Source organism: Coraliomargarita algicola, from assembly GCF_033878955.1.
Classification (GTDB): domain Bacteria; phylum Verrucomicrobiota; class Verrucomicrobiia; order Opitutales; family Coraliomargaritaceae; genus Thalassobacterium; species Thalassobacterium algicola.
Map to the genome: position 1 here is coordinate 4,426,476 of NZ_CP138858.1, position 57,671 is coordinate 4,484,146.

General features: G+C 50.1%; 45 protein-coding genes (1 of these 45 only partly in view). 19 read left to right on the top strand and 26 right to left on the bottom strand.

Annotated elements, in window-relative coordinates:
• The 9 genes from SH580_RS18235 to SH580_RS22245 all read left to right on the top strand — a co-directional run.
• Positions 1-189, top strand: the final stretch of a protein-coding gene (locus tag SH580_RS18235) for a heparinase II/III domain-containing protein (RefSeq protein WP_319832252.1). It extends 1,869 nt beyond the left edge of the window; the window shows 189 of its 2,058 coding nt (coding positions 1,870-2,058); its start codon lies off the left edge, out of view; the stop codon is at positions 187-189.
• A 65-nt stretch (positions 190-254) separates the two neighbouring features.
• Positions 255-3,551 (top strand): ABC transporter substrate-binding protein, encoded by a 3,297-nt coding sequence (locus SH580_RS18240; protein ID WP_319832253.1) that lies wholly within the window; start codon positions 255-257, stop codon positions 3,549-3,551.
• Between the two features lie 35 nt (positions 3,552-3,586).
• Positions 3,587-4,726, top strand: coding sequence for an ABC transporter permease (locus tag SH580_RS18245; protein ID WP_319832254.1), 1,140 nt, complete (start codon positions 3,587-3,589; stop codon positions 4,724-4,726).
• A gap of 21 nt (positions 4,727-4,747) precedes the next feature.
• Positions 4,748-5,818 carry an ABC transporter ATP-binding protein gene (locus tag SH580_RS18250; RefSeq protein WP_319832255.1) on the top strand — a complete coding sequence of 357 codons (1,071 nt, stop codon included), beginning with the start codon at positions 4,748-4,750 and terminating at the stop codon, positions 5,816-5,818.
• A complete protein-coding gene (locus tag SH580_RS18255) occupies positions 5,815-6,864 on the top strand; it encodes an ABC transporter ATP-binding protein (protein ID WP_319832256.1) in 1,050 nt (349 codons plus the stop codon). Before SH580_RS18250 ends, SH580_RS18255 begins: the two co-directional genes overlap by 4 nt.
• Before the next feature lie 33 nt (positions 6,865-6,897).
• On the top strand, positions 6,898-8,229 hold the full coding sequence (locus SH580_RS18260) for an alpha-L-fucosidase (RefSeq protein ID WP_319832257.1): 1,332 nt from the start codon (positions 6,898-6,900) through the stop codon (positions 8,227-8,229).
• A 416-nt stretch (positions 8,230-8,645) separates the two neighbouring features.
• Complete coding sequence (locus tag SH580_RS18265) at positions 8,646-10,391, top strand: alpha-L-fucosidase (protein ID WP_319832258.1); 1,746 nt, start codon at positions 8,646-8,648, stop codon at positions 10,389-10,391.
• Positions 10,392-10,624: 233 nt separating this feature from the next.
• A complete protein-coding gene (locus SH580_RS18270) occupies positions 10,625-11,095 on the top strand; it encodes a hypothetical protein (RefSeq protein WP_319832259.1) in 471 nt (156 codons plus the stop codon).
• 86 nt (positions 11,096-11,181) lie between these two features.
• The gene (locus tag SH580_RS22245) at positions 11,182-11,265 is read left to right on the top strand and encodes a PEP-CTERM sorting domain-containing protein (protein WP_425607164.1); all 84 of its coding nucleotides are present in this window, start codon (positions 11,182-11,184) and stop codon (positions 11,263-11,265) included.
• A gap of 41 nt (positions 11,266-11,306) precedes the next feature.
• On the opposite strand, the gene SH580_RS18275 is transcribed toward SH580_RS22245, so the two are convergent.
• Positions 11,307-13,541, bottom strand: coding sequence for a hypothetical protein (locus SH580_RS18275; RefSeq protein ID WP_319832260.1), 2,235 nt, complete (start codon positions 13,539-13,541; stop codon positions 11,307-11,309).
• Between the two features lie 433 nt (positions 13,542-13,974).
• On the opposite strand from SH580_RS18275, the gene SH580_RS18280 reads away from it, so the two are divergent.
• The 9 genes from SH580_RS18280 (at position 13,975) to SH580_RS18320 (ending at position 27,179) form a co-directional block, all read left to right on the top strand.
• Positions 13,975-14,715, top strand: coding sequence for a hypothetical protein (locus SH580_RS18280; protein WP_319832261.1), 741 nt, complete (start codon positions 13,975-13,977; stop codon positions 14,713-14,715).
• 120 nt (positions 14,716-14,835) lie between these two features.
• Positions 14,836-15,897: a LacI family DNA-binding transcriptional regulator gene (locus tag SH580_RS18285; protein ID WP_319832262.1), complete on the top strand. Its 1,062-nt coding sequence runs from the start codon at positions 14,836-14,838 to the stop codon at positions 15,895-15,897.
• A gap of 138 nt (positions 15,898-16,035) precedes the next feature.
• A complete protein-coding gene (locus SH580_RS18290) occupies positions 16,036-17,475 on the top strand; it encodes an MFS transporter (RefSeq protein WP_319832263.1) in 1,440 nt (479 codons plus the stop codon).
• Positions 17,472-19,112 carry an alpha-1,3-galactosidase-related protein gene (locus SH580_RS18295; protein WP_319832264.1) on the top strand — a complete coding sequence of 547 codons (1,641 nt, stop codon included), beginning with the start codon at positions 17,472-17,474 and terminating at the stop codon, positions 19,110-19,112. The genes SH580_RS18290 and SH580_RS18295 overlap by 4 nt, the downstream gene beginning before the upstream one ends.
• A gap of 31 nt (positions 19,113-19,143) precedes the next feature.
• Positions 19,144-20,529, top strand: a complete 1,386-nt coding sequence (locus SH580_RS18300; RefSeq protein ID WP_319832265.1) for a sulfatase family protein — start codon at positions 19,144-19,146, stop codon at positions 20,527-20,529.
• A 34-nt stretch (positions 20,530-20,563) separates the two neighbouring features.
• On the top strand, positions 20,564-21,979 hold the full coding sequence (locus SH580_RS18305) for a sulfatase family protein (RefSeq protein ID WP_319835021.1): 1,416 nt from the start codon (positions 20,564-20,566) through the stop codon (positions 21,977-21,979).
• Between the two features lie 61 nt (positions 21,980-22,040).
• Complete coding sequence (locus SH580_RS18310) at positions 22,041-23,642, top strand: right-handed parallel beta-helix repeat-containing protein (protein ID WP_319832266.1); 1,602 nt, start codon at positions 22,041-22,043, stop codon at positions 23,640-23,642.
• Positions 23,643-23,778: 136 nt separating this feature from the next.
• The gene (locus tag SH580_RS18315) at positions 23,779-25,785 is read left to right on the top strand and encodes a glycoside hydrolase family 36 protein (protein ID WP_319832267.1); all 2,007 of its coding nucleotides are present in this window, start codon (positions 23,779-23,781) and stop codon (positions 25,783-25,785) included.
• A 38-nt stretch (positions 25,786-25,823) separates the two neighbouring features.
• Complete coding sequence (locus tag SH580_RS18320) at positions 25,824-27,179, top strand: sulfatase family protein (protein WP_319832268.1); 1,356 nt, start codon at positions 25,824-25,826, stop codon at positions 27,177-27,179.
• A 269-nt stretch (positions 27,180-27,448) separates the two neighbouring features.
• Here SH580_RS18320 and SH580_RS18325 read toward each other — a convergent pair whose 3' ends face one another.
• From SH580_RS18325 to SH580_RS18360, 8 genes are all read right to left on the bottom strand, one after another.
• Positions 27,449-29,530, bottom strand: coding sequence for a sulfatase-like hydrolase/transferase (locus SH580_RS18325; RefSeq protein ID WP_319832269.1), 2,082 nt, complete (start codon positions 29,528-29,530; stop codon positions 27,449-27,451).
• Complete coding sequence (gene galB / locus SH580_RS18330; protein ID WP_319832270.1) at positions 29,527-31,935, bottom strand: beta-galactosidase GalB; 2,409 nt, start codon at positions 31,933-31,935, stop codon at positions 29,527-29,529. Before galB ends, SH580_RS18325 begins: the two co-directional genes overlap by 4 nt.
• A gap of 561 nt (positions 31,936-32,496) precedes the next feature.
• Entirely contained in the window at positions 32,497-32,907 is a 411-nt protein-coding gene (locus SH580_RS18335) for a sulfatase-like hydrolase/transferase (RefSeq protein WP_319832271.1), read from the bottom strand.
• 139 nt (positions 32,908-33,046) lie between these two features.
• Positions 33,047-34,516, bottom strand: a complete 1,470-nt coding sequence (locus tag SH580_RS18340) for a sulfatase (RefSeq protein ID WP_425607165.1) — start codon at positions 34,514-34,516, stop codon at positions 33,047-33,049.
• Between the two features lie 667 nt (positions 34,517-35,183).
• Positions 35,184-38,015 carry a DUF8487 domain-containing protein gene (locus SH580_RS18345; protein WP_319832273.1) on the bottom strand — a complete coding sequence of 944 codons (2,832 nt, stop codon included), beginning with the start codon at positions 38,013-38,015 and terminating at the stop codon, positions 35,184-35,186.
• 358 nt (positions 38,016-38,373) lie between these two features.
• Positions 38,374-39,105, bottom strand: coding sequence for a PEP-CTERM sorting domain-containing protein (locus tag SH580_RS18350; protein WP_319832274.1), 732 nt, complete (start codon positions 39,103-39,105; stop codon positions 38,374-38,376).
• Positions 39,106-39,295: 190 nt separating this feature from the next.
• Complete coding sequence (locus tag SH580_RS18355; RefSeq protein WP_319832275.1) at positions 39,296-40,756, bottom strand: sulfatase family protein; 1,461 nt, start codon at positions 40,754-40,756, stop codon at positions 39,296-39,298.
• 30 nt (positions 40,757-40,786) lie between these two features.
• Positions 40,787-43,408, bottom strand: coding sequence for an alpha-N-acetylglucosaminidase (locus tag SH580_RS18360; RefSeq protein WP_319832276.1), 2,622 nt, complete (start codon positions 43,406-43,408; stop codon positions 40,787-40,789).
• 146 nt (positions 43,409-43,554) lie between these two features.
• Between SH580_RS18360 and SH580_RS18365 the strand changes: the two genes are divergently transcribed.
• Positions 43,555-45,402 carry a sodium:solute symporter family protein gene (locus tag SH580_RS18365; RefSeq protein ID WP_319832277.1) on the top strand — a complete coding sequence of 616 codons (1,848 nt, stop codon included), beginning with the start codon at positions 43,555-43,557 and terminating at the stop codon, positions 45,400-45,402.
• Positions 45,403-45,480: 78 nt separating this feature from the next.
• On the opposite strand, the gene SH580_RS18370 is transcribed toward SH580_RS18365, so the two are convergent.
• The 17 genes from SH580_RS18370 to SH580_RS18450 form a co-directional block, all read right to left on the bottom strand.
• The gene (locus SH580_RS18370) at positions 45,481-46,245 is read right to left on the bottom strand and encodes an alpha/beta fold hydrolase (RefSeq protein WP_319832278.1); all 765 of its coding nucleotides are present in this window, start codon (positions 46,243-46,245) and stop codon (positions 45,481-45,483) included.
• Positions 46,246-46,374: 129 nt separating this feature from the next.
• Positions 46,375-46,842 (bottom strand): peptidylprolyl isomerase, encoded by a 468-nt coding sequence (locus tag SH580_RS18375; RefSeq protein WP_308984753.1) that lies wholly within the window; start codon positions 46,840-46,842, stop codon positions 46,375-46,377.
• A 62-nt stretch (positions 46,843-46,904) separates the two neighbouring features.
• The gene (gene cobA, locus SH580_RS18380; RefSeq protein WP_319832279.1) at positions 46,905-48,443 is read right to left on the bottom strand and encodes a uroporphyrinogen-III C-methyltransferase; all 1,539 of its coding nucleotides are present in this window, start codon (positions 48,441-48,443) and stop codon (positions 46,905-46,907) included.
• A gap of 16 nt (positions 48,444-48,459) precedes the next feature.
• The gene (gene hemC / locus SH580_RS18385) at positions 48,460-49,314 is read right to left on the bottom strand and encodes a hydroxymethylbilane synthase (RefSeq protein WP_319832280.1); all 855 of its coding nucleotides are present in this window, start codon (positions 49,312-49,314) and stop codon (positions 48,460-48,462) included.
• Positions 49,315-49,330: 16 nt separating this feature from the next.
• Positions 49,331-49,603 carry a hypothetical protein gene (locus SH580_RS18390; RefSeq protein ID WP_319832281.1) on the bottom strand — a complete coding sequence of 91 codons (273 nt, stop codon included), beginning with the start codon at positions 49,601-49,603 and terminating at the stop codon, positions 49,331-49,333.
• 40 nt (positions 49,604-49,643) lie between these two features.
• Positions 49,644-50,171, bottom strand: a complete 528-nt coding sequence (locus SH580_RS18395) for a hypothetical protein (RefSeq protein ID WP_319832282.1) — start codon at positions 50,169-50,171, stop codon at positions 49,644-49,646.
• Positions 50,172-50,180: 9 nt separating this feature from the next.
• Positions 50,181-50,792: a Shedu anti-phage system protein SduA domain-containing protein gene (locus SH580_RS18400; RefSeq protein ID WP_319832283.1), complete on the bottom strand. Its 612-nt coding sequence runs from the start codon at positions 50,790-50,792 to the stop codon at positions 50,181-50,183.
• Between the two features lie 80 nt (positions 50,793-50,872).
• The gene (locus SH580_RS18405; protein WP_319832284.1) at positions 50,873-51,697 is read right to left on the bottom strand and encodes a pPIWI-associating nuclease domain-containing protein; all 825 of its coding nucleotides are present in this window, start codon (positions 51,695-51,697) and stop codon (positions 50,873-50,875) included.
• Positions 51,698-51,771: 74 nt separating this feature from the next.
• Complete coding sequence (locus SH580_RS18410; RefSeq protein ID WP_319832285.1) at positions 51,772-52,359, bottom strand: hypothetical protein; 588 nt, start codon at positions 52,357-52,359, stop codon at positions 51,772-51,774.
• Positions 52,360-52,401: 42 nt separating this feature from the next.
• Complete coding sequence (locus SH580_RS18415) at positions 52,402-52,677, bottom strand: hypothetical protein (protein ID WP_319832286.1); 276 nt, start codon at positions 52,675-52,677, stop codon at positions 52,402-52,404.
• A gap of 74 nt (positions 52,678-52,751) precedes the next feature.
• Positions 52,752-53,132 (bottom strand): hypothetical protein, encoded by a 381-nt coding sequence (locus SH580_RS18420; RefSeq protein ID WP_319832287.1) that lies wholly within the window; start codon positions 53,130-53,132, stop codon positions 52,752-52,754.
• 47 nt (positions 53,133-53,179) lie between these two features.
• Positions 53,180-53,566, bottom strand: a complete 387-nt coding sequence (locus tag SH580_RS18425) for a hypothetical protein (protein WP_319832288.1) — start codon at positions 53,564-53,566, stop codon at positions 53,180-53,182.
• 70 nt (positions 53,567-53,636) lie between these two features.
• The gene (locus SH580_RS18430) at positions 53,637-54,029 is read right to left on the bottom strand and encodes a hypothetical protein (RefSeq protein ID WP_319832289.1); all 393 of its coding nucleotides are present in this window, start codon (positions 54,027-54,029) and stop codon (positions 53,637-53,639) included.
• A gap of 377 nt (positions 54,030-54,406) precedes the next feature.
• Complete coding sequence (locus SH580_RS18435) at positions 54,407-55,480, bottom strand: IS110 family RNA-guided transposase (protein WP_319831475.1); 1,074 nt, start codon at positions 55,478-55,480, stop codon at positions 54,407-54,409.
• A 72-nt stretch (positions 55,481-55,552) separates the two neighbouring features.
• Positions 55,553-55,792 carry a hypothetical protein gene (locus tag SH580_RS18440; RefSeq protein ID WP_319832290.1) on the bottom strand — a complete coding sequence of 80 codons (240 nt, stop codon included), beginning with the start codon at positions 55,790-55,792 and terminating at the stop codon, positions 55,553-55,555.
• A gap of 412 nt (positions 55,793-56,204) precedes the next feature.
• A complete protein-coding gene (locus SH580_RS18445) occupies positions 56,205-56,555 on the bottom strand; it encodes a hypothetical protein (protein WP_319832291.1) in 351 nt (116 codons plus the stop codon).
• 13 nt (positions 56,556-56,568) lie between these two features.
• Positions 56,569-56,904 carry a hypothetical protein gene (locus tag SH580_RS18450; protein WP_319832292.1) on the bottom strand — a complete coding sequence of 112 codons (336 nt, stop codon included), beginning with the start codon at positions 56,902-56,904 and terminating at the stop codon, positions 56,569-56,571.
• Positions 56,905-57,671 lie beyond the last annotated feature (767 nt).

The following is a 57,671-nucleotide window of genomic DNA, read 5'->3' on the forward strand; positions in this document are numbered from 1 at the left end:
TTGCAGGCGAATGGTTTTTCCATTGAGGCTGAAGCTGATTCTGCAATTACAGGACAGATTGAAATTATGCCGGATGCGACTTTAGATCTGGATGCAGAGGGGCCGACGAATCATCAGTGCCTTGTGGTGCAATCGGCAGAGCCTGTCAGTAGTTTCATACTCAATACAGTTATCAAAGTTACCGAATAAGCGGCTTCGAATCAAATACCTGCTTTACTACGGCTAGTCAGTCGATGCGTCGTTATACCCCTAGGATGTCTAAATTATCAAATAGTTACTTTAAGGCTATTGGCCTCTTTATTGCGGTCGCTAGTGCTTTAATGCTCTGCTCTTGGGGCATTTCCGTTTGGATGCGCCCGGTGATCGAAAGCACGCCCATCGTTTATGATGCCGCGGAACTTGAGGCGATTCATTTGGATCGCTCAGAGATGGGAAGTGCTACAGAGCCTCCGGTGGTGCAGGTTGATGTGGATTATACCATTGGGCACTCTGCAGCATGGTATCCTAAAGGTGAGTCGCCGATCTTAGCCGAACTGGTCGAGCGTGGCGATATACCCGCTGTTGAGGAGAGAGTTGGGGAGGAACCGGTTGTCTTGCAAGGACCCGATGGGGTGGGGAGGTTCGGAGGCACCTTATTTCGAGTGGCGAGTTCGTCCAGCGATGTGTCGCTGATCGGAGATCGTCTCGCGGCGTCGACGCTGGTGCGCTGGTCACCCATGGGCTATCCCGTCCGACCTCATATTGCGAAAAGTTGGGAGAGCTCAGAAGATCGACGTGAGTGGACTTTTCATTTGAGAAAAGGCATGAAGTGGTCCGATGGCTCGCCATTTACAAGCGACGATATTCACTATTGGTGGGCTGAAGAGCAATACTTCAATAGCAGAGCGCCTAGCTGGATGATTGTAGGTGGTGAAGCCGGCGATGTTGTTAAAGTCGATGCATACACCGTAAAATTCACTTTCCCTAAGCCTTATGGTAATTTTCTTGAGATGCTGGCCAACCCGGTTTTCCCGTATTCTCCAAAGCATTACCTGGAGCCCTACCACCCCGAATGGGGCGATTCCGAATTGATTGAAAAGGCCATGCAAGCCCGTGGCTTCTCCACTGCCCGGGCACTTTATTTTAAGCTGAAGAATTTTCGCAATCCAGAGCATCCACGCATCTGGCCATGGGTCTATCGCACCTACCAAAACAATCCACCCGAGAGTTTTGTTCGGAATCCCTATTACTGGGCTGTGGACGAGGCCGGTAATCAGTTGCCCTATTTAGATCGAATTTTATTCAGTGTAAAAGCTCCCAAGCTAATCCCAGTCGCTGCGGCTGCAGGCGAGATGAGCATGCAGGCACGGCATGTGCGCTTTTCAGATTATACGTTGTTGATGGAGAATCGAGAGCGTAACCATTTTCAAGTGTATCATTGGTTGTCGGCAGATCGTTCGGCGTGGGCTTTGTGGCCGAACCAGAATCGCTATGTGGACCCAGAAGACCCGAGCACTGCACTGAAGGCTGAATTGTTGAGAGACAAGCGTTTTCGTCAGGCCCTGTCATTGGCGATCGATCGGGAAAATATTATATCCGCCGTCTACAGTGGATTTGGTGAACCTGCTCAAATTGCCCCCGGTAAGGGATCTCCGTATTTTTCGGAAAAATTGCTACACAGCTTTACTGAGTTCGATCCAGAACGTGCGAATGCAATGTTGGATGCGCTTGGCTTAGTTCGAGATGAGTTTTCGGGGATGCGAACCTTTTCAGATGGTAGTCCCATGACATGGTACATTGATTACACTGATTATACCGGTGAGGGGCCGGTGCAGTTTGTGATCAACAATTGGGCTGAGGTTGGAATACGTGCGGTGCCTCGCGAACGTTCACGCCCGCTATTTTGGGCAGAAAAATCCAGCTTACAGCATGATTTTACGGTGTGGTCTGGGATGAGTGAATACAACCCGACTGTCGGATCTCGTAGTTTCGTCGCCGACAGTGCGCAATCGCATTTTGCGATGTCTAATGCCGCATGGTTTCTTCGCGGCGGTCTGTATGGCGACCCACGAGCGCAAGGAGGAGAGATGGTTGAACCTGTCGTCGGTAGCCCGATTCGTCGTGCGATGGAGCTGCGCGAAGAGGCGATACAGGCGACTACTGATGAAGCGCAAATGCGCTTGTATCAGGAAATTTTAGAAATCGCAGCCGAGAATCTGTGGTCGATCAGCATTGCGACACCACCGCCGCAACCAGTGCTGGTCAAAGATGGCCTGCGTAATGTCGCACCGAAGGCTTTGGTTGGTTATACTTATATGACGCCTGGTAATACTGGTGTGGAAACGTATTATTATGACGAGCCCACAGAATCGCCAGAAGCGCTGCTTGAGATTCAAGACCAAATGACGCGCATTGTTCCTGAGCCTCAAAGTGTATCAGGACAAGTTGCTGAATTGAAGCATGGCAAAGGGATCGCTTGGTGGTTCGGTCGCGGACTGATGCTTACCTTGCTTGCTGTCTTTGTTTTCTCCGCAGTGAAATTTCCTTATATCGGGAAGCGTTTTATAATTCTAATTCCGACGCTCTCAGTGGTTTCTTTGGTGATTTTTTATATTATTCAACTGCCACCGGGGGATTACGTGGAAACACGCATCTTACAGCTGCGTTTGACTGGTGATGAGGCGGCAATCGAGCAAGTCGAAGAATTGAGACAGAGCTTTCACTTGGATGAACCTTTTTTCCAGCAGTACAGCCGATGGATCGGTTTAACATGGTTTACCAGTTTTGATGAAGGTGATAAGGGGCTGTTACAAGGGTACATGGGGCGGTCTATGGAAACGGAGACGACTGTTAATTCACTGGTGGGAGATCGTCTTATTCTGACACTATTAGTCTCTTTCTTTACCGTTATGTTTACTTGGGCACTTGCTATCCCGATTGGGATCTATTCAGCCGTGCGTCAGTATTCGTTTGCGGATTATATTTTCACCACAGTTGGTTTTATCGGTATGTGTGTGCCAAACTTTCTGCTTGCGATCGTATTAATGTATTGGAGCACGAAGGACCTTGGCGTGAACGTTACGGGGCTCTTTTCTCCGGAATACGCAGCGATGCCAGGTTGGTCTTGGGGCAAGGTGCTTGACCTGATGACTCATATTTGGGTGCCGGTTATTGTGATCGGCACCGCAGGCACTGCGGGGATGATTCGAGTGATGCGTGGGAATTTACTGGATGAACTTCGTAAGCCTTATGTGACCACAGCGCTTGCCAAGGGTGTGCGTCCTTTCCGGCTATTGATGAAATATCCGGTTCGCTTGGCATTGAATCCATTTATCTCGGGGATTGGTAGTATCTTTCCTCAATTGATATCTGGTGGCGCGATCATTGCGATTGTATTGAGTCTGCCGATGTTGGGGCCGTTGTTGCTACAAGGACTGATGACCCAAGATGTTTATCTCGCGGGCTCGATGCTCATGGTGCTCAGTTTATTAGGTGTCTTTGGCACCTTGGTGAGTGATTTATTGCTATTATGGTTGGATCCTCGGATTCGTATGGAAGGAGGTGCCAAGTGAAGCCTGTGATCGATGAAAGCAATTCTATAGAGAACATGATGCCCACGGAGGAAAACCCCATTGTCGGGAATCTTGAAGACAGTAGTGAATCGAATTTGGCCACTTATTCTCAGTGGCAGTTGATTCGCCGGAACTTTGCGTATCATCGACTTGCTTTGATTTCTTTGTTTCTCTTGGGGATACTATATTGTATGGCAGGCCTTGCTGAATTCGTAGCGACGGGGGACCCCGGTAAGATCGAAGTTGATTATATTTATTGTCCACCTCAATCACCTCAGTGGAGCCTTTCAGAGGGCCTACATTATCAGGAACTGACTCGGCAGACCGATCCGATTTCTCTTAAACAATACTATACAGTAACGGGGAGCACGGTCCCTCTTGGTTTTTTCGTTAAAGGGGAGACGTATCACTTGTTTGGATTGATCCCATGGGATCGTCACTTGTTCGGACCTTCTGTTTTGGGAGCGGATGGTGAACCCATCCCATATTATTTCCTTGGTGGGGATGAATACGGGCGAGATGTTTTCAGCCGTTTGATTTATGGGTCGCGTATTAGTTTATCGATTGGTCTATTTTCGATCGTAGTCACCTTCCTGCTAGGAACAGTCATTGGCGGTATCTCAGGCTATGTAGGTGGGCGCGTTGATAACATGATTCAACGACTCATTGAGGTGATTAATTCATTTCCTCATTTGCCCCTATGGCTGGCGTTTGCTGCGGTTGTTCCAGGTGATTGGTCGCCATTGAAGACCTATTTCGCGATTACTATCTTATTGAGTTTATTGGCTTGGACAGGCCTAGCGCGTGTGGTTCGAGGTAAGATTCTCTCTCTTCGAGAAGAGGATTATGCAGTCGCCGCTCGACTATTAGGTGCGGGCGATGGGCGTGTTCTGTTTCGGCATTTATTGCCAGGTTTTACCAGTCACATCATTGTGAGTCTATCGTTGAGTGTGCCAGCGATGATTTTGGCAGAAACAACATTGAGCTTTCTAGGACTGGGTTTGCGGCCTCCGGTGGTTTGGGGAGTCATGCTCCAGGAAGCGATGAATATCGATGTCGTGGCCAATTACCCGTGGCTATTGCTTCCAGTCTTTATGATTATTATGACTGTGATGTGCTTTAACTTTGTCGGGGATGGCATGCGTGACGCAGCCGATCCTTATGCCTCCCGCTAGATTCACTTTTTCTACTTTTTTATGTCCTCTCATTCTGCAGCCATTGAAACCCCAGCGTCAGATACTATTCTCCGTATTCGTAATCTAAGGACATGCTTTCCGAGCGAGGAGGGCGAGGTGCCTGCGGTCAACGATGTGAGCCTTACATTAAAACGAGGCAAGGTTTTGGCGATTGTAGGAGAGTCTGGTTGTGGCAAGAGCGTGACATCCAATTCGATCCTGCGCCTGATTCGTCCACCAGGGCGAATTGCTGGAGGAGAAATTATGTATTACCCGAGTCATGGGGAGCCCTTTGATGTTTTAAAGCTCCCGGAAAAGTCTGATGAGCTCTATGATTTAAGAGGGGGTGCCATCAGCATGATCTTTCAGGAACCAATGACGGCCCTGAGTCCCGTGCATTCGGTCGGGAATCAAATCATTGAAGCGATTCGATTGCACCAGCAGGTGAGCAAGCGAGAAGCGCGTGAGATGACGATCGAAATGCTCCGAGAAGTGGGCATCCCGGGAGCGGAGCGACGTGTCGATCAATACCCGCACGAACTCAGTGGTGGTATGCGACAACGTGTGGTGATTGCGATGGCATTAGTGTGCCGTCCTGAAATTTTGATTGCTGATGAGCCGACGACTGCACTGGACGTTTCAATTCAAGCGCAGATTCTTAAGTTGATTAAGCAATTACAAGAGGCGCGCAATGCGTCGGTGATTTTTATTACGCATGACCTGGGAGTGGTGGCGCAAGTGGCCGACGAGGTTGCTGTCATGTACCCTGGGCGAGTGATTGAATCTGGCTCTGTGCGCGACGTATTAAAGCGTCCGAAGCATCCCTACACGCGCGGACTTTTGAATTCTTTGCCTGGCGTGAATCAGGCACCAGGCGAGCGCTTATCGGCGATTCGAGGCAGCGTTCCCGCATTGACGGCGATACCGAAAGGATGTCCATTCCATACACGTTGTGAGTTCGCCTTAGGTGGGCTCTGTGATGTGGGGGATGCCCCAGAGATGGTCTTGTCAGATACGGGAAGTGATGCGGCTTGTCTGCGACTTGATGCGATTCCTGCATTTGCTCAGCCAGTGAAGGAGAGGACCGTATGAATCATTCAATAAAAGCCGATCACTTAAATGCTACACCTGTCGAGGGCACACAACCATTGTTGCAGGTGCGCAATTTGTGCAAATATTTCCCAGTCTATAGCCAGGGCTTTGTTCGAAAAGAAATTTCGAAAATTAAAGCAGTCGATCAAGTCAGCTTCGATTTGATGCCTGGAGAAACTCTAGGGCTGGTCGGGGAAAGTGGTTCCGGTAAGACCACCTGTGCACGTTCAATTCTACGTGCACTCAGGCCGACATCAGGTGAAGTCATCATGAATCTACCTGATGGGCGCCGCCTTGATCTGGCTCAGCTTTCCAATAAAGCGCTGAAGCCGCTGCGTCAGCAGATGCAGATGATTTTTCAGGACCCCTATGCGTCGCTCAACCCTCGCATGACAGTGGGAGATATTGTAGCTGAGCCGATGAAGATTCATGGCTTAGCTAAAGGGAGTGAGCTGGATGATCGTGTGGAGCGCATCCTTGGTAAAGTAGGCTTGAAACCAGAGCATCGTCATCGTTATCCCCATGCATTCAGCGGGGGGCAACGCCAGCGAGTGGGAATTGCCCGTGCTCTAATCATGAATCCTTCACTAGTTGTGGCCGATGAGGCGGTGTCTGCACTCGATGTGTCCGTTCAGGCGCAGGTGATTAACTTGCTTGGAGATCTGCAGGAAGAGTTTGGACTGACTTATATCTTTGTAGCACATGATCTCAGTGTGGTTCGGCATCTCTGTGACAAGGTCGCGGTGATGTATGCAGGACGCATCGTGGAGATGGCTTCTTCCGCTGCACTCTTTGAGGATCCAAAGCATCCTTATACACGTTCGCTATTAAGTGCAGTGCCATATCCCGATCCGGATATTACAATGGAGTTTGAGTTGGGAGGCGAAGTCGCTGATGCGGGGAACCTGCCTTCCGGTTGTAGTTTCCATCCCCGGTGCAAGGACTGTTTTGAACCCTGTGATCAGAGAACGCCTCAGTTAGAGACGATGCCCGATGGTGCTCAAGTTGCCTGCCACTTATGCTCCCAAGCGAATGTATCGAAATAGAATGGTCGAATTCAAATCTGTTAATATTTTAGTATGAAGTTATCACACCCAGTTCCATCGACTGCGCAACTCGCATGGCAGCGCACCGAAACAAATGCGTTTTTTCATTTTAGCCCTAATACATTTACAGGACTGGAGTGGGGGGATGGTTCGGAGTCTCCGGCTATATTTAATCCAACACAATTGGACTGCCGACAGTGGGCGAGAGCCGCTAAGCAGGGCGGCTTGCGCATTGCGATTTTGACAGCAAAGCATCATGACGGGTTTTGTCTGTGGCCCACTAAAACGACCGAGCATTCTGTGAAATCATCGCCATGGAAGAATGGAAAAGGCGATGTTGTGCGTGAGTTTGTCGATGCGTGTCGCTGCGAAGGTCTGATGGTCGGGCTATATTTATCACCATGGGATCGGCATGAGCAGTGTTATGGCGATTCGCCTCGCTACAATGACTTTTACTGTGCGCAACTAGAGGAGCTCTTGACGAACTATGGTGAGTTACATGAGGTGTGGTTTGATGGTGCTTGCGTCAAGGGGCCCAATGGCGAGATGCAGGAATATGATTGGGAGCGTTATTTTGCTTTGGTGAAGCAGTTACAACCGAACGCCGTGACTTTTGGTGATGGTGGCACAGACGTTCGCTGGGTGGGGAATGAGCTAGGGATTGCGGGGGAAACGAGTTGGTCGACGATAGACCCTGATTTTATCAAGTATCCAGGAGACTCGGGTATTGCTCAAGCTGTTGGTGCGGTCGCAACCGTCGATAAGGAGCAACGTTTGAGAGAGGGCGATGCTCCCGATGCTTGTGCGTTAAGAGTTTGGCGTGCGGTTGAGTGCGATGTGTCGATTCGGCCAGGATGGTTTTATCATCCCGAAGAAGATGATCAGGTGAGAAGTCCGGAGGGGCTGATTCAATTGTATTTTGAGAGCGTCGGGAGAAATGGCGTCTTATTACTTAATTTGCCGATTACACCAGAAGGCTTGCTGCATGAGACGGACGCTAAAAATCTTGAAGCTTATAATATTGAGAAGAAACGGATATTTACTGATGACTTAGTTAAATCTGTCGTTGCATCGGAGACTACGGAAGAGCTGAGTCCTGAGGCCCCGTGGATCGTGAATGTTAGCCTGCTCGGTAAGCGCGCTGTGACGGTATTATGCCTTCAAGAGGCAGTTGAGCATGGTCAACGCATCGCAGAGCATCACGTAGAAGTGAATGAGGGGGGCGAGTGGCGCACGCTTGTGCGTGGGACCACTGTTGGTTATAAGAGATTATATCGTTTCGATCCCATCGAGTGCGCCGAGTTGAGAGTTGTTGTGACTCAATTATTTGGAGCACCGCAATTCTCGGATATAGGCGCCTTCTAATATACCCGCGAGCAGTTTGAGAATTGGGGATCCATCCCATTTGGTTAAAAAGATGGTTTAAGCTCGCAAGTGGCCATTGTGGGCACGGCTAAGCTTAAATGGTGTGGAGGAGGATCTTGCGCGGTGGGCGCTTTGATACAATTATGCTAGAAAGAGTCGTCAGCAGACAGAGATCAACACATCCTTTTTTTATACTTGTTGCCTAGAATGAAAGCCATGCCGGATGGAGCATGGACTGCTGCCCATATTTGCGGTTTAGCCGTTTTGTTAGTCCTGACGTCTGGCTTCTCGTTCGTTGTCGCTACTTCAGCTTCGAACTCATACTTTAACTTTTATACGTGATAGGCAGGAGGGGGCGCTTTTGTTACTCTATGTGTTTCTCATTGAAGGAAGCCCTTTGTTCAATTTATAATCCTATGAAGCCAATCATTCCATTCGTCCTATCGGGGCTGCTTGCGAGCCAAGCCTTGACCCACGCCAATGAAATCACACCGGAAACGGATGCTGCGTATCAGGAGCGCATGCAGTGGTTCACGGATGCCAAGTTCGGACTCTTTATCCACTATGGCGTCTATTCGATCCTCGGAGGGGAATGGCAGGGCGAAGAGATCCGCGGCTATGCGGAATGGATCCAGCGCTGGGGCAAAATTACGCCGGAAGCATACATTCCGCTGGCGGCCGATTTCAGTCCCGACGCGCTCGATGCGGACGCCTGGGTGAAGCGGGCCAAAGAGGCTGGCATGAAATACATGGTCATTACGACCAAGCACCACGAGGGCTTCTGCCTCTGGGATAGCGGCTACACGGAGTATGACCTCGGTGAGGCGACCGCGTTTAACCGTGACATTTTGGGCGAGTTGAAGGCCGCGTGTGAGAAATACGGGATCGCATTCGGCACTTACTATTCGATCATCGACTGGCACCATCCTTCGCAGATTGCCGAGCAGGCCACGAACAAGCCGCCGATGCGCGATAAGGAAGGCTACGTCACTTATATGAAGGCCCAGCTCAAGGAGCTGGTCGAGCGCTATGATCCCGCCATCATGTGGTTCGACGGCGACTGGACGCCTTGGTGGACGATGGATGACGGCGTCGATCTTTATAACTATCTTCGTGAGCTCAGCCCCGATATGATCATTAATAACCGCGTCTCCAAGCGGAAGCAGTTCAAGAAAGACTTTGGCACGCCCGAAAACTTTACCCCCGGTGCGGCGCTCGATCATGCCTGGGAGTCCTGCTGGACGGTGAATCACTCCTGGGGCTTTAAGAAGAGTGACACTAAATGGAAGAGCACCGAGGAGTTGATTCAGAAGTTGATCGATATCGTGGTCAAGGGGGGCAATTTATTGCTCAACGTCGGCCCGCAAGCCGATGGCTCCTGGCCGGAGATGTCGATCCAGCAGTTTGAAGAAATGGGGGAGTGGACCTCTGCGCACAGTGAAGCAGTCTACGAGGCTGAATTTGTGGCCGTTCCTGAACAAGTCTGGGGACGCGTGGCGCAGGCCCAAGGGGCAACTGCGGCGTCCGGCGAGCTCTTTCTCTATGTTTTCGATTGGCCCCAGTCCGGAAAACTGACGCTGAACGATGTTCAATTCGATGAGGCGCAGGCCTACACCTACGACCAGCAAGTGCTTCCGTTGATTCGCACGAAAAAGGGCCCGGTGATCGAACTGTCAACCCTCGAGCCGACGGAGTATGCGACCGTGCTGCGCCTCGAATATGAAGGCCTGCAGAGCGCGAAAGCATCCATCGATGGCTACAGCTTCTCGGGCGACGAGCTTGTGTTACAAGCTTCAGCGGCGAAGCTAAGCGGACCGGAAATCAAATTGGTGGATAACAGCTATATCGGTTTCTGGACCGATCCACAGGCCACCGCGACCTGGAAAATGAACGTGCCTGCTCCAGGCACCTTCCGCGTGAAGGCGCTCTATGCCTGTGCCGATAAATATGACGGCAGCGAGGTGCAGCTCACGCTCGACGGCACGACGCTAAGCGCGACCGTGCCTGCGACTAAAAATTGGAATCGCTACGAGCTCCTGAATCTGGGCGAGATCGAACTCAATCAGGTCGGTACTTTCGACTGTCAGGTCGGTTTCGGCAAGGCGCACAAGGTAGCACTGTTCAACCTGAAGACCCTCATCTTTGAGCCAGTTGGAGAGTAGGGGGGCTTTGCCTCGGGCTGGGAGAACGAGGTGCGGTAGCCTTTGTGCATCTTGAAGTTTATGTTCTACAGCTGTTTATGGAAGCGAGTTGTGTCCGTTTAGTCGACAAAATCAGGAGGAAGCAGTCAAATTTTCTTAGATTTTTTTGCGTGAATCGTTCGCATGGTCACAACTATGAATTATGATCGCTACCTGCTAACCACATACAGAACCAAAAACATAAAGTAAATCACATGAAAAAAACACTACCTAAGTCCCTTGCGATCCTGTTGCCCGCGCTTCCACTGCTTTCGCTGACAGTGAACGCACAAAGCGTCGTTTTTAACGGAAGTTTTGAATTTGCGAACGCAGCTCAAGCAGCGGGTACTGAAACACCAACTACGGGCGGAACCTTTGGTTGGACCGTCGATAACAGCACTGTGTTGCCTTCGGAGTCCGTTGGTGATGGTAATTTCTTCAATCAAGAGGCTAGCGATGGAAGCTATTTGTTGAACATGAATGTGAATGGTAGCTATGCAGAGCAAACTTTAACATTGGTGGAAGGGACCACATACAATGTCTCGTTCGATTGGAATCTTGGTGTGAACGGAGCTAATACCAGCTCGGCTACGATGTCGGTTTTATTGGGGGGGGGAATGTGTTCACCTCAGATTCAGTTGACGAAACTGCTGATAACCAATGGAACAGCGAATCCTTCACCCTGACTGGATTAGCATCTGGCAATACGATTCGTTTCGTTGCCAATATCACAAGTAATGTACAGACGGATGTTTATTTCGACAATGTTGTTGTGAGTGCTGTCCCTGAATCTTCTGCTTATGGATTATTGATGGGGCTGGCAGGCTTGGGCTTTATTTTGAAGCGTCGTCGCTAGTTGGATATTCTCTTTTCAAGATACAGCTTCGGAAGGCTCGGTCACCCGATTAGATTTCTAATTCTTATGCCGTCTGGCTCTGCGCAGGAGCCCGCGATTTGGATGCTTGGCTCCTGCGCATGGCTTGTCGGGGCTGATTCGAGTTTAGAGTGAATCGATTTTATTGAAATCGATGATTCTAATTTCTCCTGGCTGCAGGGTGATCGTGATCGTGTCTCCGAAGCTGTAGCTAGCATTGAGCCCATCGAGGCTTTGGGGCATCGGCGATGAGAGCGCAAAGCTTGTTCGCTCGGAATTAGACCGAATTTTCTGTCGAGTACGATGCTATATGCCTGTGCTTTGTCTGCAGGGTTGTGGATGGATATATAGCCCTGCTCTGAGTTCCATGCGGTGAATCCATAGACTTCATCTTTTTTCGGATCGCCGCCATGCATGCGTGAGCGAGTGAAAGTGGGGAATGCCTTTTCGGCCCATTTTAGGCCTTCAGCGAGCACATCCCAATCGCTCTCGCTCAGTTCTTGTGTCTTGAGATACAATTCAATGAATCCTGTGCCACGCGACATATTCATCAAGAGGTAGCTTTCGAATTCTTCTCTGCTCTCGCCGGTTTCTGTCTTTTTCGGCTCGTGATTGAAGAGTGCGTTCATTGGGTAGTGCGTATTTTCTTTGACCCAAATGTCATGGTAGACACCGTCGCGGTAGACGAGTTGCTCCGTGCGTCCACTGCCACCAGCCGCATCGCCGGCATTGATCATCCAAACCGCGTCCACATGCATCAGCCACCAAGGGCTGAGGTAAGCACCATTAGAAATAACGATATACACCTCTGGGTTGGCTTCGCTCATAGACTTGAAGGTCTTCATTAGGCGCTCGGTGCCGACAGTGAGGTAGTAGATTTTGAGCTCGTTATACTTGTTGTCATTCAAGCGCTCGTCGTCGGGACTCAAGCCCTCAGTGCCGAGTTGTGGCATAACGGGCACTCCGTGTTCGGCACCGTCGATGTCGAATTCACGTGTGCGAAGATTCCCGAAGGTGCCATCCAATTTGAAATACGAAAATCCCTGGTTTGTCAGTTCGACCAAGCGGTCTTCCAATTTGTCCATATACGGCGTATTGGCCAGTGACATCCAAGTCTTGAGAGCTCCCATCTTCGCTTTACGCATGGAAGGCACTGCGAAACGCGCACCAAAATTAGCTTGCGGGCTCAACCATATGCCGAGCTTAGACAGCACCTTTTCGGCCGCTGCGAAGCTGCTTTCAAAGGCAGGATCAAACTTCTTATTAACGGGCCAAACTTCTTGTGACCAGTCGGCACCTTTGGGTGAATCTTGCCAGCCATCGTCGATCACATACGCATCTAGTGGGGATACGCCGCGTTCCACGCAGAGCTCTTGATTCACCTTTTCTACGCTGGCGATGAAGTCGGGTCCGGTGACTGCCTTGTGGAAGTCAAACCAGCTGTTGTATTGAATCTGAAGACGGAGCGGACGAACGCGGATCGTTTCGATGTATTCGTAAAACGCGTCCGAATTGAAGGCGGGATCATCGCTAGCGCCCATCACGGCTTTGTAGCTGGTGTAGCTCTTGTTCGGCGTAAGCTCATGACCATATTGGTAACCGCAGATGAGTTCCTGATCGACCACCATATTGTCAGCGGCTGGGAATTCAATGCCCCAGAAGGTGCCGGATTCTGTTGTAAACAGCGGTTGTCCCAATCCTGGGCGCCATCCCCTCATTTTAAGTTCACGGCTTTTCGAGGTGGTGATCTCTCGCATCGTATAGGGTTGATACGCATCGCTGGTGCTGATCGCTTCGACGTCGATCCGTTCCAGCGTAATTGCACGCTCACTGATGATCTTGATCTGCTTTCGCATGAAGAAGTCATCCTGTGAAAGTTCATAGCGAACTTTAAGGTTCAGACCGTGGGCTTCGTTCTTCAGCAGGAACTCCAGGCTTTTTTGGCCCGCTTCGTCTTCTGATTGAACATCAAGGCAAATAAAATCACTGGTAGTCAGTATTTGATCAGTGCCTGTGGTATGAGTGCCTTCTGAGATGCGTAGTTGGAACTCGTCGCAACTAGTCGGCTGAATCACCTGTCCCGAGCGATGGTTTAAGATTTGAGAGGTTTTTAGATGATTATCGGCCAGTGAGAACTCTCGCCCGATGTACTCATTCGACAATAAATAGGGCTTTGCTTTCGGGGCTTCGGCCCAGGCACTATAGCTGATACTGAGGCTACTGAGAATGGCTGCAAGGTAACTGACTCGTTTTTTCATATTCTGTATTGGGTCAATAAATGTGGTTCGATGTTACGTTTCAATTGCTGGGGAGCTCCAAGGTTTTGAGCGCCGACTATGTTCAAGGATTCGGAGAATCTACTGCCGTAGTTGAATTTGTGATATAAGATGCAAAATATGATAAAAACGATGATATAACCTGGAGTGATTTGTTTACGTAACCTACTTGTGGAAGATTCGTTGTATTCTGTGGGGCGGGCTGTCCTTGTGTGTATACGTAGTGGATTGATCTGAAGATTACGTAACTACTTGTCGTTTCCAAATTGTTTTGACGGTAATGCCCGGCGGCATGTTTCTGGCTTCTTTGCATGTAGCAGGACATTCGTCTCGAACGGAAGTCTTGTGGTGTTGTGTGGCGCTCGGTGTCTGGGCGCAACGGCGCGCAATACGGAACTCTGAATCTGTTTACTTTATGAAATTAAGCATCCTTATATTTAGCATAGCGTTCCTTCCGTTTACGGTTTTGTTGGCGGATCGTGTGGTTGCTTCATGGGACTTTTCACAGGTAGAGACTCCATTGGAGGACCTGGCTGGTGCGTATGACTTGTCAAACATGGGAGGTGTCACGTTTGATCGCTCGCAGGGGGCTCTTTTTAATGGAGGGCCCGTCGATCATTTGAGGGTTGATTACAGTGAAGCTCTGGAGCCGTGGTCGGTGAGAGAAGGTGAAACATGGCAGCTTGTATTGACTGGGTTGAAGGTCAATTCGACCGGAGGGTATCGTGCTATCTATAGTAGCCGCGATGATGCCGGAGAGGGCGCGGTGCTCTACATTAATAAAGGAGTCTTGATGTTCTGGGTTGGAGATGGCCATGGAGACTGGAATCGTCTGGAAGGGGGGAGTGTTTATCGCGGGCATACTTATAATTTGATCGCTGGTTGGGATGGGCAAAGCATGTATTTGACGGTGGATGATGGTGCGACGAAACATACGACAAGTTTAGTTCCCGATGCGGTTGCCTTCAACTCTGGCCTCAAGGGGGTGAATTCTGCAATCTACTTCGGTGTGGGCGGGCATGGCGGAGGTGATAAATACCAATTTAGAGGGCATTTAAAGAGTGCGAAGATCGTCTACATCCCCGAGGCCTCGAATTTTGCTTTATTGTTGGGTCTTGCGAGTGTGGTCGTCGTTTTTGTTCGCCGACAAGCTTGATTTATGAGTCGGCCCGCTTAGTTGAGTTTTATGTGGGGACAGTATCCGTTTTGAGGTTGTGATTTTTGCATTTCTACATCCCTATGATTGCTAAGAATGAAAAAAGCGGGTAAAGTTTCTATGCGTGAAATAGCCGAGCGTATCGGCGTGTCCCGCATGACGGTTTCAAAGGCACTGCGTGGCTCTGCGGGTGTCTCGGAAAAGACCCGGCATCGCATCGAAGAGTTGGCTCAGGAGATGGGCTATGTGCCGGATCCGAATGTATCGATTGCGATGGCAGCTGTGGCGAAGACCAAGTTCACTACGGGGGAGCGACTTGCCTTTTTGACGACGCATGAGACTGAGCATGGATGGAAGCGTTTTTCACATATTCAGAGCTGTTTTGAGGGGGCGCAGCAGCGTGCCGCGAAATTTGGTTTTGAGTTAGAGCCTTTTTGGGCACTGCAGCCTAGAGTGGATTTGGCGAAGATGCTGTATGCGCGTGGGATAAATGGTATTCTGATTGCGCCTACGGGGGCGAATTTGCTCTCAAATGGTCGGCGATCGATCGATATGGATTGGAGTCAATTCAGTGTGGTTGCCTTGGATGAGCTCTTGGACGATCCGAAGGTGACTTTGGTGCGGCATAGCCATTTGGCAGCGATGTTTGAGTTGCTTTATCATTTAGAGCAACTTGGTTATGAGCGGATTGGTCTGTCCTTGAGTCGAATTACGGAAACCAGGAACCGTCATCGATGGACTTCAGCTTATGTCTTGTGGTCCAAGTTTCGTAGTGGAGCTGGAGAGATTCCCATCTTCATGCATGATCAATCGGATCCGGAAGCATTTGAACAGTGGGTTCAGCAGCATGAGGTTGATGTGGTGATTGGTCTGCCTACTGATTTTTCGATGCTGCAGCAGGCAGGTTTTCAATGCCCGGAGGAGATTGGTTTTGCGTTGCTGGATTGTCAGCAAGTGGCGGGTGTGGATATGGAATTGTCTGGGATTGATCAGAAAGCTGAATTTCTAGGAGTGACCGCGGTGGATACCTTGATCGGGGTGATGCATACCAGAACTACAGGTGTTCCGGAAAGTCCGGGACATTTGGTCTGTCAGGGCCATTGGGTGGAAGGACAGAGCACACGTAAAGTTGGAGCTCCACGGGGAGATCGAAGTCTTTACGAAATGCCATTGAAGTTGTGATTGTCTAAGGATGTGAACGTTTAGGTTGCGTAAACATTCTTCGCAATCTTATGCGTTTGCCTGACTCGGCGCATAGGAGGATTGTCTTGGTAAACAAGAAATTCGTCCCTTTATCCTGGGGCGCCCGCTCAATCCTGCATGGACAATTCCCCAGACAAACACGCAACTCCCAGCTCTGACAAAGTGCCCTTTTGGCGTAAAATGGCCTATGGGAGCGGTATGATGTCTTATGTCGTTATGGCACGCAGTTGTAATCAGTTTGCGAGTCCGATTTTTAACGATTGCATGGGGGTGGACCCACGTTTGTTGAGTTGGGTGTTAGGGGGTTCTCGTATTTGGGATGCGCTGACAGATCCATTCATGGGCAGTGTGACAGATAATACCCGCTCCAAGTGGGGCAGGCGTCGTCCATGGATTGCGTTAGGAGCTATGTTGAGTGGCATTACCTTTTCGGCGATTTGGCTTTTTCCTGCCGGGCTTTCGGAGATGGGGTATTTCTTTTGGTTTCTAATCACTTCATTGATCTTCTTTTTGGCTTTCACGGTCTTTTCGGTGCCATACATGGCGCTGGGGATGGAGATGAGCTCTGATTACAACGAGCGCACTTCGGTTATGGCCTACCGTACCGTGCTTAGTCAGGTTGGGGCTTTTGCCGTTTCGGGGATTTATTGGCTGATTACCTTGGATCGCTTTGAGAGTATGGCGGAGGGGATGCGTTATGCGGGCATGATGGTCGGTGCTCTGATTATTGCCATGGGATTGATCCCAGCATTTTTTGCCCGTGAGCATGATTCGATCATTGAGCAGCAGCGGGGTAAAGTGGTCGCAAAAATTTCTTTGGCCAAGAGTTTTAAGGAGACCATACGAGAGGTGCCATTTTTGATCATTTGTGCCATTACCGTACTGATGTTGACTGGTTTAATGATGGTCGTGCAGCTGGGGTATTATGTAACGGTTTACCATATCTTTGGTGGGGAGAAGACGCCTTTTCTAGGGACGCTGATGGCGGTCGGAGGGATTAGTTCGCAAGTTTGCACCATGCTGGCAGTGCCGGTTCTCACCAAGATCTCACGTAATATTGGTAAGACTGGAACATTGTTGATAGCGATGGGCTTGTCGGTGATCGGTTCGGCTCTTAAGTGGGTATGTTTTACACCTGAGAACCCATGGTTGAGTGTGATTCCTGGCATCGTTATGTCCGGTGGCTTAGCGGCTACCTGGACTCTGATAAATGCAATGATCCCCGATGTCGTCGATTTGGATGAATTAAAAACCGGTGAACGTCGTGAGGGTATGTATAGCGCAGTCAATAGCTGGGTGTTTAAGATGGGGATGTCCGGAGCCTTAATTATTTCCGGTTATGTTCTGACCTGGTCTGGTTTTGATGTGGCACTCGGCTCAGAGCAGACGGCAGACGCCATTTTCTATATGCGACTTTTCTTCACTACGATACCTGTGGTGACGATCTCATTAGCGATGCTCTTGTTATTATTATATCCCTTAAAGGAGGGTCGTGTACGTGAAATTCAGGCGCAGTTAAAGGCGCGTCGCGAAAAAGAAGGGACTGTTGAAGCATGATACAACCACTGAAAAAACAAGAGGCTCTGAGTTTTCTTGAGCAAATGACCGCAGCGGTGGCGGCTTGTCGCGAAGGCCGCGCTCGTAAGATTGTGATACCCGCTGGCGTGCATCACATTCGTCCGGATTATTTGCCGGAACAATACTGCTATATTTCGAATCACGATTCGGGTATGAAACGCATCTTTCTTAATCTAGAAGGTTTGGAGGGGATTGTTGTCGAAGGTAATGGTGCGGAGCTAATTTTTCATGGTCGGGTGATTCCATTTTATTTAAAGAATGCCAAGAATATCGTCCTACGTGATTTGGCAATCGATTGGGATCGTCCTTACTTGAGCCAAGCTAAAATCACTGGGGTTGGGCAAGGATCATTGGATCTACAATTTGATGCGAACTATCCCGTGGAGGTTAGTAATGAGCGCTTGGTGTTTACCGGGGATCGCTTTTTCTCTACAAAGATTGATAACCTTTTGGAGTTTGACGCGCAGACACGCGCACCCGCGGCGGGCGCACGCGATAATTTCGGTTTTCGGGATTGGAGTCGAGCGGAAGCTTTGGGCGTGGGGCATGTCCGGCTGTTTTCAAATTATCATCCGGAGAATGAGTTTCAGGTCGGCAATTGGGTCGTTATTAAGCACGAGCAGCGTTGGGCCCCAAGTGTCGTGCTAGTTGATTCTGAATCCATTACCCTGAATGCGGTCGATATCTATCATTCCGGTGGGATGGGGGTGATTGCGCAGACTTGTCGTGATATTGATTTGCAGCAGGTGCGCGTGATGTGCCGGCCAAACTCAGACAGAGTATTTTCTGTTTTTGTCGATGCATTTCACTTTGTGGATTGTTCGGGCAAGGTGACGATTGAGGACTGCCTGATGGAAGGGCAGATGGATGATGCGGTCAATATACACGGAGCTTTCTTGCGCCCGGAACGGGTGAAGTCGGGCCATACACTTCAACTGCGAATTATGCATTTTCAACAGTTCGGAGTGCAGAATTTAAAGGCCGGAGACGTCGCAGGATTCTTCGATGAACGTTCGCTTAGTTCGTTATTTGAAGCTAAGGTTCTGAAGGCAGAGATGCTCAATCGTGAGTTTATCGAAGCCACTTTTAGTCGGTTACCAGAGGGTCTAAAATTGGAACATATGCTTGTGATGCGGGCAGAGCGGGATTTTGAGGTGTTGATTCAAAACTGTACCATGCGCGATAACCGATCACGCGGTGTGTTGTTTAATGCATATGGAGCTTGTCGAATTTTGAATTGTTACTTCCGCACGCCTTGGCAGGCGGTCAGAGTGAGTGGAGCGGTCGATGGAAAATGGCATGAATCCGGTCCATCGGAGTTTGTCGAAGTCTCAGGTTGCACCTTTGAGCGCTGCGGTTATGCCACGGGGCGCCCAGTGATTGAAGTGACAGCTCATCGTCGTCCAAGAGAGGGGTCCCCCGCATATCACGACAAGATCCGGGTGATTAATAATCGCTTTAACCTGGCACATTCTGATCTACTACAACTCGATAATGTGGGTTACTTTGAGTTTTATGATAATCAGTTGGAAGGGGCCACTCCGGCGCTTTTTCGAAAGGGGCCGAACGTGGAGTCTGGGCGCGTTGAATCGATACAGGAGTTAAGCCATGGATAGTAGGGGAATTAGAAGGCTATTGGGTCTATTCTTGCTGACAGTCGGACTGGAAGCGGGAGAGCCTATGCAGGCTCGTTACAATGTGGTGATCATGATGTCCGATGACCATGGACGCGAGGCATTGGGCTGCTATGGAAACCCAGTGGTCCAAACTCCGAATCTGGACCGTCTGGCTGATGCAGGCATTCGTTTTGACAATGCTTTTTGCACCTCCGCTTCATGTGCGGCCAGTCGTTCGGCGGTATTGACTGGTTTACACAATCATGCAAATGGCACTTTTGGTCATACACACTCCTATCACCATTTCTCCAGCTATGAATCTGTTCAGAGTCTGCCAGCGATGCTAAGTGAGGCCGGGTATCGGACGGGACGTGTCGGTAAAAGGCACTATGCCCCCGAGTCCGTCTATCCGTTTGATTATGGTATGGAGGAACGAGAGTTTGACCGTGATGATGTCGCTGCTTCTGAATCGTGTCGGGAATTTATCGCTGAGGAGGGGCCATTCTTTTTATACTGGTGCTCGTTTAATCCGCATCGCGATGGACGTATTGTGGCATCGAACCCGCATCAGCCGAACAGTTTCGGCAACCCCGAGAGCTCGTTTGCGGGCGACCAAGAGTATGTATTCTCCGAGGAGGAAGTCATCGTTCCTAGCTTTTTGAGTGATACGCCGGAGGTGCGTGCGGAACTGGCCCAGTATTATCAGTCCATTGCACGTCTGGACCGCGGCATTGGCCGTTTGATTCAAATTCTCAAAGAAGAAGGTAAATACGACAATACCCTGATTATATACATGGCAGATAATGGGGCGGCATTTCCCGGATCAAAGACGACTCTCTATGATGCGGGGATGCAACTAGCTTTGATCGTCAAGGCGCCCCTATCAAAGCGCCAGGGGGAGGTTTCAGAGGAGTTAATTAGCTGGGTTGATATCACACCGACGATCCTTGATTTGACCAATGCCACACCGCGTGATGTGAGCTTTCATGGGCAGTCTTTTTTGCCCTTATTGCAGGAGGCACCTGAGTCGCTGGGGCGCGATATGATTTATGCGTCGCACACTTTTCATGAGATTACAAATTATTACCCGATGCGGGTACTGCGCTCTCATCAGTATAAATTTATATGGAATGTGGCCTATCAATTGCCCTATCCCTTTGCTTCGGATCTGTGGGATTCGGCCTCATGGAAAGCTGTGCGTCGTGATCAGTCGGAGTATTTTGGTGCGCGGAAAGTGGCTGACTACAAACAGCGTGCACAGTTTGAACTCTATGACTTAGAGAACGACCCTGATGAGGTCGTGAATTTGGCATCGCATCCCGAGTATGCCGAAATGGTCGAGTTCTATTCAAAGAAACTTAAAGAATTTCAAACGGAAACAATGGACCCCTGGGTGCATAAATGGGAGTATGAGTAAGATAGGTATGAGTCAGAAATTTATTTGCTATGTAATGGTTGCGGCTTGGGCATGTGCATGTTCGTTTGTGTCTGCCTCTGAGGTAGAGCGTCCTAATATCCTAGTTATCATGACAGATGATTTGCGGATCGGTATGCTTGGTGCCGAGGGGCACCCCTATCTGAAAACGCCCAATTTGGATCGTTTTGTCAGTGAAGGCGTCACTTTTAATAATTGCTATGCACTCAGTCCGGTGTGTGGTCCTTCGCGCGCTTCCATTTTTACCGGGCAGTATTCGACACAACATATGCGCCGTGATAATTTTTATTATCCCGATGATTTTGAGTATTATTTGCCTCAGTATTTTCGAGATTCCGGCTATGTGACTGCGCTGATTGGGAAGTACTATGAAGGTGATGCTTTCAGAAAAAAGGCGCGTAAGGCCTGGAGCCATTGGTTCGTCAATGCCGGGCCTGATACCGAGAAGAGGACACCCGGAATGAGTCACATTGATTGGTGGAATGCGTACCTCTATCAGGATCAGATGTATGCCGTCGGCAAGGACCGTAAGGTTGTGATCGAAGGGCATCAGACTGACATTTTGTTTGATGAGGCTGCCCGCTTTGCCGTGGATACAAAAGAGCAACCATTTTGTATTTTCCTGAGTCCCTTTTCGCCGCATACGCCCCTGATTCCGACAAAGCGCAACGCTGGAAAGTATAAAGGAATGGGGATACCCGAGCGCCCAGATTTAGAGTTGGATCTGGGGTACTTTAGAAAAGAAGGCCGGCTGGAAGAAGTGATTAATATGTATGAGGAATATTGTGCAATGATCACGGATATTGACGAAGGTATGGGTCGACTTTTCCAGAGTTTAGAGCAAAGCGGTCAGTTGGATAATACGCTGATCATCTTTACCAGTGATAATGGTTTGTTGTATGGAGAACATGGTTTTGCCTGGAAGCGTCATCCGTGGGAAAGCTCCGCTAAAGTTCCTTTTTTTGTTCGTTATCCAAAGCTGGCGAAAGGCGGCTCTGAGAGTGATGCCTTGGTGAATCTGGCCGACATCTTTTTTACCTGTGCTGATCTGGGACGGGTGAAACTGCCTGAGATTCCCGGTCAACAGGGGGAATCGATCCTACCGTTATTGAGTGGGGAAGTGGATCAAGTTCGTGATGAGATGATGTTTATCCAATACGAAAAACCCGATCGTGAAAATCCGGGAGTGCCTGAGGTCATGCTTTGGGCCTCTGTTGTGCGTGCGAATGGTTGGAAGTTGACCGAGTATAACATTCCGCCTGAGCAAAGACCTGATGTTCCGCTGACTCAGATGTACCATCTAGCCACCGACGCCTACGAAATGGAGAATCTTGCTGGAAACCCGGAGTATGCGCCTGCACTTAAATCCTTGAAAACTCAGTTGAAACAGAAGCTGGAAGCCATTGAGGCGGACAGCACATGGATGCGTTAATCGAATACGGCAGAACCTCACTATGAGAATACAACACCTTATCTCCTTTTTTAGTATCGCTATGTGCTGCCTTAGCACGGCGAACATGTCGTCTGCGGCAGTGGCAGAGATCGATGATTTACAATCATGGATCATGTCTCAAGTGCAGGACGGGCAGACGAAGATTAAAGTTCCTCAGGCGACGTATCGCTTGGCTCCGGTCCATTCAGCGCACTTAGAGCTGATTGAATTGAAAGGCATAGAGATTGACTTTCAGGGCTCTGAAATCGTCTGCACGGATCGCACTCGCGCGATTCATTTGGAAAAATGTGAGAATGTTGTGATCAAGAACCTGAGTATTGATTACGACCCCATGCTCTATACCCAGGGGCTTATTACAGAGTTCACACCGGAGTATTTTCAAATCGAAGTCTTTGAAGGTTATCCGATGGAAGGCTTATCCGCGAAGGGGGCCGAAGTCTATAGCGCGGAGACGCATGAACTGAAGCCGGGGTTCAGAACTTTTCACGACATCAAAAGCATAACGAAAATGGAGGGCCGCAGCTTGCGTGTCTATCGTAAGAAGCACCTTCGGATTGATTCTGAGTTTGTGGAGGTCGGCGATGTGCTCCTGTTAAAAACGGAACGTAAGCGAATCGATGGCGGGAGCTTTGCGCCGCATTGTGTGTATTCGACTCAGTGCCGGGATCTGCTTTTTGAGAATGTAACCGTCTATGCTTCCAACTGTTTTAGTTTCCTTGGAGAGGAGTCTAGCAATATTCATTATTATCGCTGCCGTGTGGATCGTAAGAAAAACGATCCGAAGGTCAGTTATCCGCGTATGCGTTCCAGTAATTGGGATGCCTTTCATAGCATTAATGCGGAAGTCGGACCCACCATTGAGGAATGCTATGCAGGCTATATGGGGGATGACGGGGTGAATATCCGTGGAGATTACCATGTGGTGGCCGAAGGCGAGGGCGCGGTGCTCACTGTGATCAGTAAGCGTGCTTTGAACATTCAGCTGGGCGATCCGGTAGAGGTTGTCTCTCGAAATGGTAAATTGCTTGGAGAAGCCGTGGCCACGCATATCGCACGCGCGCGGGACTATCCGAAAGAGAAAATTGAATCGGCCAAAGATCAGTTCACTCTGATATTACCGGGGAATTTACGCGATGCGTGGTATGTTACTTTGGATCGGGTGATTCCAATCGATGATGTTTCCGTAATTTGTGCGGTCAATCGAGTTGGACGGGGATTTAAGGTGATTAATAATGTAATCGGGCACAATCGCTCACGTGGTATTTTAACTAAAGCCAGCGACGGCGTCATCTCGGGGAATCTGGTAGAAGATACCGGGCTCGAGTCGCTTAAGTTGTCTCCCAATATCAGCAATTGGCTCGAAGCTGCTTACTACAGCAATTTAGTCGTTAAGGATAATGTGATTCGTAATGGTAAATTCGCAACGCACTTTGGCTCTCATCAGCGTGCGCAGATCTTGATCGGTGGTTGTCGCAGTGGTCTGGAGTTTACCGGGAACACGATCGAGTATACCGGAGAGCGTGCGATGGTTCTTAGCGATTTGGAGGGCGGTGTGATGCGTGGCAATACCTTCACGCGTCTTGATGGTGGGGAGGCTGCGGACCCGGTTCTTTTTGAAAATGTGACTGGACTCGGACGCTAAGCAGCCTGGGCGCAACTCTGTACTAAATGAAAACAAATTCTAATATTATCCTTAATTTTGAAGAGAACGGGCTGCATGTCGTGATTGAACAAGGGGCCGATGGTGCGGCTCGCTTGTTGCATTTTTCGAGTCAAGCATGGCAGACACATTCAGTCACGGCCGAAGAGCGTTTGCGACGTCGTTACACTTTAGTCGAAGTACATTGCTGGGGGAGAATCAGCATGACCATCATGGTGGCAAGCATACGGGCTCCAATTGCGGTGGAAACATCCCACGCTATCGATCACATCGCGATGGGCGTAATGGTTTTGGCCGAAAATTAGAGATTGAGCAGCTGTCGGATCGCTTACGTATCGTCAGCCATATCCAGTTTTATGATGACATTCCAGTGGCTCGTTGCTGGACCGAGTTGACAAACATTTCAGAGTCGGAAGTCGGCATTGAGTACGTCAGTTCGTTTGCCCTCGCTGGGATTACGAAAGAGCAGGGGGCCGAGGTGATGGAAGACGCGTATTTGCATGTGCCCCATAACTCGTGGAAGTCTGAGTTTCAGTGGCGCCGTCATTCGTTGGCTGAGCTCGGTCTGACTCCGATGAGTGAACAGGGCTTTTCGATGAAGAGTCTATCTTATAGCAATACCGGCACCTGGGCGGCGAAAGAGTTCCTGCCGATGGGGATGTTTGAGACTGCACGTCATGCTCACTTTTTGTTTTGGCAAATTGAGAGTCATGCGTCCTGGCACTGGGAGGTCGGTGATATCGCGAGTCAGCTCTACTTGCATTTGAGCGGTCCGACCGAACGCGAGAACCAATGGTGGAAGTCGCTCAAGCCCGGTGAATCTTTCGAATCGATCGCTGCTGTGGTGGGGGCTTGTTCCGAGGGAGCGCAGGGTGCATTCGGGCATTTGAATGCCTACCGACGGACGATTCGGCGTGAGCATTTTGATAACCGTCGACTGCCGGTGATCTTTAATGACTATATGAATTGCCTGATGGGTGATCCGACTACGGCGAAGTTGTTGCCTTTGATTGATAAGGCGGCCGCTGCGGGGGCTGATTATTTCGTCATTGATGCTGGCTGGTATGATAACGGTCCATGGTGGGCGGGCGTCGGCGAATGGTTGCCCGCGAAGGGGCGTTTCCCAGGCGGGATCGAGGAGCCTTTGAATTATATTCGCGAGAAGGGAATGGAGCCTGGGCTGTGGCTGGAGATCGAACGAATGGGGATTAACTGCCGTTTGGCAGCAGAGTGGCCGGACGAGTGTTTCTTTCTGCGTCATGGCAAGCGTGTGGTGGATCACGATTCGCTGCAATTGGACTTTAGGCATCCCAAAGTGATTCAGCATGCGAACCAGGTGGTGGAGCGGGTCGTCGAACAATATGGCTGTAGCTTTATCAAGATGGATTATAACATCGAGATCGGCCCAGGGACGGAAGTTGAGGCGGATAGTTTTGGAGATGGCCTGCTGGGGCATCAGCGAGCTTATAAGGCGTGGCTGGCAGCGATCTTTCAAAAGTATCCCGATCTGGTGATCGAGAATTGTAGCTCGGGAGGTATGCGTATGACCTACGGCTTGATGGATCTGCACACAACCTCGTCCACTACAGACAATCAAAACTACCTGATGAATGCCCGTATCTCGATCAACAGCGGGAGTGTGGTTTGTCCTGAGCAAGCCGGAGTGTGGGCCTATCCCTTGATGGATGCGACAGAAGAATCTGTCATCATGAATATGGTCAGTGCCATGAGTTGGCGAATTTATCTGAGCGGACAAATGCAAACTATGGACGGTGTGCGTCTAGAGCTCATTCGGGAAGCTGTTGAAGTCTACAAGAGCTACCGCGAGCGCATTCCGGAGGCAGAGTTGTTATGGCCTTTGGGGCTTTGTCGTCATGACAGCGCGTGGGGGGCCTTTGCCTTGAAGTGGGGCGATGAAATCCTGCTCTCGGTTTGGCGCTTTGAGAGCGAGGAAGACAGTATTCGCATTCCTTTGGATTGCGATCTAGGTAGGGTCTCTCCTATGGATGCTCAGTGCCTTTACCCGAAAGAACGTCCTGTCGATGTCACGTGGCATAACGATTGTGGTGAGCTGTCGATCACGCTGCCACAGCAGAAGATGGCACGCATCTTCCGTCTTCGCTAGTTGCGCGAAGCCTTCAATTTTTAACAGAAAGCATGTCTATGCAAAATAAACGACCTAACATAATACTGATGGTATCTGATGACCATGGCCGCGAGGCTTTGGGCTGCTATGGAAATCCGATCGTACGAACGCCTCATCTGGATCGTCTGGCTGCGGATGGGATGCTCTTTCGGCAGGCCTTTTGCACGACTCCTTCCTGTGCGGCCAGCCGTTCTGTTATGTTGACGGGCCATCATAATCATACCAACGGAACGTACGGACATACGCATGGGCAACATCACTTCGCATGTTTTGAAGATGTCCTGACGCTTCCAAAGTTGTTGAACGACTCGGGGTATCGGACGGCTTGTGTGGGTAAAAAGCATTATGCGCCTGAGTCGGTTTATCCCTTTCAAGAGCAGCTCGGCGAGCATGACTATGGTCGCGATGATCTTCGTATGGCAGATGCATGTGCGGACTTTATTAGTGAAGCGTCTCCGTTCTTTTTGTATTGGTGCAGTTATAATCCACACCGGACGCCTAATACTGTAAAGAACCATCCCTTGCAGCCAAATGACTTTGGCAACCCGGAGCAGCCCTTTGCTGGAGATGAAGAAGCCGTCTACAGTGAGGAGTCGGTAGTCGTTCCACCGTGGCTGCCGGATAATGCACACACGCGTGCGGAACTTGCACAGGACTATCAAAGTATCAGTCGCCTGGATCGTGGTGTCGGACGTTTGATCGAGTTGCTCAAAGAGAAAGGGGTGTATGAGAATACCTACATCATGTATATTTCCGATAATGGGGCCGCATTCCCTGGAAGTAAAACCACACTCTACGATCCGGGCATGCGACTACCTTGTATTGTCAAAGCTCCCACTTCGAGTCCACAGCAGGGCGAGAGTGGCGAACTCATCGCATGGTATGATATTGCCCCCACTATTCTGGATTATGCGGGAGTACCGCAGCTGTCGGATCATATGTTTGGAGAGTCATTCCGTCCATTACTTGAGGGCAATACTTCGGATTGGATGCGCGAGGAAGTCTATGCCTCGCATACTTTCCACGAGATCACCAACTATTATCCGATGCGGGTGATCCGCTCGAAAAAGTATAAATTTATATGGAATGTGGCGCATCCGCTTACTTTTTCTTTTGCCAGCGACTTGTGGGAATCAGCAACCTGGGCGCCGTATCGCGAGGATGGAGAGTCACATTTCGGTCAACGTCAAGTCGTCGATTATTTGCATCGCCCCTGCTTTGAGCTGTATGATTTAGAGCAGGACGCGGATGAGGTTCACAACTTGGCGGGGCTTCCTGAGTATCAGGATCAGGTGCAGCAGTTTAGTGATAAAATTAAGCAGTTTCAACAGGCGACAATGGACCCATGGCTGCATAAGTGGGAATACGAATAGCAGCTGTATCTAATTTCGTCGCGGCCCTTTAAAGGAAAGTCGGGAGGAGCCGCAAGAAGTGGATGGTGGATCGGGCCGACCGGATGAGAGGGCAGGCATTTGTTCCATCTGATAGCGCTTCACTCCGGTCGTCAAATTTCTCTGCAAGTTCCTGAAATCGAGAGTGGCAGATGATTTATTGCATCTGTATTCTTCATTCCAAATCGACGCTAACTTCAGTCATGACTCTGGGGTGTGTAATTGAATTTCAGACTCAGCAGGACAATCGTTTAATGTTCGCGGAAGTAGGCTCCCTTGGGAATCGTCTCACGTGACCGCTGTGGGCCTTCCCACTCCAAGGACAATTTGTTGGGGCCCGTGCCGTGACGGTAAGCAATGGAGATTGGGTGCAGTCCTGCCTGTAAGGGGATTTTCTGGGATGAAACTGTGCGCACCGCCGGTGGGCGCTGGTAGTCGTCGTCGATCACGAGACGATCATGAATGTGCATGACGACGCCCGAGTCGGCGCTGAGATGAAACTGCCAGGCACCCGCCGTCGGCACGTGAATGTAGCCTTGGTAGTGTAAGCCGATACCGTCGTCACGGCTGCGAAATGATACGTCTAAACCGTTTGCGCTGCCACTGGCAACCGGTGTCATACTTGAAAAATCTGGAGTCCATTGCCAGTCGCCTTCAAAGGCCTGGTAGGCCAAGCCGGACGCACGGTCAGCCACTTGCACGGACGGTAATGGAGTCTGGCTATAAGGTCGCTCTGCTCCGCTGAGCGGGTGATGTGCCGCGAGGGCGTAATACTTCATTTGCGCTTGCATCTCTGGCATCGAATTTGCGAGGTCCGTGGCTTGGGCGGGGTCATTAACCACGTCGTAAATTCTAAACGGGTTCTCGGCATTAGTTATTCCGGTGCGCACTCCCATAAAGTTGCCAATGCGAATGGCCTGCATTTGACCGCGCGGGTCGCCGCCGTGATTCGGGAATTCTCGATAATCTGGAGTTGTTGCTCTATAAGTGTATTCGAAATATAAATACGAATGATTTTGTTGGTTTTCAGCGCCTGTCAAGAGGGGCGCTAGGGAGACTCCGTCTGTATTGGCGGGCGCAGGCACGCCGGCCAGTTCGGCGAAGGTTGGCAACCAGTCCCAATTCCCGCTCGGAGTGTCGATCTCGGCAATCGCTTGTTCGTCATTAGTCGCGGCAGCAATATGCCCCGGCCAGCGCACGATCGTAGGCACGCGTAGACCGCCTTCCCATAAGTCACGCTTCAGGCCTTCCATATTGGCGAAGGACTCAAAACTACGCGGGTTCTGTCCGCCTTCCTTGTGAGGGCCGTTGTCTGAGCTGAAGATGCAGATGGTGTTCTCATCGATCTTCAAATCCGCCAGCAGTTGCAGAATGTCGGCGACGGAGTTATCCATGCGTCGAATCATGCCCACGTGGCGCTGCTCTCGTGGGTTCCATTTTGGATTAAGCTCGGGGTGGACATAGTTATCGATCTCTTCGCTATCTCCGGCCGTATTGGCATAGCGGACACGTCCCGTGGCATCTTTTTCGGTCGTCCATTGCACGCCGCCGTTCAAACCGTAGTGGTTCTTTGCGTTGCCTTGGCCTTCGCCGGGATAGGCTTTAGCAGGAAACTGTAATACTGAATGCGGGGTGTCGTATGCCAGATAAAGGAAGAACGGTTGGTCATCGCCGTCGTTGACTTCATCGATAATCGCCTGCTTCGCCGCGGCGGTCCAGGCGTCCGTTGTGTAGAGATTCGTGGCGGCATCAGTCACTTGGCGGAAACCATCATAGATGAATGCTTTTTGTTTGCTGGTTCCGTTGCGTGGATAGTGCTGGTGCCCGTCGATATGGAATAAATAGCCGAAAAACTGATCCCAGCCCCGATGCAGTGGGTGTGCGGGTAGATTCGCTGAGCCTTCGCCAGTCAAATCAGCATCTGTCTTGGAACCTGCGAGTCCGAATTTTCCAATATGAATGGTGCGATAGCCCGCAGCTTTCAGCATGCTAGCGATATTGATATTATCTGGTAAGGGATAATCAAACTGGTTGTTACGCACGTCGGCGTTGCCCTGGTGGCGTCCTTGAAAAAAGGACGCGCGTGAAGGCGCACAAACCGGCGCAGCGATGTAGTGGTGCGTGAGCTTCGCGCCCTCGGCTGCCATACGATCGAGCCCCGGAGTGTCGAATTTCTTAATACCGCTCCGCTGATCCTGCCAGAATGCGCCTAAGTCGCCATAGCCTAAATCGTCGGCTAGAAAGAAGATGATATTGGGTCTTTCTGAAGCTTGTGCGAGCAGAGAACTCAGCGCACTGATCACAGCAAGGGCAATAATGTAGTAAGTCTTCATTGACTGTTGAGCGAGAGGGTGGATTCACCCAGCCCTTTGGCTTTTGCTTTGATGGTGATCTGACCAGCTTGGCCGTCTAGGCTGCGAACTATGGCGAGGCATAGCCCGTTAAACGCGGAGTGCTGATCGCCTTGAAAGGACTCATGGTTGGTCGAATCACCGTTGCCGACGCCAATGATTTCGCCGGGACCTGTGATCTCAAACTGAATCAGATCGCCGGCCTGTGGAATCATTGTGCCTTCACTGTCTTCAATGCGGACGGTGATAAAGGAGAGGTCGTCGCCATCGGCTTTGATGGTGGTGCGGTCTGCGGAGAGGCTCAGCTGACTTGGCGCGCCAGCGGTTTTCATTGTTTGTTCCGCCCATGGCTTGCCGTCTTTGTAGGCCACGACTTTGAGTTCGCCCGGCTGGTATTCCACGTCGTTCCATTTGAGACGATACTCATACTGTTTCTTGCTGCGGCGTCCTAAGGACTCGCCGTTCAGAAAGAGCTCTGCTTCGTCGCCCGAGGTGTAAACATACACGGGAGTGACTTCACCGATACGATCCGGCCAGGTCCAGTGGGGGAGGATGTGCGCCATCGGATACTCCGGACGCCAATGCGCTTGATAGAGATAGTAGCGATCCTTCGGGAAACCGCATAGATCGACGATGCCAAAGTAGGAACTGCGCGAACTCGCTTTACCGTTATTCAGACGTTTGTTGGCTTCTTGGGCACGCTTGGCCTCGGCTTCGTTTTTGAAGTTTAAATCCAGTGTCTGATCCCATGCGAGGAAGGGCGTCGGCTCGCCAATGTAATCAAAACCAGTCCATACAAACTCACCGGCGAAATTTGGATTTTTCTCTAACAGCTCAAACTGCTTGTCAGGAGTGATCGACCAACCCGGGCCCCAGTAATCGTAGGAGCTGATTTGGTTATTTCTAGCGCCGCCTCTGAGCTTTTGAGCGCGGTTCCTTGGCTCTTTGACCGGAAAGTAGTATTCACCGCGCGAGCTGGTGGTGGACGAGGTCTCGGAGCCGTAGATGGCGTAGCCCGGATTCTTTTCGAGGAAGATTGGGTAAACGCTTTGGTTGTAGTTGGCGCCGATGATATCCACCGAATCTTTCCAGTTGCCCATGATCGGCTTGGACTTGTTTGAACCTACGGTGACTGGACGCGTCGGATCTTCGCGGTGGAAAATATCGGTGAGCATTTGCGAGACTGCCTTACCTGCATCCGAGTGTAGTTCAAATACCTCGTTGCCCGAACTCCACATGATGATGCTCGGGTGGTTGCGGTCGCGGCGAACGAGCGCTACGATATCTTTCTCATGCCACTCTTCGAATAGTGTGTGGTAGCTGTTGTCGGTCTTGCCTTTTTTCCAACTGTCGAAGGCCTCATCGATCACGAGGATGCCCATGCGGTCACACAGTTCCAGCAGTTCGGGTGCCGGCGGGTTGTGGCTGGTGCGGATCGCATTCGCGCCCATTTCCTGCATGATCTCCAATTGACGCTCCATGGCGCGGGTGTTGAACGCGGCGCCTAAAGGACCGAGGTCGTGGTGGAGGCAGACGCCATTCAGTTGCACGCGGCGACCATTGAGGTGGAAGCCGTCTTCGGCTGTAAATTTAATCGTGCGCACACCGAAAGTCGTTTCGTAGCTGTCCACCAGCTTCCCGTCCTGCAGCACACTGGTGACGACGACATATAAGTTGGGGGATTCCACATCCCAGCGTTTCGGCTTGCTAAGCTCTAAAGTGACGGTGGCGACTTCGGTCGAGGCGGGCGCGATGGAGCCTTTGCCAGTCGTTGTTTCCGCGACTTTGACTCGCTTCGAGCCAGCTTCATACACCTCATGGCGAAGCTCGACAGGAGCCGCGCTTTTTTCGCTGTTGCGAACAGTCGTTTCGATGCGAACGGTGGCTGATTTGTCAGAAACCTCTGGAGTCGTCACGTAAGTGCCCCAGTGAGCAATGTGAACGGGAGCTGTCTTGACTAGTGAAACTTTACGATAGATGCCTGCGCCCGGATACCAGCGTGACATGCGGATTTTGTTTTCCAAGCGAACGGCTAAAACGTTTTCTTCGCCCACTTTCAGGTAGGGAGTCAGGTCGAAACGGAAAGAGCTGTAACCGTAAGGCCATTCACCCACGTATTGACCATTCAAATACACTTTTGAGTGCGACATTGCTCCGTCGAAATCGATGTAGAACCGTTGACCTGCATCTGCTTTAGAAATTGTGAAATCTTTGCGATACCAGCCCACGCCGATGTAAGGGAGCTTGCCTTCTGCATTCGGCAGATCGTCGCGAAAGGGGCCCTCGATCGCCCAGTCATGGGGCAAGTCGAGTTGTCGCCATTGCGAATCGTCCAGCGAGACTTTCTCCAGTCCGGTGGGTTCCTCCAAGTAGGAGCCGTAGTTCATTTCCCCATAGCGGGCGAAGCGCCAATCGTCTTTGAAGGAGACGACGCTACGTGTTGTCTGCTCGGCTGCCTGTAATGACGTAAATGTTGCAGCTAGAGCGAGTAAGCAGTGGAGTAAACGAGTCGGTTTCTGCGCAAAGTGAGTATCTTGGATCGCATAATGTTTATTTGGAGTGGAATTACTTGATGGCAGCTGCTCGACTGTGCTATTTCAGGGAAAGCAACAGATGGCTTCGTTGATATATCATTAACGAATCTGGGTATCGTGAACGCATCGTTTATTGGAAACCACTGTTGATTGAGTGTTGTTAAGTTACGTAACTTACTTGAAGCCTGATCATTGTGGCTTAATTTTGGCGGGAGCGCGGTCGAAATGAGTTCCTCATTCCGCTACGTTTTCTTGGTGTAGCGGAAGTGGGAACCACTTTCGATCTGTGCTGGTCTATTTGCTCTCGTATTCGGGGTTAGGCTCGGTCGGAGTCTGTGCGCCGACTTCTTTCTGCCAGACCTTAAGTTTCTTGAGCAGCGTATTGGCTTTCTCCGGATCGAGTTATGGGAACTTCTACTGATACTTTTGGGTGAGGTCTTCGTGGGCTTGGATCGGGGTGTGAACAGAATAGAAGGGGAAGTAAACGAAGAAGGGCTTGTCCTTGTTCTCGACGATCCAGTTGGAAACTTCCTTTCCGAGACGATCTGTCAAATGCTCGACTTTGTGGCCGTCGCTTAGTTGTGGGTTTCTGTAAGGGGAGAAGTATCCACCGCGTGGCGCACCAGAGCGATTACTTCCGAAATTTGTATCGAAGCCAAACTCGCTTGGATCTTGTGAGATGTGCCACTTTCCCGCGACGCAGGTAGCATATCTCGCCTCCTTCATCATCGTGCCGAAGGAGGTTGTTCGATGGGGCACATTGTCGACAGGTTCAGGCACCATGACTTTGCGGTGTTTTGATTGGCCGCGTGCCGCAGGTTTCACCTTGCTTATTCCGTGGCGAGGGACCTATTGGCTAGTGATCAGGCAGGCGCGTGACGGCGCGCAGTTGGCTGAATTTGCGTAGCCGTTTGTGAAAGTGATCCTTGGTCGTCCCAGATTGGGGAGCTACCCCAAATGTGGATCATTGTGGCTTAACTTCTTTGCCGTCTTTGACCGGGTATTGAGCATCTTGAGCTTCGAGGCGTTGGTTCATCTCGCCGATGAGCTGTTGGACTTTTTCGGGTTTCTCCGTGGCGAGATTGTGATTTTCGAACGGGTCGGTTTTGAGGTTATAGAGGACGTAGGGCGTTTCATCGAAGTATTGATAGATGAGCTTCCAATCGCCTAGGCGCAGCGAGGTATAATAATTTCTGCCGGGATCATCTTCTGCATTACCGCGATCGTGTGGACTGTGCATGAGGAATTCCTGCCGGCGATCAGGGTCTGCTTGACCTGTGAGGAGTTTCTTGAGGCTGGAGCCATCAATGGTGTGGTCGCTTGGGTTTTCTGCATTGGCGGCGTCGAGGACCGTTGCGTAGAGATCCATGACAGTGCCGATGTTGTTGGGATCAATCATTCCGTGCGGAATGCGCCATTGTTTTTGAAGCTCAGACTTAGGGTTGGGCTTTGCCCATGCGGCGATGAAGGGCACGCGGGTGCCGCCTTCATACATGGTGGATTTCTTGCCGCGTAACGGAGCGGACGAAGTGTGACCAGTTTTTTCGCCGAGTGGAGCATCACTGCCGTTATCGCCGAGGAAGAAGATGAGCGTGTCTTCGGCGACAGCTAATTTCTGCAAGTGAGCTACGAGGTCGCCAAGTGATTTGTCCATCCCTTCGATGAGTGTGGCATAGGCGGGCGCCCGACCATTTTTTTTACCTTTGTAGTGCTCGATAAAGCGTGGGTCAGTATGAAAGGGGGCGTGCACGGCGTAGTGGGAGAGATAGAGGTAGAAAGGGGGGCCCTTTTTTATTGCAGCAGTCACAGCTTTGTTGGCTTCGAGGGTGAGGGCTTCGGTGAGGAAAGTCCCCGTATTGTGGTAGGCTTCGAGCCCCGGGACGGGATGGTTGCCGCGTTGCCCGTAGTCGCCGCTGTAGGATCCAGGGTGGCCGATGGCGGAGCCTCCGATGTTGATGTCGAAGCCTAGGTTTAGGGGATCCGCACCTTCAGATCTCATATGGCCGAAGTGGCCTTTACCTACGAAGATGGTCTGGTAGCCGTTTTCTTGGAGGATTCGCGGCAAGGTGATGGAGTCTTTGGTGAGACCTTCCCAGTTCCACTTGCGCGGGCCGTATTTGCCGCGATTGTTTCTATTGGTGTGGATCCAATTTGTGGTGTGGTGCCGAGTCGCGTTCTGTCCCGTCATAATGGAAGCACGGGTTGGTGAGCAGACAGATTGGGCGTAAAAATTGGAGAAGCGGATGCCGTTGGCGGCCAGTGCTTCCATGTGGGGGGTGCGATACCAGTCGTTGAGTGGGTATTTTTTTGGCTCACCTTGGTCGTCGGTAAGGAAGGGGACGGAGGTATCCATCAGCCCCATGTCGTCGACTAGGAAGACAACTATGTTGGGCCTGTTGCTTGCTGCGGATAGCAATAGGGGGCAGCAAGACATGAGGATGAGTAGCTTGAGGAACGTTTTTTTTATTAGATTATTGATGGATCCGTAAATGCCGAGGTCGCCGTAGCCGGCATCGTCCCCGTAAATGAGGAGCACGTTGGGCTGCTTTGCTGCATGGGAGCTGAGCATAAAGGCCAGGGTCGCCAAGAGGGTAGCAATGGTTGCTTTGGTCATAATTGATATGAGGTAATCGCTGCGGAGAGACTGTTAGTAATTCGCTACTGTATTACACCCTTTCGACTGTTTTTTAAACGCTTTGGTGTAACTCTGGTTTTAAGAGGGAGCAGCAGATGGTGGGGAATTAACCAATGTGCGAAGGATGAACGCATGTTTGAGGTGAAACCATGCTTGATTGAATTGTTATTAGGTTACGTAAACCTAAGGTGCTCTTTGTCTTACCGGTTATAGTTGGAGGATCTGTAATACGTAGAATCGATACAAACGTTTCCGCTGAATGGTGCAGCGGAACGAGGCACTCGTTTCGTCCGTTGCAGAACGTGGGGTCGAAATCGGTTCTCCTCCTTCTCTCTTCGAGCTACGCAGGCCGCAGCGAGGAACTCGTTTCGTTTGCGTTGTGCAAGAGCGTCGAAATCGGTTCTCCTCCTTTGCTCTTCGAGCTTCGGCGGACAGGCCGATTCCGCTACAACTAGTGGAGACACCATTATTTGTTTAGAATTTTAGAGAATTGTTCGACGCTGAGTGACTCTTCGGGGACAAAGTTTGGACTTGCCATATAGTTGATAATGGAGGCCATCATTTGGCGGGCAGCAGGGCGTTTTTCTAAATCGCCGTCTAGGTTGAGTGAACTGATCATAAGCTTACCGCCGTCGACTTCTGCTTCGACCAGCATGCCTAAGCGGCGGGCATCAAACCAGTTGTCGATACTATGAACCAGAGGACGAAACTTGGGTGGCAAGTCCTCTAGAATCATCGCGTGTGAGTCGTGTATGAGATCCCACCACTGCCAATCACTGTGGTAACTGGTTGGGAATTCGCTAAACACTGGGTGCTTCGGATTGCATAAAATGCCCATCGTGTGTGGCGCTTGATTGTTGGTCCAAGCGATGTTCCAAAAGTTGGATGAAAAACCGATTTGAATGTCATTCTTCACCAGTTTGTTGGCGAGCAAGAGGACTTTGCCTCCGTCCTTGAGTGCGGCGCTGGCATCGGCGACGCTGTGCACGATGACGACGTCGTCAGCAGAGGTTGCGACGGTCTCAGGATAGACCCAGAACTTCCATTCATTGCGTGCGTCCGCACCTTCCAGTGCGACCTTGAGCGTGTATTCAGCAGGAGCAGGCAGCTCGCTTAGCTGGACGTTTACATTGCCCATCTTGATGGCATTATCGAGTGGGATGTCGCGTGCGTTGGTGGCTCCTTGAGCGACGACGTGCCCCTCGGCTGATAGAATCTGCCAAGCTGCTTTGCTTGGCTTCAGCGGTTCCGATCCAAAATGTGAGACTTCAAGGGCGGCGGAGAAGGATTCTGCAGTCGTCCAAGTCCGCTTAGGCATACGAGCGAGGGGAACGGTGACATTACAGAACTGACTCCATTCTTCGACATCAATATAGGGCTTGCTGTCCCAGAAGGCATCAAGAATTCCAACAGGGGCAGTGCCTTGTCCGGGGAAATCTGTGAGGCTGAGCAATTGAAAACCTGCGAAGCCTGGCGTGCGCAGTGCGGCTTCCACTTCCTGTTTATAGCAGATCACCTGGAGACGACCGGAGGCCATGAGGAAATCATCCGCGAGGTCCGCCATATGATGATCGGCCAGCAAGTCGCGGAAGACTTCGTAGTTTTTGGCTTTTAAGACACCGGTGTATTTTTCGATCTCATCAAAGTTGGGATACACGGTCCATTCACCGGATTCGTGCGCAACAACTGGCACTGGGTTTGCATTGATAAACCCAGAGAAATCGAATCGAGTGTCAGGCGCTTTAGCATTCAGGCGGGACTTTAAACGTGCTCCCCACATGTGCAGGCGAGGGTTCGCCACATTGTGAAAATCATTCCCTTCAACCCGTGGCCAACCAGCTGCTCCCGTATGCATACGACGTGGGTCCACTTCTTTCCAATGCTTCACCCAGGGCTTCAGGAATACGCCCCCACGTCCTGGACCAGTCGGTTCATTTCCATAAGCCATCATCACGAAAGAAGGGTGATTGCCATAGGCATCCACCATACTTTGCGCCTCTTTATACAGCCATGCATCGACTGGCGCTCCGGTGCCGATCTTTGTCCAGGCGCTGGCTTCCGCCTGTAGGTAGAAGCCTTCCTCGTCAGCTGCGATAAATGCGGCTTTAGGTGGGCACCATGAGTGAAAACGAATGTGATTGAGTCCGTGCTCTTTGGAAATGCGGATGATGCGTCGCCAGGATTCGACATCCGTAGCAGGGTATCCAGTTAAAGGAAATACGGCACATTCCAATGTGCCTCTGAGGAAGACCGGACGCTCATTAATGGTGAAACGTGTGCCCTCTGCCTTGAGGTCGCGCAGGCCGAAAGTGACCTCTTTGCGATCGCCCGATTCGAGCTTGATCTCCAATTGATAGAGGTTCGGGTTGAACTCATCCCAGAGTAGCGCGTCGGTCCCCATGTCGATGAGCAGCTCAGCTGTGCCACCGTCTTGATTCCAGGAGACAGTCTGATTGCCACTCAATTCGGTCGCAGTGTTGTTGGAAACTTGCCATGAAAGCAGACCACTGCCAGCAGCTCCAGTCTGATTGCCGAGGTCCACTTTGACCGTGGCCTTACGTTGTTTAGCGTTGGGGTATACTTGCACGTTCTCAATCCAAACCGGTGACCTTGCGACCAGTTTGAGTTCTCCAGTGAGTCCATTCCAATTACTTTGCGTATGATCCGTTACGCTGTGTGCATTGTGTCCCACATCGACGATCATACGGTTATCCACTTGGATTGAAATCGTGTGTTTTCCAGGCGTGAGTGCCGACGAGAGATCGTGGTGATGTGGAGTCGCTAAGCTGTCTTGAGTGGATAGCTTGTGTCCATCGACCCAGACGATGGTCTGCCAGTGCGCGCGTTCCAATTGCAACTCGATGTGCTTGCCCTGCCATGCTTGTGGGATCTCGACTTCCCGCTGATACCATGCGGCTCCCATATAGATTTTGTCGGGCTGTAGCCAGAAGGGGATCTTGAAGTTGTCGGCAGTTTTATAGGGGCTATATTGCGGCTTATTCCATTCGTTGTTCTTGATGGCGCCGGTCCATGGTGAGTCCATCGCGGGATCGTCGCCATAGCCCGCTTCCTGTAGGCTCGCGGGGAGTTGAATGACATTCTTGAATTCGAGACTGTGCCATCCTTCGGCGATCCCTGTATCAGTGGGGTCCAGTCGTATGCCCCATTCGCCGGAGAGATCAATGGATGCCTGCTCCGCCAAGGTGGTAGCCGTCGGCAAAGCTAGAAATGTAAGGTAGAAGGCGAGTGCTATGCGCGCAAAGGCTGAAACTTGCATCTTATGTTTTTGATTCATCATTTTTGAGGGTTACTCTATTACACCCGTTCGAGTGTTTTTTAACGGACGAATCATCATTTTTTATTAACACCGTGTAGAGCCAGCTACTCGAGCTGTGAGCTTTTGAAGGAAATGCGTAGTCTCGGTTTTTTACGCGAATTTGGGGAGTCGTTACAGCAATACTCATCGAGGTCACCGGTGCGTGAGAGGCTGGGGTAGTGTGGCGTAAAAGTTAGGACTTTAGAGAAGAATTTAGCCTAGCAATCTAAGCAATGAGAGGCACTCCCTATATTTGACGATGCTTGTCCCCTTATAAAGAAAATCCCCGGCATACGAGATGCGGGGATGAAGAATTGAAATGCAGACTATTGGCTTCGCGCTATTTTGCGCGTCGGCGCAGCATGACAAAGCCGAGGGCGCACATCCCGCCAAGCAGGGCGAAGGTTTCTGGCTCAGGTACTTGAGTGAGGCGAACTTCAGAGAGTCCTACGCGGTTGCCGCTATGGTTGCTCGAAAGTGTGACTGTGAAGGATTGTATGCCGCTGTAGACAATGCCTTCACCAAAGATAAATTGCTCTGCTGCCACGCTGCTCGCGGCACCCGGACGCTCTAGCATCGTGGCCGAGTATGTGTCGCCTACTTGAATCGAAGCATCGGTGTCGCTATAGAATGATACAGAAAAGTCTTTGGTTTGATTGGATTCGTTATCATGCGTGTAATTCCATAAAATAATGGAATCGATGTCGTCGTAAACATCACCTAGAGTGAAGGTCAATATGGGGGCCGTGCCTGATGTAAAATAATCCGGATTATTTGCGGGGGTGACATAGCTGTTGGCAACCCCATCCAGAGTCTCCGTCGTAGCCAGTGCAATGCTTACGTCAGTGCCAGTGGCTAGAGTCGTGGAACTAGCATCGTAAGTAAGGCTGCTGCCGCCTCCATTTTGCGTGCCGCTCACGAGGTAGCTTAGGCTGGATCCCGCGTTAGCCGCCACATTTGAAATGGGAGTATTTGGGTTGATGATTATGGAGGCGCTAGCCGACGAAAGGCCAAGCGTCAGAGCCAGGCTGAAAAGAGTCGCCTGAAGAGATTTGATTTTTGTGTTAATCATAATTGCGTAAGGTTAGCTGAGTTCTATAATTCATCCCCCTAAGGTTCAGGTCAAAATACTTATCTACGATGACAACTTACATCGAATCTTTGGATGCTTGTTGAGTCAATGGCTCTGGGGCGCCGGAAAAAGTTATGTAATCCTACTTGTTGCATGATTTGCGAGATTGCATTCGAGCGGGAATTAGTAATCACCCATCGTTATCGTCATCTTTGCTACGGCGCTCTCGTTTTGCTTTTCTCAAATTACGGATGTCTTCTTGCGTGGGTAATTTGAAATAAGAATCTCTTGGGTTCTCTGCGAATAAGAGTTGATCATCACCATAGTAAGCCTGTTCGCTTTTTAGTTCGTGCAACATTCGCTCGACAACTTCCTTATACTCGGGTTCGTCGGCGAGGTTGTTAGTTTCCCAAGGATCCTTCTTTAAATCAAATAGCAGCGTTTTGTTGATCTCGGTAAACTGGATCAATTTCCACCTTTCATCGCGAATGGCTCTTTGGTTCCGCTGATAGGCAAACATCAGTTGCTCGCGAAGCGTATCGACCTTACCTTCGATAACTGGAACCATACTAATACCATCGATGCCTTGTGGCATAGGTGCACCTGTCAATTCACATACGGTTGGATACACGTCGTGGATATACATAAGGGCATCGGAACTACCCTTGGGAATTCCGGGACCGGCAAACATCATCGGCACCTTCATCACATCATCGTAGAGACTTTGTTTGCCCATCAGTCCATGACTGCCGATGGCTAAGCCCTGATCGGATGAGAAGATGATGATGGTATCTTTCGTCAAATTCATTTGATCTAACTTGTCCAGTAGGCGTCCAATATCGACATCCATGCTAGTAATGATTGCGAAGTAGTCTTCTATATGGCCGCGAATGGCCTCTTCGGTGCGTGGCCACGCTTCAATCATTTCATCGCGCGCTAGCATCGTGCTCTTGCCGATATCCCAGGGATGACTGGGCAGATAGTTTTCCGGCAGCGGTATTTTCTCGCGATCATACATATCGTGAAATTCCTGTGCCGACAAGCGCGGGTCGTGCGGGCCGGGGATTCCCAGATACATAAAGAAGGGCTTGCTGGTATCCCGATCTTTTTCGAGATATTGAATCGCGTCGTTGATTATCGAGCGTGCCGCGTAGCCGGTCCTCTGCTCTTGGACCATGTTGATATCACCATAGTAGTCGAATTGTGTCCGAATGTGGGGGAGGTTGGCGGAGCCGCTTTTTTCGCGATTATAGGTTTCGTAGCCAGCGGCTTTCATCGACTTCGGAAAGGTGTATCCTTTGCCATTGTCGCGTGGGTTATTTCCACTGGTATTGCCGCCGTTGAAATGAAAGAAGGTATTCCCCGTCATATTCATATTCCTGGCCGGGATGCACACCGCCGCTGTATTGCCCCCGAAGCAATAGGCGTTGCTAAAGATAAAGCTACGCGCCGCCAATCGATCCAGGTTGGGGGTGATGATATCCTCCTGTCCCAAGGCTTTGATGGTGTTATAGCGCTGGTCGTCCATGAAGATGTAAACCACGTTCGCTTGATCTGCGGTAGGATTTAATTCAGCAGTTGCGCCCGTGTGTCCCCAGCAATGTGCGACTGCGCCCAACACGAGCATTATGAGTTTTCTGATATTGGGCATGGTTTTTACCTAATTGTCTAATTGAAGTTGCTAGTCAGCTTTCTTGAAGTGCAGGTCAACGGAGAGCTTGTTTTCCGGGCGACCTTGAACTGTAATGCGAATGTTGTAATCGATACCAAAAGCGGGCTCTGGGCACTCTACGGTGTAAATGTTGTTGCTTGGGTTGCGTGATGCCCAACCGGAATGTTTATCTGTTGAAATCACCTTGCCCGCTTCAAGTAGTTCGACTTGGAGTAGCTTTAGGTTGGATGGGCCTTGCTTGTGTTTGAAGGTGACAAAGTAGTTGCCTTCACCTTCAAGATACTCAGTTACGGGGAAGGAGAGTTGGGTGCTTTTCTGGTCAACATTAATATTTTCGCTGTTGCAGCTGCCGATGATTTCCCCGGGATTTTGTTTGAGCTTGGCGAGTTGATGTTGATCCTGAGTGAGTTCGCGAATGGCTTTCTCATATTTGATGTAAAAGCGCTTGGCGAGCTCGACTTCATCGCCGCTTGTCGCAGGCGAATCGACCTTTCCAGGTAGGGTGGCCCAATCCATTTCCCAATCGGCTAGCTCATCAAAAAAGTCATTTGCCCGCAATGCGGCGCGGCCATGCACTTGTTTGATTTTGCTTTCATCGTAAGGCGTGCCATCGACAATATGTTGGCGCAGCATTGAGTTATGCTTTTGCCAGCGCACCAAGTAATAGTCTTTGATCAAGCCAGACCATTCGCGCCAGCCGTAGTCAAAGATACGTGGTCCTCGGCTATCCAAGGGCCCCCAGAGAGTGACGAGTGTGCGCGCATTCTTTTCGTAAAGATCACTCTCTGCTTCAGTGGTGCCAAAGGAACGGGCATCACTGATCCACTTGTTAAGTGAATACTCTTCGCGTGGACGGATGAGTGTGTCGATATCCAGCAGCAGTGTTTCGAATTCTTTGGTCGCTTGATCGAATGCCTCTAGGTCACGTTTTTCCCATGCTGCTTTAACTTTAGGGTGTAGGTTTTGCGCATGGTTACTCAATACTTGGCGACCGATGTCGACGATGTCGAAGCGGTATCCGTCTGAGTCTTTGAGCTTGTCAGCATCTTTAAGTAGTAAAAACCAGGCGTTGAGCAAATCGATCTGAGAGTAGGGAATCTTAAATCCAGCATTGGGGCCGGATTTTTTGACATCTATTTCAGGGCGAGCAGCGACCATGGATGAGAGTTCAGTGCCGTCGGTATTTTCACCGTAGGGACCTTTGGCGATCAGATCCCAAGCTTTATTTGCATTCTCAGAAGGCGCACCGTAGCGACGATGCGCATAGTGGTGCAGCCATTGAGTTAAATCAACCGGGCCATCTTTCCAAATCAGATCAAAAGCCAGCTCATAATAAACAGGGTTGTTGTCGATGCCTTCCATGAACAAGCCCATGCCGACATAGTTGGGCATGTCGTTTTTCCATTGCATATATGGATTTGAGGCCAGCAGCGCCAGGTCGCCATGCAGGTTAATGCGACCGCCGAAGTTGTTCAATGGGCCCGCCACAAATTCAATGTCCCAGAAGTCATCATTTCTATCATGGCGCTTCCCACCCAGATCCAAAATGAAAATGTCCTCTTTAGGGATCGCGGTCGCAATGGGTTTGCGGATCGTCCAGGATTGCATGGCAATTTTACCCTCCGGATCGTGTGCTTTAATGAGTGTGTGAATTTTCTTACCGACCTTAGCGAGATAGTCATCCCCTTCAACCGGGGGGGAGCCTTCATGGAATGGGTCGCAGCCATAGAGATGAGAAGTACCAAACATCTCCTCCTGCTTCGCTAGGAAGGTGCGGCCCATTTTATCAAATAGCGGGTCCAGTGGGTCAAGTTGCGCAGCACCTTCAAACCAGACCCAATTATGTTTGTAGCTGATCTGGTTATCCGGAAATTTCTCTTTCAGTAGGCGTGGCACATGGCCCGTAAATCCTTGCTGGATGGGGGTCATCCCTAACTCAATTTGACGATCAATAATTTGCTTACCCAGCACTTTGCTCTGATCGATCCAGGATTTTGGAAGGGGGCCGCCATGAGCTTCGATATTAGTCATCCATTGCCAGGCAAAGAATGCGGGGCCGACGAGGAATTCGCGTGCTTCCAAATCGGTGAAGCCGTATTCCAGCAATGTTTCATACCAAACCGCTTCAAGGCCAATGACGGAAAGCGGGTGGTTGATTCCCTGCATTGCCATGAAGTCGATTTCACGTTCCCATCGATTCTCCCAGTTCCACCAAGCACCGGTGTAGGACAGGGTGCAGTAGTTGAAGTAAGTGCGGCGCTTCAGTGGAGTGGTGACCGTGACTGACTCGCCGACTTTGGGGAGTGGCGTCGGGATATCCATTTGATCGCCACACCATGAAAGATGGCAAAAGGCACGATTCTTGAGATACCAGTTAAAGCCAGAAGCTACAGATACTCCATTGTTGCCACGTATGAGTATTTTGCCGTCAGCAGTGTCGGACACTGAGAAGGTATCCAAGCCTTCTTTCTTAGGTAGCGAGGTATCCACGACGAACTTAGCTGCGTGTTGAGGAGCGATCCGTTGAATCAGCTGATGTGCCGCTTGATCTGCCGGATTCGCAGCCTGAGCTACGTTGATAGTGAATACCGCGAGTGTCAGTAGGAGAAGTTTTATGTGTATTGTTCGCATCAGAAGTATCATGTAAATTCATCACACTGAATACATTCTCGCAAGTGAAAGTCGGGCTGTGTGTCGGTTACGTAACTTAATGATGTGTCATCCTTTACTGGTCTTTGCAGCCACTCGGATTAGTGTGTGGGGCAATTAAGATAATTATGTACTTAGCATCCATCACACTCACCACAATTGATTGGGCGATACTTGTCGCTTTTTTCATTATCGTTTTATCGATTGGCTATGTTGCCTCCAGGAGTGCCGGGAAGAGCACCTCCGAGTTTTTCCTGGGCGGGCGGGGAATGCCGTGGTGGCTATTGGGGATTTCGATGGTCGCATGTACTTTTTCTGCGGATACACCCAATCTGGTCACCGATTTGGTGCGTCAGGATGGTATCGCCAAGAACTGGGTGTGGTGGGCCTTTTTGATCACTGGTATGGTCACTGTATTTATCTATGCAAAGCTTTGGCGGCGCTCTGAAGTGATGACCGACCTCGAGTATTATGAGTTGCGATATCATGGGAATGTGGCGGCTTTTTTACGCGGCTTCCGATCGGTCTTTCTCGGACTGTTCTTTAATGTGCTGATTATGGCGACGGTGACGCTCGCTATTATCAAATATGGTCAGATTTTATTTGGATTACCCGCATGGCAGTGTGTGCTTTTTGGTTCCATCGGTGTGGTCATTTACGCCACGCTGGGCGGTTTGAAGGGGGTCATTTGGGCTGACTTTTTTCAGTATTCTATTGCGATGTTTGGTGCCGTTTATGCCGCTTATGTGGCAATTCAGCAACCCGAAGTGCAGGCCATTGGCGGCTTGTCCGGTATGTTGTCTGCAGATTCTCCCATCGCGAGTAAGTTGGCTATTTTTCCTGATCCAGGGGACCTTTCATTGCTCGTGAGTATGTTGATTATACCGATTGCTGTGCAATGGTGGGCTGTCTGGTATCCCGGTGCGGAACCAGGCGGTGGCGGCTATATCGCGCAACGCATGCTTTCGGCGAAAGATGAGAAGAACGCGATTGGAGCGACGCTGCTTTTTAATTTCATGCATTACGCGATCCGTCCATGGCCTTGGATTCTGGTTGCTCTGGCCTCGTTACTAGTGTTTCCCGAACTGAGTGATATCGGGGAGCAGTTTCCCGGGATCGATGCGCAGTATCTTGCACATGATGTCGCGTATCCTGCGATGATCAGTAAGCTGGGGCCAGGTATGCTCGGTATCGTTATCGCATCGATCGTGGCCGCTTATATGTCGACGATCGGCACGCACTTGAACTGGGGCTCGTCGTATTTGGTCAACGATTTCTACAGTCGCTTCATTGTTAAGGATGCCAGTCAGCAGCACCTTGTCCGGGTGGGGCGTATTTGCACAGTGGTCTTAATGGTGATTGCCGGAGTGTTGGCGCTTAAGTTGGAGAGCGCTTCGCAGGCCTTCGAGTTGTTGTTGCTTTCCGGTGCGGGCACAGGTGCGATTTATCTGATGCGCTGGTTCTGGTGGCGCATTAATGCAGTCACTGAGATCGTGGCGATGTTTGGCGCAATTATTACCGGTGTCGTTTTGGTTTTCTTCGTCGATGCCGATGCCTTGGCCATTCGGAGTGAGAGCTTTAGTCTGGACGGGAGTTCTTGCCGACTGCTCTTGGCGATTCTGATAAATACGGTGATTTGGGTGACGACTGCCTTGCTGACAAAGCCTGAGAAGAAGGAGACACTCTACGAATTCTACCGCAAAACCAAGCCAGGTGGACCCGGTTGGGCCAAGTTACGAGCACTCGCTGAAGCGGACGGGGTAGATATCGAGGGCGACAGCAAAGGGAAAGCATGGGAGCTTCCTTACGAGCTTCTTTGTGTCTTTGTCGGCACCATTATGATTTATGCCTGCCTGTTCTCGATCGGTAATTTCCTCTTTGGAAATCTGGTATATGCGGCATTGCTGCTACTTCTGTCCGGCGTGTGCTGTGTGATTATTTTTAAGCTCTTTAATCGAACCCGGGCGGTTGGTTGAGTGACCTCTTTTGTTCGGTGGTAGGTGACTGCATTGTTGAATGTCTAAGTCGTTTTCGACGGACATGCGGCAATGTAGTCACTGCAGTTTGTTGAGAAATTGCCGTATCGCGCAGGCCGTGGGCTTGGGAGCTTCCAAGTGCGGGGCATGGCCTGAGTCATCGACAACAATGTGCTCCGTTTGGCTGTGGTCGCCGAGAGAGAGGACTTGGAGCATTTTTTCGGCGATCGTCGTATACTTATGATCGTTTCGGCCAGTTATGCATACAATGGGCATGGAGAGTTTGCTGAGCTGCGGCCACAGGTTGGGCACGCTGCCTTGACCGAATTCACGCAGGTTACGAGCGAGGCCGGCTGTTGTGTGTGTACCACGATTTACCTGCATGCGCGTGCGCCAATCGTTGCGAATATTTTTTTGGCTGCGAATCATGGGAGTCTGCTGCCAAAATTCCAGAAATGCGCTCAGGCCCTTGCTCTCGATGGAAGACGCAAGTTCGGCATCGGTGCTACGGCGCTGGGCCCGTTCCGCTTCGTCTGCTATGCCCGGATTGGCACTGATAAGAATCAGTGCATCCCATGCCGCGGGCTGTTGGCAGGCGTGAACTAGGGCGGCTCGCGCTCCCATGGAGTAGCCTAGTAGGATCTTGGGGGCTGCAGTTTGTAGCTGCTGGTTGTGCCGTTCGTGGTCGATAAAATCGATCATGTCAGCTGGCTTGCAAGGCAGCTGAGAATTGGTGGCGTGCCCCGGGAGGTCGGGACAATGCCATTGCGCGCCGACCAGCTCCGCGAAAGGAGCAAAATCATTGCCGCAACCAGTGAAACCGTGAAGTGCTAGAATCTGCATTTGAATGGAGTGGAGAGTGGGCCGTGGAGAGTGGGGAGGCAAGCATGGCTTGGCGCCATTGATCAGACACAAAAAAAGACGGCTCGTTGCGAGCCGTCTAGTGATTCAGTTCAAAATCTGTCTTCTGGACTACTCGCTGACTGTGGCCGAGATGATTTTTTGCTCCTCAACCGGGCGGTCACCGGGGCCTTTTTTGACCTTTTCCAGTTTTTCTACGACGTCCATGCCTTCGATCACTTCACCGAAGATGGTGTGGTTCATGTGGAGCCAAGGTGTGGCTGCAGTCGTGATGAAGAATTGGCTGCCGTTGGTGCCGGGACCTGCATTGGCCATGGCGAGCAGGCCGGGCTTGTCGAAAGTGAGATCGCGCGCACACTCGTCTTCGAAATTTTTGCCCCAGATGGACTCACCGCCGCGGCCTGTACCAGTGGGGTCGCCTCCTTGGATCATGAATTGCTCAATGATGCGGTGGAAGATCACGCCGTTGTAGTAGCCGTTCTTACAGTGAGTGGTGAAGTTTTCGCAGGTCTTTGGCGCGACGTCGGCAAAGAGCTCGAAGGTGATGGAGCCTTGTGTGGTTTCGAGTGTAACTTTCATAGTATGTGTGTTTGTGATTTATTTGGTTTTCGTCTTAATCGGATTGGGATTTAGAGTCGGACTTATGTTTCAGAGTTGAGATGAGAGATGGTCTCGACGACGAAGTGTTCCAAGCTGGCTTGTGTGGCTTCGAAGGCAACCGGAAGTTTGAGGTCTTTCAACGTTTGCGTGGTGAGGGGGCCGATACTGCCGAATACAGGCTTGCGGGCATCCGGCTCCAGTGTGAGTGCAGCATGTTGATCAACAAAAGATTTCACTGTAGATGAGCTGGTAAAGAGCACGGCGTCGGCACCTTCCTTGCGGAAACGTTCGGCTGCAGGGTCTTGGCTGAGGTCTGTTTTCGTGATTTTGTAGAGGGGCAATGTGTCGACGATGGCGCGGCCCTCATCGGATTCCAAGCGTTTGACCAGGTTCTCGCGGTTCTGATTGCCGGTGATCACGAGGATTTGCACGCTTTCGATGCCTTCGTTTTCGATCAATTCATCGGCGAGGGCGTCGGCATTGGCCTGTTGCGGGATGAGGTCTACCTTGAGTTTGTGCTTTTCAATCTCGCGCGCGGTGGCCGCTCCGACTGCGGCGATGCGCATGGGCCCGAGGCAACGGATGTCATCGTAGGCCTTATAAAATAGATCGAAGAAATTCTTCACGCCATTGGCGCTGGTAAAGATAATCCATTCGTAAACGGCGATGCCTGCAAATACCTCACCCAGGCGTTTGGCATCGAAATGTTGCTGGACCGAGATGAAGGGCAGTTCGATGACTTCGGCACCTTGGTCGCTCAGAATTTGGCTGAGTTGTCCCGCCTGTTCGCGGGCGCGGGTGACGACGATACGTTTGCCAAAGAGTGGGCGTCCTTCAAACCATTCGGTCTTTGCCCTGTGTGCCACGACTTGGCCAATGATGATCATGGCCGGGGTCCCGATGCCGGATTGCTCGATGTCTTCGAGTATGCTATCGATGGTGCCATAGACGGATTTTTGCCGGCTAAGCGTGGCCCATTGGATGATGCCGACGGGCATTTCGCCCGACATGCCACCTGCTTTGAGCTCTTTGATAATGCGCGGTAGTTGTCCCACGCTCATGTAGAGACAAAGTGTGCCATTGGTTTTTCCGTATAGCTTGAAGTCGATGCTGAGCGTATGTTTCTCTGGATTTTCGTGTCCGGTGAGAAAGGTAATGGAGGAGCTGAAGTCCCTGTGGGACAGAGGAATGCCTGCATAGGCCGCTGCTGCCAGTGCGGCCGTGACTCCGGGGACGATTTCAAAGGGGATTTTGTCGATCTGCAACTCGCTGGCTTCTTCGCCGCCACGACCGAATACGAAGGGGTCGCCCCCCTTGAGACGTACCACTTGCAAGCCTTTATGGGCGCGGTCGACCAGAATTTCCTCGATTTCATCCTGTGGGATCGAGTGCATGCCCGAACGCTTGCCGACGTAGATTTTTTCCGCAGCTGGCTTTGCCCAATCTAGCAACTTGGGATTTGCGAGGTAGTCGTAAACGATGACATCAGCAAGTTCGATGAGTTCACGTGCGCGAACGGTGACAAGGCCCGGATCGCCGGGGCCGGCGCCGATGAGATATACTTTTCCTGGTTGTGACATGCTGGAGAATTAGGAATTAGAGCTTTAGCACTTTCATGATGGCATCGAGTTCGGGCTCAATTTGATCCATGGACTCGAGTGTGATTTTAAATTCTTGATGGCCCACTTCAGGATGAAAGACCCGAAAGAGACCCGCTTTGTAATAGGCGCCGACCGGGATTTGACAGCCACTTCCCAAGCGTTGCAGGAAGCCTTTTTCGAAAGTAACCGCGAGCTGGGTCTGGGCGCAGAAGAGATTTTCGTATTTTGCGAAATCTTCACTGCGGCATTGCACCGCGATCGCGGCTTGCCCGGGTGCCGGCACGACTTGGTGTACCGGTAGTTCGATGAAATTTAAGCCTGGATAGGATTCAATTTCAAGGCGGTCGAGCCCCGCCGCAGCGAGCAGGCTGGCTTCGCATTCACCTTCCGCGATCTTACGTAGGCGCGTGCCGACATTGCCGCGAATCGTCGTCCATTCGGCGGATGGAAACAGGATGCCGAGCTGTGCCCGGCGACGAGGACTGCTGGTGGCGATGGTTTGGGGGATCGGGCAATCGTTGCGATGCACCAGCACGTCATTTACGCGGGCGCGCGGTAGATAGCCAGCGATGGCAAGTCCCTCTGGGGAAACTGTCGGCATGTCCTTGGCGCTGTGAATCGCCAGTTCCGCGCGATGATCGAGTAGGGCGTCCTCCAGTTCCTTGGTGAACAGGCCAATCCCACCACGCTTTTCCAGCGACCAATTGAGGCGCTCGTCGACTTTGGTCGTCAGTTCGAGATTCGCAAATTCCTCTTGTGGGAGCGTCTCTGCTAGGCGGGCACGTACCATTTCCGTTTGCTTGAGTGCAAGCGGACTTTTGCGGGTGGCTATGAGTGTGGATGAAGACATGTGTGAGGGCTGACCTTCAAACTTCGTTGAATGAAGGTCGATTCAAAAGTTGAGTAATTCTAGTTCCTGTGCGCTGGTTAAACAGACGGCTAATCCATGGTGAATGGCAACCGGCTTCCATGATGAGGGTTGCGCCTCGGTTGGCTTTGCTGAAACGGATCAGCTCGGGCTGGTTGTTGAGCAGTGTTGTTCGTTCGATAATCTCGCCCTCTGCGTTTAGAGTGCAAGTTTCGTGGCTCTTGTCGCCGAGGTCGATGCCGATGGTGTGGGTGTTTTTTGCTGTATTCATAGTGGCGTAGTTCTATGCGATTGAGCTCCATTTTTGAAGCTTACTCGCTACGCCTTCTCATGCCTACTGGATCTGAATCCGAACCCTTGAGGTATTCAGAGGGACTCCAGTCAATGGCATAGAAGCCGAATAGTATGATTTTATTTCTGTCTTCTCCTTTCAAGGTCGGCATATGCTGGATTGCAGCAAGTCCGAGGTATAGGTGAAGAAAACAAAACAGGATAAACGTAAAAGGTATAAATGTAAGCGTCTCGATGACACCAGCCCTAGGATAGTTGTATTCGTTCATTTCATCGACCGTCCCCAGGAACTCGTCCAAGACTGCTACGCTTTCAAGTAATCCCATCACAGTGATAAGAGCCATGATTATGGGTAAGGCTAGCATGAACCCCAAGATCTGCTCCGAGTAAGCCACGCGCTCTTTGAGGCTGTTTTTTTCAATTCTTTTTTTCGCTTCACGGTAACCTGAATATCCCAACGTAGCGAAATTGAGCGCTACTTGTTTTCCTATGATTTTCATTTTCAGATCGTCGAGCATGAGCGATGGCGCGATAGCGACATTGCTCACTGCGATTGGTTAGAGGTAGATTTCTGGATTGCGGTCGATCTTCTCGGTGCCTTGGAAAAGACGATCGGATGTAACAAGTGCTACATTATTATTGTTTAGGAAATCGGCTTTCTTTTCTAGCTGTGCATCTGTTAGTGAGGCTCTTCGTCCCATGATTATATCGTAGCTGAAATACAGCGACATACGTGGATGATGGATAGACCATCCTGCTGAGCATGTCATTGGTTCAGTGTGATCTCGAATTAAGTCCTTCTCTTGGGCGTAGCGTTCGATGTCTTTCAGGAACTGTTTTTGATTCTTTTTTATATAAGTATTCCAGCTGTTAACTTGCTCCAATGCCTTATTAGCTCTCTGAGACAGACTTCCATTTTTGTTAAAAAATGGGCTGCTGGGAGGTTCTATCTCGATCAGCTTGATCTCGAATGCGCCAGAGAAAGGTGCAAGCACTACGAAGTCTGCTCGATAGTCATTCCCGATGGGGAATTCTTCCACGACTCTTGTCGGATGTCCCATGAATTGGAGGGACTCACGAAGAACAAACGGATTCTCTTTTATGAAACGGCATAAAGCTCGTTCACCATCCTCCGAGTCTAGGATATTTTTTAATTCTTCGGTTTTCATTTTGTCTCTCTACGGTGAGGTGTCTCGATTCAGTGAAGCGCGGAGCGCGAAACTGAATTGAGACGACCGACTGGTTCGCACTATTCGTAAAACTTTGAGGTGTCGACTGAGATGGACTCGACCGAGACCCCAAATGTGTTCGGATCAATTTCTACATAAAACTCGACTGGGTATGAGTCAGGCATAGATACTCCCTCTTTCTCGTTTCCATAGTTTAACTCTATTTCGGCAGTAGCACTACCAGACAATAGCGGGGTGGCTAAGCTGGTGTCAAAATCTTGTAGCTCATCAATACTGATGCCCTCCACGTAGGTATGAGTAGATAGTGCATCCAGTTCGTCAGGTATTGCATTCATGACGTGCTCGTTTACCTCATTGTGAACCAAGTCATACACGATTTCTTTTACTTTCTTTTTTGTATTTAAAAGCGTATCGGAGTATTCTCTGAAAATATCTTCAACTTCTGCTAAGAAGTCGTTAGACATACTCACGCTTGGGCTGGTTGTTCCAGGACTAATGTGAGCGTATTTACTTAGCTTGTTTACGAGTCGGGATAGCTCGTCGACAGTTTTGCTGACGTCTAAATCTGGGTGTTTTTTAATTTGTTCGTCTGATATTGTTCCTGTTATTGCAAATCGGTATCGAGCGCGTCGAGTTACAAATGGCTTTCCTTCTTTTAGGTAAGTCCAATCCGAACCATTGCACCATGATGCACTCAGAACCTCCTTATCTGGAGACAAACGCTCCATGATGATTCTTATTAACTCTCTTATGAGCAGTGCAAATACGCAACCTCGCAAGGGATCGTGATAGTTAAAAACTGTCGAATATGCAGATTTAAGGATATTCTGTTCTAACTCTCCTTCGAGTAGATGCGCTAGAGATTTGTCTTCGAGTAAATTCATTCTTTTGCGAACGTAAAGGGGATGCGCGGAGAGTAGCGCGGCAGCGCTACTCGGAGTTGTCATCTCCCGCCTGGTTAGGCCATTCCTTTCTGTGTGTTCGAGTCAAACTCCGAGAGCAGCTCTCGAAGCACGTTAGAGTCCTTCTGCTTTTCTATATCAAAAACGATCATGCTCATTTCAGGTCGAATATGTATGCCGAATCTAGTCTTCCCTGAAAGCTTCTCCTTAATCTTCTTATAATTCGTTTTTAGGTCTTCGATTACGAAGGTGCTCTCTCCCTTGATTCTGTTCTCTTGTATTCGATCAGTTTTGTAGAACGCGGCAAAAATAAGATTCGCTTCAGTGAAGTCACATGCGTCAACCGTGCCATCAAACCGCAAAGACCACTTCCCACTAAATCTACATTCCACGAAGTCTGCCTCGATAGTCGGCAATGACATTTCTTTCTTTGGTCGAAAATGACAGTTTATCCATTTATTGGAAGATAGGACGGACTGTGCTACTGCGTTATTGCAATTCAACAGAATGACGCAGTCTTTGATCTCGCATCCTTGAAATACGTGAGCGGACTTATCGACCTTCAGGTCAATTTCGCACCCTGAAATTTTCTCATCATAGTAGCGATGCTGCTTATGGTCGGGATTGTTGTGTGCGAGTAGCATGCTCAAATGTTTTTCTACCTAACGTCGAAGGGAGACGCGCCGTTAGGCGTTGTCCTCTCCTGACTTGTTAGAGTGTTTCTTGTTTAGGTATGTTTCCAGAAATTCGGTGAACTCCTCGTCTTCAGTTCCAAACAAATCGTATCCAATTTTTTTGAATCCGTCTTTTTCGATTCTTTCAATTTTTCCTCTTCCATTATTTGCCTGAGAAAATCGCGCTTGAAGCACATAGATTAACTGAAGAAAGCGCATGTCAGGGTCTTCTTTCCATGCTTCACGAATCAGCTCTGTGAGCTTATCTATTCTCTCTGGCTGTCTCATTCTTTTCTCTAACGTAGACGAGAGGAATAGATGAGCGCCAGCGAAATCTATTGCCTCGTCGGACTGGATCTGCTCTAGGGTAGTTCGATAGTTTTGAGAGGGTAAATTGTTCCATCTGGGTCCTCAAACACAAGCTGATAGCTTCCTTTTAAATCGTCCCTAAGGATGAGTTTCGGCTTAATGGCTTTACCTGCGCAGACAGATGTAAACACTCTAATTTTAATTATTTCTTCATTCACTTCGGCTTTCGCCCTCTTAAAGCAGATTCCAGAGTTTTTCATCCAGCCACCTCCACTGAAGCCAAGCTTCAATTCGATTCCTTCTTTGGTTTGAGTTGGATCACCTACGACGATCTTCCCCGCATACTCGTGATCAATTTGCGCTTCGGTGACTTTTTTCAGACCCGAAGTGCAGCTCGAAAGGATTACGCAAATAGTGAGTATCAGAAATTTCATTTTTTTGTAGATCGTAGAGGGGATGCATAGATGAGCGCCAGCGAAATCTATTGTCCATCTCCCGACTGGTTGGATCTTTGATTCAGAAGGGTTTCGTAGTGATCTAATACCTTGTCGATGGCAGATTCATGGTCATACCCTTCATCTGTGACTGAATCGTGATAGATTCTGTATAGGGCACCATTCTTTCCTTCTTTCTTGTTTATGAAGTAGGGATCGCCTGTGCCGATCTGGCAGCTGCCGACTGGGATGAAACCATCTTCTTTTACTTTTATTCCGGGGTAATAGTTCTCTGCCTCATCAATAATATCTTCAAAACTCATCAAACTGAAATCAGCTCCAACCCCAGAGAGATCTTCACTTTCGCTTAGTTCGAAGTCCTTCTCGATGAGATCATTCGCTTCGAGGAATTCTTTCCAGTAATCAGGAATCATTTTTAGTTATCCAACGTGGAGCTCTGGCGCGGCGCGTTAGCGACGTTGACCAGAAGCGACTGGTTCGGTCTCATTCTTCTTGTGGGTCCTCCTTGTCAAAGGGGGCATCTTCCATTGGTAAAACCATTGGGATAGAAAATGATATTCTGGAGACAGAGCTATTTCCTTTCTCTGTTTTACCTTGAGTGCCTAGTCCGATGCTTCCGACGTGTATTCCTACGCCTCCTTTCGTTTCGGTTCCCTTCTCCGCTGTCACAGCAACGTCGAAATCAATTTTCTGAACAACTTTGAAATACTGTTTTTGGGTATTCAAGTAACCATAGACTGCACTTTCTTTCTCTTCGAGAGCATGGACATTCCGAGGGTTCACAATTGCTTTCGTTCCTTCGAGTTGGTCAGCGGCATTTTCGATTCCGCGAGCGATCTGAACGAGCGTGTTCGTAATAAAGTCTTGTAGTTCCATTTTTCTTTTTACCGAACGTGGAGGACTGGCAACCCAGCCCGAGTGATTAGTAGTCTAAGTGGTTGTCGAATATCTGACGCGTAAATGGGGTTGACCAGCTCCGTCTTCCATGAGAAGGGGTTAATGTTTAATGTGAAAATTTCAATTTTGTTACTCTTTGATGATGTATGTTTGAGAGGATGTCGAGACGGATTCCCTATGTCAGACTTCCATACGCACTCTTTTTTGTGAGCTTACCAGGCTCGGTGCTTGTGGGTGTCCTGTCTCGGAGCTGCTAACTGGTTCTCGCTTTCATTGTAATCGCCATGGTTTGGCTTGAAGCTGACGGAGCTCCGCAGTCATCCGGACGGGACATGGGAATGGTCTCAAAATTCATCTTAAGCGGCGATTGCTTGTTGCTGGCTGCTCTTACCTGGGAAGGGTTCGTATTCGGAGTTCGGATCTTTCCAGAGTGCGAGCATCATCACGGCTAATTTGCGGGCAGTCATGACGACGGCTTTCTTCTTCGCTATCTTTGCTCCGCTGTTCGCTTTGCGCTCTCCAGCTTCTTTGAGCGCGCTGGGCGGTCCAAAGTGTCCGAGCGTGTATTGAGCACAGCTGACGAGTAGTCGTCGCATCATGCGGTTGCCGGCTTTGGTGATGCGCATGGGTTTATCTACGTCGCCGGATTGATCACGCCCAGGGACGAGTCCAAGAAACGGGCCGACATCTCGCGCTGTCGCAAAGCGGTCTGGCGAGCCGATAATTAAGACAAAGGAGAGAGCTGTGATTGGGCCGACTCCGGGGATCGTCAATAGCTTCTGAGCCACAGGGTAGTCCTCGGCGATCATGGTATCGATGTGTTTGTCTTCGGATTTAATGAGTTCACTCAGATGGCCGATGCTTTCGATGACCGGTGCGACGAGTGCGTAATCCGCGGCTTCAAGATGCTCCGTGGCCTTACGGGCAAAGGCCTCCGTGCTGCAACCGGATGGTAGGAAGATGCCTAGGCTTTTGAGAGAGCCGCGCACATGGTTGACCAGTTTGACGCGTGCGGTCACCAGGGCATCGCGTGCTTCAATGATCTTCAGCGCTCTTTGGTGCGCCTCGCTCTTGTGTTCGATGCCGTAGAGTAGGTTGCGGTCAAAACGTCCAATGCGAGCCAGCAGCAGCGCGTCACGTTCGTCGTTTTTGTTGTCGGTCTGGTAGATCGCCCGGACCTTGCGTGGATTGGCGACGACTACCTTGTGGCCGCGCTGGTTGAACAGACGGCTAATCCATGGTGAATGGCAACCGGCTTCCATGATGAGAGTGGCGCCTCGGTTGGCTTTGCTGAAACGGATTAGCTCGGGCTGGTTGTTGAGCAGTGTTGTTCGTTCGATAATCTCGCCCTCTGCGTTTAGAGTGCAAGTTTCGTGGCTCTTGTCGCCTAGGTCGATGCCGATGGTGTGGGTGTTTTTTGCTGTATTCATAGTGGCGTAGTTCTATGCGATTCAGCTCCATTTTTGAAGCTTACTCGCTACGCCTTCTCATGCCTACTGGATCTACGTTTCATTTGCTCGGTTGATTGTGGTTTGTCGAGTGCTCGATTCTGAATCCTTTTTCTTCTTTTCTTTGGCCATGCACTCAAGTCGGTAGATTAACCACATCGTGCCCATCATGCCGCACATGGGTATAGTCCGTGTTACTTTTTCGCTCAGATCCGTCGATTCTAATTCACTTAGCATCCAGATCCAGAGGAACATCGTGGTGTAGCCGAGAATGATTGTGAATCGAAGTTTCATTTCTTCTGTAGATCGTGGAGATCAGCGGATGCGAGCCGACTGATTTCGATTAACACTGGCGGCGTTACTCGCATTCGCTGGATCGACTGGTTCATCCTCAGTTTTCTTGAATGAGTAGTATAGCCCAAGAACTATTCCAAGTGTGGGCAATTTTCCATCAAACGTGGCTCCGGTTAGTATAAAAAGCAAGTCTACAACAATACCGACGAGCAAACCTATCGATGCGAATTTAATCATTCGTTTATTCGATTTTACCCACTTTTTGATGGTGTAGTTATTGGACAGGTCGTCAGTCATTCTTTCTGATGAACGATGAGCACTATCGCGAGTGAAGCGCGGAGCGCGAAAGGAGTTGATAGGTGCGACTGGATCTACGCTTCATTTGGTCGGTTGGTTGTGGCTGGCTTGCTGCTTATCCCTTAATCAGCATCAGCACGATAGAGGCAGAAATCAGAATTCCGGGCAATAGGAATACAAGCGTGATCAGGTTCGGAAATCGGATTATTTCTTTCCACTTCCCCCAGACTGCTGCTATTAAAAATAGGAGGCCTATGTAGCAAAATGGAAGACTCGCAGCTCCATACATCATTAGCGGCGCATTCAGTGAAAAACCATGGCCACCTTCGAAACGGTCAGCTGGAAGAGTAGCAATTTCTTTTCCGTAAAAATAAGCGATGCTAGCAAAGCCAATGGAAGCAGCGGATAGTCCAAAAGCTAGAAGTCTGCCTAGCTGACTATTCCCTTCTTCAATAGCTTTATTCATTTTCTGTAGATCGCTAAGGAGTATCACGGAGAGGCGCAGCCTCGGAGTTGATACCTCCGCCTTGATCTACTTTTAGTCGGGAAACGAGGAAGTATTTCGTAGCCCAGAAAAAAGATAGATAGCTTAATACCAATACGGCTACAAAGAATGCTATCAAAACTAGTGGGTTCTCGACTGGGATGAAAGTCAGAATATTTCCGAGAACAAAGCTCACAATCCACGCAAGTATCCAAAATCCGATGAAAGCTCGAATATAGTCAGAATGCGTTAAGCTTTCCTTTTTCTTTTTTCCTTCTGCTTCATGCTTAGTCAGTCGAGGCTCAGGAATTGTGAATCTGAAAGTTTTCATTCTTTCTGTAGATCGTGGAGCACTATCGCGAATGAAGCGCGGCTTGCCGGGCGTAGCTCGAAGAGCGAAGCCTGGAGCGCGAAAGGAGTTGATAGGTGCGTCTGGATATGCTCCCGCCCATGGTCAGATGGGCTACACTCTGGTCCGTGGTCTTCATTCAGTTGTTCTGTCTGGAGAGAGGGCTCAAATGTGAGCCACTCATCATTCCATTTTTATAGATTCTCTTTTTTAACACGTTAGCGCAAGGCTGGAATCATCCAAATTGGATTCGTTCTTTCTTTTGCATATCGTAGAGAGGACTCGTAGATGAGCGCAGCGAAATCTATTGAGTCGCTCGACTGGTTAGGCCCTAGGCCGACCGAGAGCCCTAATGTGGAAATCGTCCGAATCATCCTTAGAGTAGAAGGCATGATAGCAAATGAAACATTTGTATCCAGTGCCTTCCGTGTGTCTCTGTGTGGTAAGCTGATTTTGTTCTTTCTTCGAGTGTTTGCATATCGGGCAAAACGGAATCGCATCACCATTTTTCCAATAAACATTTCTACTATATCTTAAATATGACCTCTTTTCTTTTATCAATTTTACGACGTATAACACACTCAGGCAAGTGGAGAGCAGGATTATCGTCAGCAATCCCCATGTCTGTGTTATACTTTTTTCACTTTGGAGGAACGCCACCATCCAACCCATTAGAGGGATGGCTACAAATGTCCACAGTCCTACCGATAGCCATTCCAGCCAGCGTTCTTTTATGGATCTCAGTAGAG

Coding starts and splice junctions, on each gene's coding strand:
- SH580_RS18285 (WP_319832262.1), top strand. CDS start 14,836: ATGCGTGAAATAGCCGAGCGTATCGGCGTGTCCCGCATGACGGTTTCA.
- SH580_RS18320 (WP_319832268.1), top strand. CDS start 25,824: ATGCAAAATAAACGACCTAACATAATACTGATGGTATCTGATGACCAT.
- SH580_RS18250 (WP_319832255.1), top strand. CDS start 4,748: ATGTCCTCTCATTCTGCAGCCATTGAAACCCCAGCGTCAGATACTATT.
- SH580_RS18450 (WP_319832292.1), bottom strand. CDS start 56,904: ATGAAAACTTTCAGATTCACAATTCCTGAGCCTCGACTGACTAAGCAT.
- SH580_RS18440 (WP_319832290.1), bottom strand. CDS start 55,792: ATGAAACTTCGATTCACAATCATTCTCGGCTACACCACGATGTTCCTC.
- SH580_RS18315 (WP_319832267.1), top strand. CDS start 23,779: ATGGCAGACACATTCAGTCACGGCCGAAGAGCGTTTGCGACGTCGTTA.
- SH580_RS18305 (WP_319835021.1), top strand. CDS start 20,564: ATGGTTGCGGCTTGGGCATGTGCATGTTCGTTTGTGTCTGCCTCTGAG.
- SH580_RS18275 (WP_319832260.1), bottom strand. CDS start 13,541: ATGAAAAAACGAGTCAGTTACCTTGCAGCCATTCTCAGTAGCCTCAGT.
- SH580_RS18265 (WP_319832258.1), top strand. CDS start 8,646: ATGAAGCCAATCATTCCATTCGTCCTATCGGGGCTGCTTGCGAGCCAA.
- SH580_RS18445 (WP_319832291.1), bottom strand. CDS start 56,555: ATGAATAAAGCTATTGAAGAAGGGAATAGTCAGCTAGGCAGACTTCTA.
- SH580_RS18255 (WP_319832256.1), top strand. CDS start 5,815: ATGAATCATTCAATAAAAGCCGATCACTTAAATGCTACACCTGTCGAG.
- SH580_RS18260 (WP_319832257.1), top strand. CDS start 6,898: ATGAAGTTATCACACCCAGTTCCATCGACTGCGCAACTCGCATGGCAG.
- SH580_RS18435 (WP_319831475.1), bottom strand. CDS start 55,480: ATGAATACAGCAAAAAACACCCACACCATCGGCATCGACCTAGGCGAC.
- cobA (WP_319832279.1), bottom strand. CDS start 48,443: ATGTCACAACCAGGAAAAGTATATCTCATCGGCGCCGGCCCCGGCGAT.
- SH580_RS18325 (WP_319832269.1), bottom strand. CDS start 29,530: ATGAAGACTTACTACATTATTGCCCTTGCTGTGATCAGTGCGCTGAGT.
- SH580_RS18280 (WP_319832261.1), top strand. CDS start 13,975: ATGAAATTAAGCATCCTTATATTTAGCATAGCGTTCCTTCCGTTTACG.
- SH580_RS18345 (WP_319832273.1), bottom strand. CDS start 38,015: ATGATGAATCAAAAACATAAGATGCAAGTTTCAGCCTTTGCGCGCATA.
- SH580_RS18370 (WP_319832278.1), bottom strand. CDS start 46,245: ATGCAGATTCTAGCACTTCACGGTTTCACTGGTTGCGGCAATGATTTT.
- SH580_RS18295 (WP_319832264.1), top strand. CDS start 17,472: ATGATACAACCACTGAAAAAACAAGAGGCTCTGAGTTTTCTTGAGCAA.
- SH580_RS18270 (WP_319832259.1), top strand. CDS start 10,625: ATGAAAAAAACACTACCTAAGTCCCTTGCGATCCTGTTGCCCGCGCTT.
- SH580_RS18425 (WP_319832288.1), bottom strand. CDS start 53,566: ATGATTCCTGATTACTGGAAAGAATTCCTCGAAGCGAATGATCTCATC.
- SH580_RS18410 (WP_319832285.1), bottom strand. CDS start 52,359: ATGCTACTCGCACACAACAATCCCGACCATAAGCAGCATCGCTACTAT.
- galB (WP_319832270.1), bottom strand. CDS start 31,935: ATGAACTACGGCTCCTACTTGGAGGAACCCACCGGACTGGAGAAAGTC.
- SH580_RS18430 (WP_319832289.1), bottom strand. CDS start 54,029: ATGGAACTACAAGACTTTATTACGAACACGCTCGTTCAGATCGCTCGC.
- SH580_RS18390 (WP_319832281.1), bottom strand. CDS start 49,603: ATGAATACAGCAAAAAACACCCACACCATCGGCATCGACCTCGGCGAC.
- SH580_RS18290 (WP_319832263.1), top strand. CDS start 16,036: ATGGACAATTCCCCAGACAAACACGCAACTCCCAGCTCTGACAAAGTG.
- SH580_RS18355 (WP_319832275.1), bottom strand. CDS start 40,756: ATGCCCAATATCAGAAAACTCATAATGCTCGTGTTGGGCGCAGTCGCA.
- SH580_RS18310 (WP_319832266.1), top strand. CDS start 22,041: ATGTGCTGCCTTAGCACGGCGAACATGTCGTCTGCGGCAGTGGCAGAG.
- SH580_RS18365 (WP_319832277.1), top strand. CDS start 43,555: ATGTACTTAGCATCCATCACACTCACCACAATTGATTGGGCGATACTT.
- SH580_RS18340 (WP_425607165.1), bottom strand. CDS start 34,516: ATGTCTTGCTGCCCCCTATTGCTATCCGCAGCAAGCAACAGGCCCAAC.
- SH580_RS18415 (WP_319832286.1), bottom strand. CDS start 52,677: ATGAGACAGCCAGAGAGAATAGATAAGCTCACAGAGCTGATTCGTGAA.
- SH580_RS18245 (WP_319832254.1), top strand. CDS start 3,587: ATGATGCCCACGGAGGAAAACCCCATTGTCGGGAATCTTGAAGACAGT.
- SH580_RS18375 (WP_308984753.1), bottom strand. CDS start 46,842: ATGAAAGTTACACTCGAAACCACACAAGGCTCCATCACCTTCGAGCTC.
- SH580_RS18240 (WP_319832253.1), top strand. CDS start 255: ATGTCTAAATTATCAAATAGTTACTTTAAGGCTATTGGCCTCTTTATT.
- SH580_RS18405 (WP_319832284.1), bottom strand. CDS start 51,697: ATGAATTTACTCGAAGACAAATCTCTAGCGCATCTACTCGAAGGAGAG.
- SH580_RS18420 (WP_319832287.1), bottom strand. CDS start 53,132: ATGAAATTTCTGATACTCACTATTTGCGTAATCCTTTCGAGCTGCACT.
- SH580_RS18360 (WP_319832276.1), bottom strand. CDS start 43,408: ATGCGAACAATACACATAAAACTTCTCCTACTGACACTCGCGGTATTC.
- SH580_RS18400 (WP_319832283.1), bottom strand. CDS start 50,792: ATGAAAACCGAAGAATTAAAAAATATCCTAGACTCGGAGGATGGTGAA.
- SH580_RS18350 (WP_319832274.1), bottom strand. CDS start 39,105: ATGATTAACACAAAAATCAAATCTCTTCAGGCGACTCTTTTCAGCCTG.
- hemC (WP_319832280.1), bottom strand. CDS start 49,314: ATGTCTTCATCCACACTCATAGCCACCCGCAAAAGTCCGCTTGCACTC.